The sequence below is a fragment of the Solitalea agri genome (assembly GCF_023914155.1).
Taxonomy (GTDB): Bacteria; Bacteroidota; Bacteroidia; order Sphingobacteriales; family Sphingobacteriaceae; genus Solitalea; species Solitalea agri.
Genome location: NZ_JAMWYS010000040.1, coordinates 1 through 41,631, shown reverse-complemented (window position 1 = coordinate 41,631; position 41,631 = coordinate 1). Strand labels below are relative to the sequence as shown.

The following is a 41,631-nucleotide window of genomic DNA, read 5'->3' as shown; positions in this document are numbered from 1 at the left end:
TTCAACCAACTTTATCTTTTAACGGGTTACTGAAAAATTCATTTTTACACAGCCTCGCAAACGCGCGCGAGTAGGGGTAAAAACAACAAAACCACCTCGAAGGTGGTTTTGTTATTCCAATGCTTTTTATTTTACTTAATTAACCAAGTAAAGTAGCCTTGGTAGCATCCAATATTTTAAAGGCAGCATCAGAAGTTGCAGCCTCTGCATATACACGTAAAACAGGCTCTGTACCCGATGGACGAACCATTACCCATTCACCGTTGTCGAAATGGAATTTGTAACCATCCATATCTTCTACTGATTTTACGGGGTAAGAACCAAATGATGAGTATGAGCGATTATTACAAGCCGCTATAATTGCTTGTTTTTTATCTTCAGTTAGGTGCAAATCATAACGTTCAACGGCAAAAGAACCTACAATGTCGTAAACCTCTTCGATCAGATCATCTAATGATTTACCGGTTTTAGCCATGAATTCCCAAATGGTTAAACCAATCCATATACCATCGCGCTCAGGAATATATCCGGCAATTGCCAAGCCGCCTGATTCTTCACCACCCACTAAAACTTGTTTACCTGAGTTCACCATTAGATCGCAAATGTATTTAAAGCCAATTTTTGTAATGGTATGCGGCAGGTTATAGGCCTTACACAAGTCGGCAATTTTTTGTGTACAAGAGAAGGTTGTAATAACATCTCCGTTTAAGCCCTGGTATTTATGTAGGTAGTGGATTAATAATAAGAGGATATGGTGTGAATCAACGAATTTGCCTTCGGAATCGTATAAACCAATACGGTCGGCATCACCATCGGTAGCTAAACCAGAATCAATATCTCCACTAAGTTTAATTAATTCCGAAAACTCTTCCAGGTTTTTATGGATCGGTTCCGGAGCTTGTCCGTCGAAACCTGGGTTGTTATCGCAATGCAAGAATGTGATATCAGGGAACAAACGACGCATTGCGTTCTGACCCGCTCCGTACATGGCATCGTAGGCAAAATTCATCCCTGAATTTCGAATGGCTTCAAGGTCAAATTTCTCCTCCACATGTTTCACATACATATCTTCCAGATTAATCTCTTCAATTAATCCTTGTTTTTTGTACTCAGCTATTGATAAAAACTCTAAAGGAACTCTTTCCGGAATCAAGTTTTCAACTTCGTCAATCATTGCAGGGGTAGCAGGGCCACCGTATGACGCTTTAATTTTATATCCACTGTATGCCGGTGGATTATGGCTTGCTGTAATAATCACACCTAAATCAGCATTTAATAAAGTTGTTCCAAGCGAAACCATCGGTGTTGAAACAAAATCGGTAGATGAGATATATACTTTAATACCTGCATTAGCAAATACTTTGGCGGTGGTTTCTGCAAATAGCTTACCGGCAAATCGAGGGTCATTACCAATAACAACAGAAGCATTGCTTTTCTGCTCTTTTAACCATAATGCCGTTCCATAGGCTACACGGGTAACATTTTCAACGGTAAATTCCTGGGCTATAATGGCACGCCATCCGTCGGTGCCGAATTTTATGTTTATCATAAATTTTTAATTACCGGGCTAAATTAATGAATCAATAAAAAAATATCAGTATTTTGGCGAAATTTTAATTTTAGGTAGTATTTAAACAAATCCTTTCGCGAAATTATTGATAAAATTTATTAATGTTGAAATTTTATTAACCATTGGAGAGAAGGATAAGAATACGAACCAAAACCAATATTCATTTATATTTTTTAATTATTCACCCTAACAATGAAAGTATTAAAGTTTGGAGGAACTTCTGTGGGTAGTCCGGAGCGTATGCGCCGACTAATGGACATTGTTGACCCAAAAGAACGTCAAATTATTGTGTTATCAGCAGTATCAGGTACTACTAACAGCCTGGTTGAAATCAGCGAAGCATATAAGATTGATAAGAGCAAGGCTGTTGAATTAATTGACAATCTAAAATCGAAGTATATTGTTTTTATACAAGATTTATTCCCTCAAGAAGACTTTTATAAACAGGGTAACGAAGTAATTGAAACCTATTTTGGTACTTTATATTCATATGCTAATGAATCATCGTTTACGGTTGCTCATGAACGTGCAATTTTAGCGATCGGTGAGTTGATCTCTACCAATTTGTTCACTATTTACCTGTTGCAAATTGGCATTGAGGCGGTTCTATTACCTGCACTGGAGTTTATGAAAATTGATGAAGAGTCGGAGCCGATCGTTCCTTATATCACCGAAAAATTAACACCAATGCTGGAAGCCAATCCAAGCACGAAATTGTTCATTACTCAAGGTTTTATCTGCAGAAACCCATACGGAGAAATTGATAACTTAAAACGCGGTGGTAGTGATTATACGGCTTCATTAATTGGCGCAGGTATTACCAGTGAAGAAGTTCAAATTTGGACGGATATTGACGGTATGCATAATAATGATCCTCGTATTGTTAAAAATACCCGTCCGATTGCACGTTTATCATTTGAAGAAGCTGCGGAGCTTGCTTATTTCGGTGCTAAAATTCTTCACCCGCAAAGTGTGCTTCCTGCTCAAAAATATCGCATTCCGGTTCGTTTAAAAAACACCATGGACCCGACTGCTCCGGGTACTTTAATTGACGCTCAACGTAGCGAAGGAGAAATTAAAGCGGTAGCTGCAAAAGATGGTATTACAGCGATTAAAATTCAATCGAGCCGCATGTTAATGGCTTACGGTTTTTTACGTAGGGTTTTTGAAGTGTTTGAGCGTTATAAAACACCAATTGACGTGATCACTACTTCAGAGGTTGCTGTTTCGGTTTCCATCGATAAAACCGATAATCTGAAAGAAATTATCACTGAATTAGCTGATTTTGGTTCAGTAGAAGTTGACAAGGATTTAACTATTATTTGTATTGTAGGCGACTTTGTATCATCGAAAACAGGTTACGCAGCAAAAGTGATCAATAGCATGAAAGAAGTTCCGATGCGTATGATTTCTTACGGAGGAAGCAACAACAATATTTCAATTATTGTTGATTCGAGCTTCAAGCACTCGGCTTTGTTAGATCTTCACGAAGGATTATTTAGCTAGAAAAGGTTTGTTAGGTGATATTCACTTAATCAATTTAAAACAACCAATTAACAAGTAGATGTTTTCAAACGAATTAATAAATAAATTTCAACCGCTCGAAACGCCATTTTATTACTACGATTTATCGTTGTTAAAGAGTACGTTGGAAGCCTGTAAAACTGCATCAGCAAAATATAACTTTCATGTGCATTATGCCTTGAAAGCTAATTTTGATGCGCGCGTGCTGGAAACCATCCGATCATTTAATATCGGTGCTGACTGTGTAAGCGGAGGAGAAGTAAAAAGGGCAATTGAAACCGGGTTTTCTAATAAAGCTGTTGTATTTGCCGGAGTGGGTAAGTCGGATGCCGAGATTAATTATGCATTAGATCAGGATATTTTCTGCTTTAATGTTGAATCGATTCAGGAGCTGGAGGTAATTAACGGACTTGCTGCCGCCAAAGGTAAAACTGCAAAGGTTGCTTTGCGTATCAATCCGAATGTAAATGCCTATACTCACAAATATATCACCACAGGTTTAGAAGAGAACAAGTTTGGCATTAACCAATGGGAGTTTGATAAGGTGGTAGCCGCATTGAAAAAGCTGCCAAATATTCAATGTCTTGGCTTACATTTTCATATAGGCTCACAAATAACTGATTTAAATGTTTTCAAAAGCCTTTGTATCAAGGTGAATGAAATTGTAACATGGTTTAGGGAGCATCATGTTGAGATCAATGTGATCAATGTTGGAGGTGGATTAGGAGTTGATTATTATCATCCGGATACGAAAAGCATCATTGATTTTGAAACCTATTTCAAAATTTTTGATTCATTTTTAGAACGTTCGGCAATTCAGGAAGTTCATTTTGAGTTAGGTAGGGCTTTGGTGGCTAACTGCGGTTCATTAATCTCAAGAGTATTGTATGTTAAGAATGGCCAGGTAACTAATTTTGCCATTTTAGACGCCGGTATGACCGAATTAATGCGTCCTGCTTTATACCAGGCCTATCATAAAATCGAAAATATTTCGAAAGCAAACAGTGAAAAGACTAAAAATTATGATGTGGTTGGCCCAATTTGTGAATCAACCGACTGTTTTGCAAAAGCAGTAGAATTGCCAGAAACACATCGTGGCGATTTAATTGCGATCAGAACTGCCGGTGCCTATGGCGAGGTTATGGCTTCTAACTATAATTTAAGGGATAAGGTAAAAGCGGTTTACGGAGAATAATCACTGATTTCGGGTTGAAAATTACGAGTTACGAATTAAGAATTCGCAACTTGTAACTTTCAACCCTTAATTATTTTAAAACAGTGTGTTTCCTTTTGAGTGGTGCAGTCTGTTCAAATGCTTATATGCTAATTCAGTTGCTTCTCGTCCTCGCGAGGTACGCATCAAATAACCTTCCTGAATTAAATAAGGCTCATACACTTCTTCAATAGTGCCTTCATCTTCGCCTACAGCTGTGGCAATGGTTTTCAATCCCACAGGGCCTCCTTTAAATTTATCGATAATGGTAACCAGTATTTTGTTATCCATTTCATCCAAACCATGTTCATCAACATTTAAAGCATTTAACGCAAAACGGGCAATTTCGGTATCGATGTTTCCATTACCTTTTACTTGGGCAAAATCTCGGGTTCGTCGTAAAAGCGCATTGGCAATACGTGGAGTTCCCCGGCTGCGACGGGCAATTTCATAAGCTCCTTGCTCAGTAGTAGGTGTTTTTAAAATTTCAGACGAGCGCATTACAATACTGGTAAGCAGTTTCGCATCGTAATATTCTAAACGGGCATTAATACCGAACCTAGCTCTTAATGGAGCAGTTAGCAAACCTGATCGGGTAGTGGCACCAACCAATGTGAAAGGGCTAAGCGATATTTGCACTGAACGGGCATTGGGGCCTGTTTCAAGCATTATATCAATTTTGTAGTCTTCCATTGCCGAGTAAAGGTATTCTTCAACAAGCGGACTTAATCGGTGTATCTCATCAATAAATAAAATATCACCTTCGGATAAACTGGTTAATAAGCCAGCCAGATCACCTGGTTTATCTAAAACAGGGCCCGAAGTAATTTTAATACCGGTGCCCATTTCATTGGCAATAATATGAGAAAGGGTGGTTTTACCCAATCCAGGAGGGCCGTGTAATAAAACATGGTCTAATGCCTCACCACGATTTTTGGCTGCCTTAACAAATATTTTAAGGTTCTCCAAAATCTTAGCCTGACCGGTAAAGTCGTCGAACTCCTGTGGGCGCAATACTCTTTCAATCTCTCGTTCAGTAGGAGTGAGCCGCTCTGCGTTTGGGTCAAGATTAGGATTCTGCATTATTGATTTTTGATTTAGCCAAAAGTATTAAAATATGGTCTTAGAAGTACAATTTTAGAAGTACAATTTTAGAAGTATGCAACTCGTACTTCGTAATTCGAACTTAATATAAAAGCAAACGGTCCACTGATTATGATCAATGAACCGTTCTTAAATTTTATTTGGTGGATTTGATTTACTTCGAACTTAATATTTCTCGCTACTTCTTAGTCGAATCCGATTCTGAATAGTTTTTTGGTTTTTTACCAAACATGGAGAAATGAACATAGCGTTTCGGATTTAAGCGGAAGTCGACCATTAGTTTATCCAGATCTGCAGAGGTCTTTGTTAAGTTATTATAAAGTTGGTCATCATTTAATAATAAACCAATCGAGCCTTCTCCTTTTTGTATTTTGGTCATTACAGCATTTACCGCAGCCATTGTTTTGCTGGTATTCAGTAAGGTTTCCTGAAGGTTTCCTTTGGCAACTTGGTCTGTAATATTATCAATATTAGCTAAAGCACTGTTAATTTTATCGTTATTATCTTCCAGATTTTGAGTTATCGATTCAACATTGGCCATAATAGCATTCAATCGGTCGGCACTGGTGCCAAACTTCGTTGAAGTATTTTCAATATTTTTCATAGTTGCTTCAACGCTTTTAAAGCTACTTTGAACGCTGCTCTGAAATGCAGGGCTTAGAATATTATTTACACCGGTTAATACTGAATCGAGACGCACCAATGCAGAGGCGGCTTTATCTTTTAATGGGTTTAATGATTCCATTATCGACGCTTCAATGCTTGAACTGAATACAAAACCTTCTGTTGCCATTTCAGATGAGTTGCCCAGTTTTAAAACAATTGCTTTACCACTTAATAAATCAGGACTTTGAATTTCTGCAATCGAGTTTTTAGGAATTTCAAGATCACTTGAAATATCTAAACGGGCTTTTATTTTATGATCAGGTTGTAGGTCTAAGCGTGCCACCCGACCGATCTGAAATCCATTTACCAACACCGGACGTGAGATGGTTAAACCATCAACTCGGTCATAAATCACATAAAATTTGCGGGTACTTGAAAAAACATCGTTACCACGCAAGTAATTATATCCTAAAATTAAGCAAGTTATGGCAAGGGCAGTAAGAATCCCAATTTTAGTTTCGTTCGCTATTTTCATCAGATTAGTAAGAAATTAAACAGGTTAAGATGATTGACTGATTAAACAGGCATTTATCGGAAAATAATTTATCATAAGCTAAATTAAATTTTCTTAACCTACAGGTGGCAAAAGTAAGAAAAACCTTTATTCATTTCCACAGAATCTAAATTAGAAGCAGTATGGTAATTAAAGGTCTTATATTAATGGTTAATAAGCAATGCTGCTAATTAGCCATTTCCACTTCTTTTTTATATGCTTTAAAGGCCCTGAAAAGAGAAGAGGCCACTTCATTCTGGCCATCATCGCTGGCTAAGTATTTGCCTTCCTCACGGTTAGAGATAAATCCGGTTTCAACTAAAATTGCTGGCATATTAGTATATCGCAATACAAGAAAACGTTCCTGGCGTACACCACGACTGTAGCGATTGTCAGTTTCGCCAAACTCATTTTCTATTTTAGAAGCAATGGAAAGACTTTTATCGAGGTTTTTATTTTGATACAAAGAAAAGATAATGTACGATTCAGGTGAGTTTGGGTCGAAACCGTCGTAGCTTTTCTCGTAATTGTCTTCCAATAAAATTACGGAGTTTTCACGTTTGGCAACTTCCATCTTTTCTTTATTTGTTCTTGAATCAATACCAAAGGCATACGTTTCGGTTCCATAGGGCGAGCTACTGGCGTTTGAGTTGCAATGTATCGATACAAATAAATCAGCTTTATTTCTGTTTGCAATATTGGCGCGTTCATACAATTCGACAAAAGAATCGTCTTTACGGGTATAAACTACCTTAATTTCTGGGAAAGCATCGTCAATTAATCTTCCAAATTTTAAGGCAATGGCAAGCGCCACTCTTTTTTCGGTTCCCCAAGCCCGGTTGGCGCCAACATCTTTACCACCGTGACCCGCATCAATTACGATTGTTTTAAATTTATAATTACTCGATTTTTTTAATCTATCTTTCTGTGTAATAGACTCTAAGTTGAAAGACGATAGACTAATAAATAAAAACGATAGAGCCAAAGTGTTAAAAAATATTCTGACTGCTCTAAATTTCTTTAACTTTGGGGTGCTATTAAATTCCATAATCGCAAAAATAATATTCAACAAAATATTTTGAAATTATTAGGCAAGCATTTTACACAAACTTTTGCAGTATTAACATTTCTATCTTTGACGAGCGTAATAACCTTGAATACGAGCGCATTTGATAGAAACTCTTCTTCATTCTCCCTAAAATCGATAATCCTTAAAGACACCATTCAAAAACCGAGTAGGAAAATCGACTCAATTCGAATGGATACTGCTACCCAAAGGGTGAAACTGAATAATAAAGCCGGAACTGCGTTAAAATCTAAGGTAGAATATAATGCCAAAGATTCAATTTTGGCTGACATTTCTGGAAAGTATCTTTATTTATACAAAGATGCCGAGGTAAAGTTCGAGGGCATAACACTTAAAGCCGACTTTATAAGGGTTGACCAAAACACTATGATTGTTTACGCTAAGGGCATGAAAGATAGCTCTGGCGTTTATAATGGTAGGCCATTTATGACAGGTGAAGGCAGTGATGTTATTGCAGATAGTTTGGCATATAATTTCAAATCGAAAAAGGCGAAAGTTTGGTCTGGAGTGACAAAAGAAGGTGAAGGTTTTATCAGAGGTGGCCAAATGAAGCTGAATGAGAATAAGGAAGGCTTTTTAAAAGGGGGAACCTACACTACTTGCAACGACCCTGATCATGTACATTTTGGGATAAAAATTACCAAAGCCAAGGTAATGGAAAACAGGGTGGTTACTGGCCCAGCCTATTTATACATCGAGGATATACCCACACCGCTGGTGGTGCCTTTTGGTTTTTTTCCTAAGACCTCAAAGCGAGCAAACGGAATAATTTTTCCGTCTATTGGAGAGGATGAACAAAAAGGCTTTTTCCTACGTGATATGGGGTATTACTTGGGGATAAGCGACAATATTGATATGGCGCTTAAAGCCAGTATTTTTACTAATGGCAGTTATGATCTAGGTGCCTCGTCACGATATGTTGTGAGATACAAGTACACAGGAAACTTAAACTTTACCTACTCTAATTCGAGATATGGAGATGAGGGAACTCCTGAATTTCACACTAATAAGGATTTCCATATAATGTGGTCTCACAGTCAAAGCCGACAAGGAACCGGTTCAAGCTTTTCGGCCTCGGTTAATTTATCATCTTCCAAATTTTATCAGAATACCGGAAATTTTATTCCTTTGCCTAATCGTTTAAATAGCAGCTCAAATTCATCCATTAGTTATTCAAAAACCTGGCAAGGTAAAACTCCTATCAATCTTTCGAGCTCTCTAAGTGCTTCACAACAGTTTGAAACTGGGTCTGTTAATCTAACATTGCCTACATTAACATTAAACGGTATTCAGTTTACTCCGTTTGACTCACCGAATCGAATTGGGCCGCCTACATTTTATAGTAAAATAAGGGTTACCTATGGATTAGCCTTAAGTAATACGATTAATACCTACGATAGTTTATTATTTAAATCAAATGTTCCACCAGAGCATCAATTTAAAACCCTGGTTAATCATTCAGCAAGCATTCAAACCAGTTTCAATGTGCTGAAGTTTATAAACATTTCACCAAGTTTGCCTTATACCGAAAACTGGTATTTCAGAACGGTAACAAAAGAAGCGGATCCAAATACAAATCAACCAATTACTACTTATCACAACGGGTTTAAGGCAGAGCGAAGCTACAATCTTTCAGTTAGTGCAAGCACCACCTTATATGGTATGGCACAGTTTAAAAACGGTGGGATTAAAGCTATACGACATACGTTAAGACCATCGGTAAGTTATAGCTACAAACCCGACTTTTCTGATCCTAAATATGGCTATACTAAAACGTACACTGATACTGCGGGAAAGGAAGTACCATACTCTGTATTCGAGTCAGGGTCGTCTAGCTACGGAAGGAGCAGTGTGGTAAGTTTTGGACTTAGTAATAACCTGGAGATGAAGGTTCGATCGAAAAAGGATACAGTGAATGGAGAAAAGAAAATATCTATTTTAAATGATCTAAGCGTTACCTCCAGCTATAATTTTGCCGCTGACTCATTGAACCTTGCCCCAATTTCAATGAGTGGATATACCAATTTATTTAAAACGGTGAACTTGAATTTCGGAGCTATATTCGATCCATATTTTATTAATAGAAATGGTGTAAGAATCAATAAGTTTTCCATCAACGAAGGAGGTCCTTTATTGAATCTAACTAACGCCAACATCTCTTTAAGTGCTAGCTTCAATTCTAAAGCGAAGAACAGGCCTCAATTTACCACACAACAGCAACGTGATTTGTATCTGATTGATCCAAATCCGAATAATTTCATTGATTTTAGTATACCTTGGAATGTAAGTGTTAACTACGCTTTTAGTTATACTCCTTCTTATATAAATGGGAAAAAAATCAATAATTACTTTCAAACAGTAAACGTAAACGGGGATTTTAGCTTAACACCAAAGTGGAAAATCAGTGGTATGACAGGTTATGATCTAACCAACAAATCCCTATCACCAACAACTTTAAGTATTGCCCGTGATTTACATTGCTGGGACTTACAAGTGTACTGGGTACCGTTTGGACAGTATAAACAGTATAACATTGATATTAGGGTAAAATCATCAATTTTGCAGGATTTAAAGCTTAGTAAGCGCCGTCCATATTATTATGATGATTCTTATTAAGAGAGTAGGTATCGTAGAATTATTGCATTTTTTTAATCTTTATTTTGTTTTTTTAGAAATATCACAATATCTTAGCGATAAGAATTAAACAAATGAAAAATCTGAGCACTATTATTACTGTCATTATTATTATCGTGGTGATTATTCACACATGACAGGGAAGTAGTGCACTTAAAATTGTAAAGCAAACACAAACATAAAAAGAGCCGCTTCCCAAACAGGGAGCGGCTCTTTTACTTTATCAGAACTATGCAAACAACAACCTCCGATTTAACAGAACAAATATTGCTGGCTGCCGAAAAGCTCGACGGCGTTGCAGTAAAAACACCTTTGCAATTTGTAACCCGATTATCCGAAAAATACAGGTGCAAATTATATATCAAGCGGGAGGACATGCAGCCGGTTAGGTCTTATAAAATCAGGGGGGCGTATAATAATATTATCAATCTTGATGCGGCTCGAAGGGACCGCGGTGTTGTATGTGCCAGTGCTGGTAATCATGCGCAGGGGGTTGCTTTGAGTAGCAAGAAGCTGAAGATAAAGTCGCATATTTTTATGCCTCAGGTAACTCCGCGTCAAAAGATAGAGAAGGTACGAAGCTTTGGCGGCGAATGGGCCAATATTGTTTTAACGGGAACTACTTATGACGAGGCCTATGCCGCAGCAAAAAAATTTACGGAACAAAATGATTTGGCCTTCATTCATCCCTTCGATGATTGGAATACAATTTTCGGTCAGGCTACTGTGGCAAAGGAAATAAATGATGAGTTAGCAGATATTGATGTATTGGTGGTGCCAATTGGGGGGGGCGGCCTTGCATCGGGAGCATGCTTATACTTTAAGGAAAATCGTGAGCAGGTAAAAGTAATTGGAGTGGATCCGGCAGGCGCACCTAAAATGGTTGAAGCTCGTAAATCGGGTAAACCAGTGCAACTTACATCTATTGATACTTTTATTGACGGAGCAGCAGTAAGGCAGATTGGCGAACAAACCTTTCAGATCATCAATAAGCATATTGATCAGCTTTTAACAATAGAAGAAGGAAAAGTTTGCACAACCATGATCGAACTTTATCAGAATGAAGGAATTATTGCAGAACCGGCAGGGGCAATGTCAATTGCTGTTCTTGATAAAATTGCTGATCAGCTGAAAGGCAAAAAAGTGGTTTGCGTGCTTAGTGGAGGAAATAATGATATCGCCCGTTATCCTGATATAATTGAACGAAGTTTGATTTATGAAGGCTTGAAATACTATTTTATTATCGAGTTTGCACAGAAACCGGGTGAGCTTCGTAATTTCTTGAACGAAGCGTTAGGGCCCAACGATGACATTGTGCATTTTCAATACCTGAAGAAAACAAACAAGGAATTTGGTCCTGCTTTAGTGGGCATCGAGCTCGCTTCTAAGACTGATTTAGATCCTTTGCTATATCGCCTTAAACAAAATCATATCAATTACATAAATGTGAATGATCATGAAATGCTGAGAAAATATCTTGTTTAAGTCATATTAAAACGACCATATAAATTTATCATCCAATTTTAACCTTATAGATCGATATATGTATTTTAATGAAAACTCAATTGTCTTTTACAATGGGCAATATGTAAACATCAAGGATGTTAAGCTAAGTCCCTACAGCCAATCGTTTCATTACGGTAATAGTGCCTTTGAAGGTATCAGGGCCTATGAAACGGATGAAGGTACCCGTATTTTTAAACCTATAGAGCATTTTAAACGCTTGGTTTACTCTTGCGAAACGCTGAATCTTTCTTTAAACTATACTGTGGAAGAATTAACGGATATTTCCTATGAATTAATTCGTCGTAATCATTTAAAAAATGCATATATCCGTCCATTAGTTTTTGCTGGTGATAATTTGTCGCTAACACCTGGAAATACTCATAATATTTTTATTGGAGCTTTTAGCTGGGCGGTGTATTATGGTGATAAACAACCTCGCTTAATGACCTCTTCTTATATTCGAATCAGTCCTTCGGCTTTTCATGTTGATAGTAAAGTTAACGGGCAATATGTAAACGCCATACTGGCAACTCGCGAAGCAAAGCAAAAAGGATTTGATGAGGCTTTATTACTTGACCAAAATGGGTTTGTAGCACAATGTGCAGCATCAAATTTCTTCTTCGAAAAAGATAACATCATTTATACACCTGATGTAGGAAATATATTTCCAGGTATTACACGCTCAACAGTAATTGACATTGCTCACGATCTGGGCTATCAGGTAATAGAAAAGAAAATAAGACCTGAAGAATTGATTGATATAGATGGTGCATTTTCAACCGGAACAGCTGCAGAGGTAGCCGGAATTGAAAGTATTGACGGCAAAAGCTTTCGTAAAAAATGGCAAGACACAATTGGCTACGAAATAAGCGTAAAATACAGGAAACGAGTTACTTTAAAAGAATACAAAGGTTACATCATCTAAATTGAGCATCGTAAAACAAAACAATGATTGTTTATCAAACTTTTAAAGAAAACATACTTTTATATTAAATTTTACAAATGAATAAACTGAATAAATATAGTTCAACATTAACACAGGACACTACATTACCTGGTGCTCAAGCCATGTTACATGGAATTGGTCTTTCTGAGGAGGACATGAATAAAGCACAGGTAGGCATTGCCAGTGCAGGTTATGAGGGAAATACTTGTAATATGCATCTGAATGACTTAGCGAGATCGATTAAGGCTGGTGTGAAGGATAACGAGATGGTGGGGCTTATTTTTAATACCATTGGAGTGAGTGATGGTATGTCAAACGGTACCGAAGGTATGCGTTACTCATTACAGTCACGTGATATTATTGCCGACAGTATTGAAACTGTAGTATCGGCACAGTGGTATGATGCTGTAATTACTGTAATGGGTTGTGATAAAAATATGCCGGGTGCTTTAATGGCTATGGGTCGTTTAAATCGCCCTGCTATTATGGTTTATGGTGGTACTATTGATGCCGGTCATCATAATGGGAAAGATCTTGACATCATTTCAGCTTTTGAGGCATTAGGGCAAAAAATTGCCGGAGATATAACACCAGAAGAATTTAAAGAAGTAGTAAAACATGCTTGCCCGGGCTCTGGAGCTTGCGGAGGGATGTATACAGCTAATACCATGTCTTCAGCAATTGAAGCACTTGGAATGAGTTTGCCTTACAGTTCATCAAATCCTGCCGTAAGCAAAGAAAAGCAGGATGAATGTAAAGCTGCAGGTAAAGCAATTCGTTCTTTACTGGAGAAGAATATTCTTCCAAAGGATATTATGACTGAAAAGGCATTTGAAAATGCAATGACGATCATAATGGCTTTAGGTGGATCTACAAATGCTGTATTGCACTTAATTGCCATTGCTAAGGCCGTTGATGTTAAAGTTACGATTGATGATTTTCAACGTATTTCAGACAGAACTCCTTTCATTGCCGATTTAAAACCTAGTGGTAAATATTTAATGAAGGATCTTCATCAGGTAGGTGGTATCCCGGCTGTAATGAAATACTTACTAAAAAAAGGATACTTACATGGCGATTGTTTAACTGTTACTGGAAAAACAGTTGCTGAGAATCTTGCAAACGTTACAGATCTGTCAGAAAATCAGCAAATTATTGTGCCAATTGAAAGTCCGATCAAAGCAACGGGTCACTTACAAATTTTATATGGAAACTTAGCTGCTGAAGGTTCAGTTGCTAAAATTACAGGTAAAGAAGGCTTGAAATTTTCGGGACCGGCTAAAGTATTTAATACTGAATTTGAGCTTAACGATTCGGTTCTTTCAGGTAAAATCCAAAAAGGCGATGTGGTGGTAATCCGTTACCAAGGACCTAAAGGAGCACCAGGAATGCCTGAGATGCTTAAGCCAACTTCATTAATTATGGGAGCAGGATTAGGTAAAAGTGTAGCATTAATTACAGATGGACGCTTTTCAGGAGGAACTCATGGTTTTGTTGTGGGACACATTACGCCTGAAGCTCAAAATGGAGGCTTAATAGGCTTGCTTAAAGATGGCGACCTCATTACGATTGATGCCGAAAAGCGAGTCTTAAATGCAGAACTAAGCGATGAAGAGATCGCAAGCAGAAGAGCTGCATGGCAAGCTCCGGCCTGGAAAGCCACTAAAGGTACATTAGCTAAATACATCAAAAACGTTTCTTCAGCTTCTGAAGGATGTGTTACAGATGAGTTATAACATTAAAACGACGACTCCATACAACTAATCCATGGAGTTGATCTTAACAAAATAACATGGGAGCAACAGTTCAAAACGATACATCAAAGGCTGCACAAAACAAAGCCTCTCAACGTAAAATCAGTGGATCAGAAGCCCTTATGATGGCTTTGGTGGCCGAAGGCGTTGATACGATTTTTGGTTATCCGGGCGGGGCAATTATGCCGGTCTACGATGCACTTTATGACTATCGTGATAAACTAAACCATATTTTAGTGCGCCATGAGCAAGGTGCTGGTCATGCGGCTGAAGGATATGCACGCATTTCAGGCAAGGTGGGCGTTTGTTTGGTAACTTCAGGCCCTGGTGCAACCAACCTGATTACCCCAATTGCCGATGCGTTGATGGACAGTGTTCCAATGGTATGCCTCGTTGGACAGGTGTCGAAATCATTATTGGGTACTGATGCTTTTCAGGAAGCAGACGTAATCGGTATGACGATGCCAATTACCAAATGGAACTATCAGGTAACTACAGCTGATGAAATTCCAGAAATTATTGCCAAAGCTTTTTACATTGCTAAAAGTGGTCGTCCTGGACCGGTACTGATTGATATTACCAAGAATGCCCAGTTTGAAGCATTAACCAATGAATTTATTAATGTTAAATGCAACAGTGTTCGCGGTTATCGCCCTAAATCAAACTATACGTATGAGCAGGTTGAAAAGGCTGCCGAGTTAATTAACGCGGCTAAAAAACCTTTCTTGTTTATTGGTCAGGGTATTTTAATTTCTAAAGCAGAGAATGAAGTACGCGAGTTGGTTGAAAAATCAGGTATTCCGGTAGCAAGTACTTTACATGGACTATCAGCTTTTCCAGCTGCGCATCCACAGTATGTAGGTATGCTAGGTATGCATGGTAATTATGGGCCAAATCTCCTTACCAATCAGGCCGATGTAATCATTGCCATTGGAATGCGTTTCGATGACCGTGTAACAGGAGATTTAAGTCGTTATGCAAAACAGGCTAAAGTTGTTCATATTGAGGTGGATCCGGCTGAGATCGATAAAAATGTAAAAACTGCAGTTTCAATCAATGCTGACGCCAAGGAAGCTCTTCAGGTATTGTTACCGTTAATTCGCAAGAATGAACACTCACAATGGTTAGCGAAATTTAATGAGTGTTATCAGCAAGAGATTGAAAAAGTAATTGAGATTGAGATACACCCGACCCAGGGCGGTTTGCGTATGGGAGAGGTGATCAATAAAATCTCTGAGAAAACCAAAGGTGAAGCGGCCATAGTAGCGGATGTTGGACAGCATCAAATGATGGCAGCTCGTTACTTTAAATTTGCTCGTACAAATTCCTTCATCTCATCAGGAGGGTTGGGAACCATGGGATTTGCACTTCCTGCTGCTTTCGGTGCTAAAGTTGCGGCTCCTGATCGTGAAGTAATCGCCGTAATTGGCGATGGCTGTTTCCAAATGACTATTCAGGAGTTAGGAACCATTGCTCAGAATAAATTACCAGTTAAAATTGTAATCCTGAATAATAATTTCCTTGGAATGGTGCGTCAATGGCAGGAAATGTTTTTCGATAATCGCTATTCATTTGTTGAATTGCAAAACCCTGATTTTATCAAAATTTCAGAAGGTTTTGGGGTTAAAGCAAAAAAAATTACTGAGCGTTGCGAATTGGATAGCGCCGTTGAAGAAATGCTTGCTTCTGAAGTTCCTTACTTATTAGAGGTAGTAGTAGAGAAGGAAGCTAATGTATTTCCGATGGTGGCAACAGGAGCCAGCGTTGAAGAAGTTAGATTACAATAATTGCCGAGCCTGACTTAGATTGTTTTATCAATAAATATTAAAATCCCTTCAGGGGGAGGGTGTAATGGAAAAGTTATATACCATATCAGTTTTTACTGAAAACAATATTGGTTTACTAAACAGGTTAACCATCATTTTTACTCGTCGTCGTATCAATATCGAAAGCTTAACTGTTTCAGAAACAGAAAAAAAAGGCATTTCGCGCTTTACCGTTGTGGTTAAGTGTACCGAAGATATGAGTAGAAAACTGGTACAACAAATTAACAAGGTAATCGAAGTGTTAATTGCATATGCTTACGATGCTGATAACATGATTTTTAGTGAGGTGGCTATTTATAAGGTGAACATTGAAGATTCAACTAAACTGACTCCGATTGTAAACCTTGCTAATGAACATGGTGCACGGGTCATGTACATGGAGCCAGGTTTTGCTGCCTTGGAAAAAACAGGAACTATTGAAGATCTGATGCTTTTTTATGACTTGTTAAAACCATTTGGCTTGCTAGAGTTTGTGCATTCAGGTCGTATTGCTATTCACAAACAGCGTAATCAAGCACATGAACTGTACCATGCCGAAGAATTAGCCGAATACGAACAAGTATTAAACTAATTTCGGTTTCTTAAATAAACAATAAAACAAATCGTATACTAAAGAACTAAAATAAAATGGCTTCAATGAATTTTGCAGATACTATAGAAGAAACCGCTGCTAAAGCAACCAGACAGAATTATTTCAACACTCTTCCATTAAGAGAAAAACTTAATCAATTGGGAGTATGTGAGTTTTTAGATAACAGCCATTTTGCTGATGGAGTAAATGCGTTAAAAGGTAAAAAAATGGTGGTTGTAGGTTGTGGTGCCCAAGGATTAAACCAGGGATTAAACCTACGTGATTCAGGTTTAGATGTTTCTTATGCATTACGTGAAGAAGCAATTGCTGAAAAACGTCAATCGTGGAAAAGTGCTACAGAAAACGGATTTGTTGTAGGTACTTACGAAGAATTGATTCCTACTGCAGATGTAGTTATCAATTTAACCCCTGATAAACAACATTCGGCGGTAGTGTCAGCAGTAATGCCTTTAATGAAAAAAGGAGCAACCTTATCATATTCGCATGGATTTAACATTGTTGAAGAAGGCATGAAAATCCGTAAAGACATTACTGTTATTATGGTAGCGCCTAAGTGCCCGGGTACAGAGGTTAGGGAAGAGTATAAAAGAGGTTTTGGGGTTCCAACGCTAATCGCTGTTCACCCTGAAAATGATCCTGAAGGTAAAGGTTGGGCACAAGCTAAAGCATATGCCGTTGGTACAGGAGGGCATAAAGCAGGTGTGTTAAAATCATCATTTGTTGCTGAGGTTAAATCAGACTTGATGGGTGAGCAAACCATTCTTTGTGGTCTATTGCAAACCGGTTCAATCCTTTGTTTTGATAAGATGGTTGAAAAAGGCATTGATAAAGGATATGCTTCAAAATTAATTCAATACGGATGGGAAGTTATTACTGAAGCCTTGAAACAAGGTGGTATTACTGCCATGATGGATCGCCTTTCTAATCCGGCAAAAATTAAAGCTTTCGAAGTTTCTGAAGAACTGAAATCAATCATGCGTCCGTTGTTCCAAAAACATCAGGATGATATTATGAGCGGTGTGTTCTCATCAACCATGATGGCAGATTGGGATAATAACGACATTAAATTGTTAACCTGGAGAGCTGCAACCGGTGAAACTGCCTTTGAAAAAACATCTGCTGCGGACGTTAAAATTACCGAGCAAGACTATTTCGATAATGGCTTACTAATGGTTGCCATGGTTAGAGCGGGTGTTGAGCTTGCATTTGAAACTATGGTTGAGGCTGGTATCGTTGCCGAATCGGCATATTATGAGTCATTGCACGAAACTCCTCTTATTGCCAACACCATTGCTCGTAAGAAATTGTTTGAAATGAACCGTGTAATTTCGGATACAGCTGAGTATGGTTGTTATTTATTTGACCATGCTTGTAAACCATTATTGGCTGATTTCATGAAAACCGTTAATACCGATATCATTGGTAAAAACTATAACGATGCTAAAGACAGCGGAGTAGATAATAAAAAACTGATCTCAGTTAATAAAGCTATTCGTTCGCATCAGATTGAAGTGGTAGGCGATGTGTTAAGACAAGCCATGACCGCTATGAAATCAATTACTACAGTTGCATAATAAAAAGAAAGTCCCGCTAAAAACGGGACTTTTAAAATGAAGTAGTGAAAGCTATTTCGAATAAGTGAATAACTTCTCAATCTCAACCAATGCAAGAAATCCCCTGCTGTCGCGGGGGATTCTTGTTTTCAACCTACTTAACAGCTCCTTGGCCATATTCAGAATCAGCAGCACAACTGAATCAATTGATTAACTGTTACTGGCACTCATAGTTCGTTGTTGGCCAAACTCTAAATACCTTCAATTAATGGCATCGAATACTTCTGAACTGGCAGCAAAGGAGTTTCTCTTTCTTATTCTTAATTTTTCTTTTCTAACCGAAAAATAAATCAGCGTACCGATACCCGGTAAAAACACAGATAATAAAACCCAAAAAAATAGTTTAGAAACACGATTACGGTAGGCGTCTACTGCTACCATAATGATACAGGTAACAATCGTTATACTCACCACCACTGCAGTAAGTAAACACACAAAAAATGGAAACATTTTTATTGGTTTTTAGTTGGTTTAATTGCAATGTTCTTGGTTTCTTTACACTACTTATACTTTTACCTGAGATTTAAAGTTTCAATTCAAAGGTTAAGTTTTTTTAATAATTAATTATAGACCATAAAAAGATATTCACAAATGTTAGCGGAAATAATAACCATTGGTGATGAAATATTAATCGGGCAGGTTATAGATACTAATTCGGCCTGGATGGGACAACGACTGAATGAAATAGGCATTTCGGTAAAGCAAATTTCATCAATCAGTGATAAGAAGGATGCCATTCTCACTGCTCTTACTGAAGCGTGCTCTCATGCGGATATTATTTTGATTACTGGGGGATTAGGCCCCACAAAGGATGACATTACCAAGCATACACTGTGTGAGTTTTTTGGAGCCAAAATGGTCTTGAATGAAGATGCCTTGAATAATATTAAGGATATTTTTGAACGTTTTAATCGTCCTTTGATAGATGTGAACATACAACAAGCGGAGGTTCCTGATAACTGTATAGTTATTCAGAACCATAATGGCACTGCGCCGGGTATGTGGTTTGAGTTTAAGGATAAAATTATTGTTTCAATGCCGGGTGTTCCTTTTGAAATGATCGGTATGATGGAGGATTATGTTTTGCCAGAACTTCAAAAACGATTTAACATAGACTCAATTTTCCACAAAACCATTATAACGGCAGGAATAGGGGAGTCATTTTTAGCTAAAGAGATCGAAGACATTGAAGATAGCTTGCCCAGTCATATAAAATTAGCCTATTTACCCAAATTAGGGCAAGTTAGATTAAGATTAAGTGCGATTGGAACTAATAAAGAGCATGTTGAAAAAGAAGTTGATCAGGCTTCGGAGTTGATTATCAATCGTATAGATAAATATGTTATTGCAACTGAAGACATTAGCATTCAAGAGGCCATACTAAATTATCTGAAAGCGAATAATCTTACATTAACCACTGCTGAAAGCTGCACAGGTGGATATATAGCCCATCTGATTACTTCAATTCCGGGTTCATCAAATGCTTATGTTGGTGGTGCTGTTACTTACAGTAATGAGCTAAAGCAAAAAATGATAGGTGTAAAGGCTGAAACCCTGGCATTACATGGTGCTGTAAGTGAACAAACCGTCATTGAAATGGCTCAGGGAGCTTTAAATACCTATCACACCGATTATGCTATTGCATGTACAGGAGTTGCCGGTCCTGATGGCGGAACTCCTGATAAACCTGTTGGTACCGTTTGGATTGCTGTCGTCTCTAAAAATCAAACAGTGGCAAAAAAGTTCCAGTTTGGCAATAAACGATTACAAAATATTGAACGAACAGCCATCAACAGTTTTTATATGTTATGGAGGTTGCTGAAAAATATCTAAACTAAAGCGTAAATGGTGCAGAAGTCAATTGTTGAGTTTCAGTTTTGATGGAAGCTTTACTTAGTGCTTCAATTTCTTTTTCGGAGATAGATAGACCTAATCCTTTTACAACGTGATTAATGTGTTCAGTAGACCATTCATTCCAGTTAATGAGTTTTATTATTTCACTTTCTGAAATTCGTTTGGCGCGTTTCGTCGTTGCTTTTTCTGGCTGTTTAATTTTTTCAACCTTGTTCTTTTTAATAAGCTCAATGGATTTAAGAACTAGATCATAACCAATATTTTCGCATTTTTTTAAGGTGCTAGATTGTGGCTCACCATTTTTTATAACAAATGATTGCTGTGTAATTATGTCACCTGCATCTTCTTTTTCACCTAAATATAGGACAGTAACACCATGTTTTAAATCATGATTCAGGTATTGCCAAATGAACGGTTGTGGCCCGCGGTAGTTAGGTAATAATGAATTATGAACATTTATTATACCCTTTGGAGCCAACGACATTATCTTAGAATCAAATAAAAAAGGACTTGAATAGGAAATTATAAGATCTGGTTTTAATGATTTGATCCAATCTAAAAGCTGATTTTCATTTTCTTTGCTGAATACAAAATGAGGCAGTTGTTTAGCAGTTGTTAGAAAACGTTTAAGTTTAATAAAATTATTCCTGATGTTAAATGATATCTTGTGTTTAAGTTGTTGATTTTTAGTGTTTTTTACAGGAAATGCAACGCCAACAATGTTAACCGATTGATCAAAGAGTAGCTTTTGAGCTAATAGATTATGCCCCGAGGTAATTAACAGTATTTTCATATGAGAGCGAATTTTTTGTCTTATGGAATTATTCACCTAGGAACAAAAATCTTACCATCTTACTCTATTAATTAGGTATATAATTTTAAGAAAAAACATATTTGCAGTTTAATAAAATACACTTTTACCAGGGTGATTGTGAGTGTACTGATAGATAAGATTTTTTATATAATCATATGAAGGATAAGTTGTGACAGACTGTTTTAACGAATCTACATTGTTCCAAATGGTATCATCGGTTATGAAACCCATTCCGTAAAACTCACCTTTCAACATCAATAGGCAACTCTGCTCATCTTGAGTTCGTCCATTTTCTATTATCGCAAAAGTTGGCAGATAATTGCAAACCGAAGCTATGGCCATATCAACCCGCTCATTGTAACTGTCACTCGACTCTGAGCCATTACAAGCTCCACGACATTCGGTCGAACAGCTTTCACCATGCTTGTTTAAAAAACATAATTTTGCACACAGTTCATAATCTTCAATCAGTTGATATAAAAATCGGTAACCATCACTCAATGAATTGAAAGTTGTTATAGCACGGAGGTTCTTAATTTTTTTGCTAATTGCTAAACGTTTATAACCATTTTGTGCATCGAATAAATACAACCCATATAATTGATCATAATGTTTAAGCGAGCGATTATACTTTGGCCAATATTTTTTGATTTCTAATGCTTCTAATACAAATGAATACAATTCGCTACCGCATTCAACATATGTAATACTGAAAATTTCTCTTAAGAACTCTTGCTTCTGTTGTGTTGATTTATTGTTGGTAAAATGGCTCAATACTCTTTTTTTCAGATCAACAGCTTTTCCTATATAAATGATCTTTCCTTTTTTATCATAGAAATAGTATACTCCTGGTTTATGAGGTAGATTCTCGATATGCTCTTTAGGGAGATTGGCAGGAAGTGAAGCTTCTTTTGAACCTTTTTTTAACGATTGAATAATAAACTGATTGGTATCATTCTCAAACAGTTTACCAAATAGGATAGAGGTGGCCTTGGCGTCGCCTCCAGCTCTGTGTCTGTTTTCAATATTAATGGCTAGTTGATTACATAATTTACCCAAGCTGTAGGATGGAAATCCAGGGAATATTTTGCGAGCCAGTCTTACGGTACATAATTTTTTAGTTTGAAGCTGATAGCCGGCCAAATTGAACTGATGATGTAAAAAAGAATAATCGAAGTTCACATTATGAGCCACGAAAACCTTATCGTTCAATAATTGATACAATGATTCGGCAATGTTATTAAACGAAGGGGCATCTTTTACCATTTCGTCTGATATGCCGGTTAATGATTGAATATGCAAAGGAATCGGTACTCCTGGATTAACCAGCGTTTCAAATTGCTCAATTACTTCTTTTCCGTTATGAACAAAAACCGCTACTTCTGTAATGCCGTTACCACTTGCATATCCACCTGTGGTTTCAATGTCTACAATAGCGTATAATGTATCGTTACTAAGCATACTTAAAAAAACTATTGCTGCAAATATAATAAAGACTAATAATTTTAGCTTATTTGGCAAATATTTTTAGTTATTAAAGATCATAAAACTATGAGCCGTTTATAAATCGCTGATTGTTAGGTTTTAAATGAGATATATAACAGTTAGGTACAAACTAAGTTTTAGGTGTTTAAATACAAATCTTGCCGGAGCTGGAAAGGAGTAGGTAAAGTAATTATTGTTTAGCACAGGTTGATAATAATAAGTAATAATTATCAATTAGAAATTGCATTATATCGCTTAATAGTGAATATTTTTTCTTTTAAAATGATCCTGTTAATTAATTGGCAATTTTTCAAAATGAATACCTTTGTTTATATCATTAATTCATGCCACATCTATGCAAATAAAAAGAATTACAGCTGCCGAAAGTAGCCTGGTAACCGACTTATTCAACAATTATCGCATCTTTTACAAACAAGCTTCGGATATTTTATTAGCTCAACAGTTTATTCAGAAAAGACTTGATAACAATGAGTCAATCATTTTTGCAGCCTTGAATGATAAAGATGAACCGATAGGATTTACACAACTGTATCCCATATATTCATCAGTAAGAGCTGTTAAAAACTGGTTGTTAAATGATTTATATGTTGATGCCGATCATCGTAAGCAAGGTGTTGGAGAACAGCTTATTAAAACAGCCTTACAGTTTGCCAAAGAAGATGGTGCAAATTACGTTGAACTTTCAACGGCTATAGATAATTATACCGCACAAAGTTTGTATGAGCAGATCGGTTTTGAACGTCAAAGTGTAGATAGTGAGTTTTATACCTATAGGATTAAAGTGGTTTAGTCATTAGATTTAGTCTATGAAGCTAATTTTTAAACCTACAAATGGTTACCCTTCCTTTTATCAGCCATATTTAGATCTTGTTCCAAATGATGGGAAATTATTGTTTCATCTGAGTGAGTTGATGTTAGAAACTGAACAATTGCTAATAAATCTTCCGGAAACGCGATTGCAGTTCAGGTATAGTGAGGGTAAATGGACAATCAAAGATATTTTGGTTCATCTTTGCGACAGTGAACGTATTATTATTTTCAGGGCTTCAAGAATTGCTCGGGGAGATAAGACTAATTTACCAGGTGGCTGGGATGGAGAACTTTTTGTACGTAATGCAAAAGCCAATGAACGGCCAATAACTGGTATATTTTACGAACTAAAAGCTTGTCGCAATGCAAGCATTGCATTTATCGAAACATTGGATAATGAATCATTAGCTCGAATTGGGATATCGAACGACTATGAAGTTTCGGCACTTTATATGGTAAATCATTTATATGGCCATCATATGCATCACTTAAATATTATAAAAGAACGATATCTGAACTTCTAAGCTTATCGGTTTCTCTTCCAAAAACGTTCACTGATTTAAATTTATGCGGATTAAAGTGTGGATTGTTTACTTTAATGTTCTTAAAACAGTAAATTATGCAAACAATAAAACCTGGGACCATTGATGAATACATTGCAAATTTCCCTCTCGAAACCCAACGTGTGTTGGAACAGATCAGAAACACAATAAAAAATGTAGTTCCGGAGGCCGATGAAAAGATCAGTTACGCCATCCCTACTTTTTATCTGAATGGCAACCTCATCCATTTTGCGGCTTATGCAAACCATATCGGATTGTATCCGGCACCAAGAGCGATTGAGGTATTTAAAGAGGAGCTTTCGGGCTATAAAGGTGGTAAAGGAACTATTCAGTTTCCATTGGATAAACCTATGCCACTGGAACTTATTGAACGGATAGTGAAGTTCCGAGTTGAAGAGAGTTTATTGAAAAGCTTAAAAAAGAAAAAGTAGAAAATCAGGAGATCATGCCATTAAAAAAACGTTTATTTATTGCCTTTTCTCTATTGCTTACTGGGTTGCTGATTTATTATTTCTATCCCGAAAGCAAACTTCCTCTCAAAACCAATATTGATAAATTAGTGGTTATTAAATCGGAAAGAAAGCTGATGGCTTTTTCAAATAATCGCTTGGTTAAAACCTATGCTATCTCTTTAGGACGAGAACCTGAAGGCGCCAAACAATATGAGGGTGATATGAAAACTCCGGAAGGCTTGTATTTTATCAATGATAAAAATGCGAATAGTGGCTATTATAAGAATTTAGGAATTTCATATCCCGATAAAAAAGACCTGGCTTTAGCAAAAAAGCTGGGAAAACCGGCAGGAGGCGATGTTAAAATTCATGGTTTAAAGAATGGGCTGGGTTTTATTGATAAGTTTCAACGTTGGTACAATTGGACTTGGGGCTGTATAGCTTTAACAAACAAGGAAATTGAAGAATTGTATTCCCATGTTGCTGTCGGAACGCCGATTGAGATTAAGCCATAAAGAATTTTATATAATATGTTAATAAGAATTCAGTCTATCCCGACTAAAAGATTAATAGGTAAACACCTTAGCATGTCTTTAATTGAAAACAGGACAGGAGAGCTATGGCGTAGTTTTATGCAAAAACGCAAAGAAATATCCACGGCAATTAATAACGACCTGATTTCGATGCAAGTTTACAATGCTTCTTACAGTTTCGAAAACTTTAATCCGGGTGCAATTTTTGAAAAGTGGGCTGCTGTTGAGGTTACTGATTTTAATCAGGTACCGGATGGTATGGAAACATTCCTATTGGAAGAAGGCTTATATGCTGTGTTTTTACATAAAGGAGCTGCAAGTACGGGTGCAAAAACTTTTCAATATATTTTTGGCGTATGGTTGCCACAATCCGGTTATACACTAGACAACAGACCTCATTTTGAAGTTCTTGGCGAAAAATATAAAAATGAAGACCCTGAATCCGAAGAAGAAATATGGATTCCGATAAAAGCTAAAAAGAAGGACTAAGCAATTTCACTCCCAACAAATAATAATGTGTTGGTGGCGGGAATTACCAGGTGAAATTCACGCATACTATATTCCCGGTCAGATGGAGGTCGGGTTTCAATTCCATCCAGTTTATCTTTTATTTCATTCCAAAGCAGATCAGTATTGTCAACTTCAAGATAAATTTCAGAACGATACTGATCATTCCATGCCTTTTTTATATGAAGGGTTAATTGTTCATTGTATAAGATCACATAGCTCTCATCATTTCTATAGCTACTAAAATTTAAGCAGTTAATCATGAACTCCACAGTTTCTTTTAAATCAAAGGAATGAACCATTGGGCTCAAATATTTTGCTTTGTAGGTCATAATATCAAGTTTTAAAGATTTTTAAGGCTATAATATTAAAATTTAAGTGAATTAGTTATTTTATTGACATACAAAAGGTTGTCTTTTTGGATTAAAAAAGATTTTGCTAATTCAAATGATTAATCTACCTTAGCTGTAGGAAAAAGAGTATAAGTTATATTTTATATTCCTTCCATTATTCTTTTTCTTTTGGTTTAGGTTAAATTAAAGGAGTTGATTCTTCCCAGGTTTCAACTCCTTTTTTTATTTGTAAGAATTAAGAAGATATTTTTTATAACAAAAAACGTCCCGGTTTTGCCGGGACGTTTTCTATTTAAGAGCAATTAAGCTTATTTTTTACGTTGTTGAGCCGCTTGCTGCTGTTTAGTCATTTCTTCTAAACGCATTTGCCATTTTGATTTCTTATTGGCATTAGGGCGCTTTTTATTCTCTTGAATTTGAGCATGGATAGCATCATCGTTCACAAACTTGCGGATAATAAACTGTTGCAAGAAAGTGATGATGTTAGCACAGAAATAATAAAAGTTTAAGCCTGCAGGGAAACTGTTTAATGCTCCCAGGAATACAATCGGCATAACGTAACCGATGTATTTCATTTGACCTGTTACTCCCGAAATACGGTTGTTCATCCAAGTATAGATCAATGTTGAAATAGTCATCAACACACACATTAAGCTTAAGTGACTGCCTAAGAACGGAATATTAACACCAAAGTTAATTACTGAATCGTAAGTAGAAAGGTCATTCATCCATAAGAATGGTTGCTGACGCAATTCAAATGAGGCAGGGAAGAAGCGGAAGAACGCAAGTAATATCGGCATTTGAAGCAATAATGGAATACAACCGGCCAATGGATTAACTCCAGCCTGTTTGTACAGCTTCATGTATTCCTGCTGTAATTTGGTTTGATCTTCTTCACCTACTTTTGCCTTAATAGCGTCCATTTCAGGTTTTAAAACCCTCATTTTAGCCTGAGAGAGGTATGAAGTGTAGGTAATTGGTAATAAAACCAATTTTAATACTACAGTTAAAATCAGAATGATGATACCATAGTTTAAGTTGAAGTTATCAAGAAAATTGAACAATGGAATTACCGCCCAACGGTTAATCCAGCCTAAAGGTCCCCAACCTAAATTCACTTCTTTTTCTAAATCATAACCTACATTTTTAAGTTGGTTAAACTGATTAGGGCCGAAATAAAATTTGAAGTTTAACTCTTCAGTTGGTTTAGCGGTGTAAGGAACCACTAAATCGGCTGATAAATTTTTAAGAGCCGGTTTGGTTAAATCAGTAACTGTATTTAAAGTACTGCCTTGAAATTTATCCTGAGCAATTAATACTGAAGAGAAAAAGTGTTGTTTAAATGAAACCCATTTCAGTGGGGCTTCTGGCTTTTCTTCTTTGTCTTTAGATTCAGAAAGATGGTCTACATCTCCACCTTCCTGTTGATAATAAACGGTAGTAAAGCTTAACTCATTCTTTTTATCTTTTTCTTGCTGGTTTAGATCGCTTTTCCACTCAAGGTTTAAGGTTTTAGCAGCGGGAGCAATCAACTGATTCATACCTACTAGTTTAACGCTGTAGTTAAGTAAATAACTATCACCTTTAAGTGAATAAACATAATCAACGTATTGAGTAGGAGAGAACGCCAAACGCATGGTTACACTGTTTGAGTCTTTTCCTGCTACAGTAAATGAAGAACCAACTGGTTGAAAGAACTCATCATTGGTATTTACATTTTTACTATTTAATGGAAGTTTAAAGCCAAAGCGATTGTCATCACCATTGAATAAAACAACCGGTTTGCCGTCAAATGTTTTCTGACCTTTGATTTCGGTGGAATATACACGGCCTCCTTTGCTTGATAAGATAACTTTGATTTTTTCGTTTTCAAGCGTAATAAATTGTTGTGTTTTAGCTACTGAAGAATCAGCAAGGTTAACACTTTTATTAGCGGCAACAGGAGTAGGCTTAATTCCTGCTTTTGCATTTTTGATCGAATCGGATTGGTGCTGATACTGTTTTACTTCAGCCTCATTTGGCTTCATAAAATACCCCCATCCTAAAAGGATGGCAGCAATCAACATCATACCGGTGAGGGTGTTTCTATCCATTTAGTGGTTTCTTATAAATTCTTATTTAGATTTTTTAGGATTATTCTCGTAATGATATGTTTTTGCTGCTTCTACAAACTTTACAAATAAAGGATGAGGGTTAGCTACAGTACTTTTTAACTCAGGGTGAAACTGACCTCCAACAAAATATGGGTGGTTTTTCAATTCAATGATTTCAACCAAACCCGAATCAGGATTAATACCTGAAGTTAGCATTCCTGCATCATTGTATTGTTGTAAATAAGCGTTGTTGAATTCGTAACGGTGACGGTGGCGCTCAGAAATTCTTGATTTTCCGTAAGCTGCAAATGCCTTGCTTCCCTTTTTAATTTCACATGGGTAAGAACCTAAACGCATGGTACCGCCCATTTCGGTGATTTGTTTTTGCTCTTCCATTAAGTTGATCACCGCATTTGAAGTATCAGGATTCATTTCTAATGAATGAGCATCTTTTAAGTTCAATACGTTACGCGCAAATTCAATTACCGCACATTGCATACCTAAACAGATACCAAAGAACGGAACATTGTTTTCACGAACGTATTTAATCGATTCAATTTTACCTTCAATGCCACGGTTCCCGAATCCAGGGGCCACTAAAACGCCATCAAGACTGCCTAGTTTTTCCTTTACATTATCAGCATTGATATGTTCAGAGTGAATATATTGCAAACTTACCTTGCACTCGTTTTGGGCTCCGGCATGGATAAATGACTCGCAAATTGATTTGTAAGCATCAGGTAATTCGACGTATTTACCAACCAAGCCAATTTTTACCTCTGAGGTAGGGTTTTTAAGCTTACCTAAAAAAGCTTTCCAAGATTCTAAATTAGGCTCATCTTTGAATGGTAGCTTGAGTTTAGTAAGAACGATACGATCTAATTGCTCTTTCAACATTAATAACGGAACGTCGTAAATTGTTGATGCATCAGCAGATTCAATTACCGCGTTTACGTTTACGTTACAGAATAAAGCGATCTTTTTGCGAAGGTCAGGGGTCATTCTGTGTTCGGTACGACAAACTAAAATATCAGGGTGAACACCATACTCCATCAGCATTTTTACCGAGTGCTGGGTAGGCTTGGTTTTTAGCTCACCTGCGGCAGCCAAATAAGGCAATAGGGTTAGGTGGATAACCAAAGTATTGGTTGAGCCGTGCTCCCAACGGAATTGACGTACAGCCTCGATATAAGGCAACGACTCAATATCACCTACGGTCCCTCCAAGCTCGGTAATTACGATGTCGTATTCACCGGTATCACCTAAGCGCTGGATATTAGCTTTGATCTCATCGGTGATATGGGGAACAACCTGAACGGTTTTACCTAAATAATCACCTCTGCGTTCTTTATTGATTACATTCTGATAAATTCGGCCGGTAGTTACGTTATTGGCCCGTGAGGTTGGAACGTTTAAGAAACGTTCATAGTGACCCAAGTCAAGATCGGTTTCTGCGCCATCTTCGGTTACATAACATTCTCCATGCTCGTATGGATTTAAGGTTCCGGGGTCGATATTAATATAGGGATCCAGTTTTTGGATGGTTACCCTGTATCCTCTCGACTGTAATAATTTAGCTAATGAAGCTGAAATAATTCCTTTCCCTAACGACGAGGTAACACCCCCCGTAACAAAAACGTATTTAGTCATAATCTGAATTGATGGCTGCTGGTTACGGGTTGCAAAAGTACGAAAAATAATGGTTCTACTGTCTGTTGTTTGTAAATTACCATCATTATCTTTTAAAAAATTGATTGAAAACAAGATAGCCTCTTTAAGTCTTGTTTTTTGAGGAAGCCATTTTCATTTTTAATGGAAATGGAACTATCTTAGAGCCCTAGTTCTTTACATTTTTCTTTCAATAGTAAGGTTGCTAACCTTTGGGTTATGATTAAAAAGGAACCATGTGCAAATCATGGGCTGTCGCGCAACTGTAAGTAACATCAAAATTGTTATCAATAAAAAGGTCCATTGTCTAAATAAAGAGATGAGAAGGACAATAACAATGTTACGAGCCAGGATACTTGCCTCACTATGTAAGACCAATGCTTTCGCGGTATGAAGCAGTAGTCAGACTAAGATTCTCAACAGGAATTGAGATATCTTTTTAACCTCACGAATACTCACTGCAAGCATCCTAAAAAACTGTAATGAAGATCTTTGGATTATTATTTCAACTTTAGTTGAATAGTTTTTGCTTTTCAGTAGTTATTATCAACAGTTAGTTTAAGATCATGTACGATTTGACTGAATATTACACAATACTTAATCGGAATAAAGCTAAACTGCAAATTTCGCCATTGCATTCTTGGGATATTTTTATGGATGGTTATCGGGATGTTTCACTAACTATTAAAGATATCGTTCAGTTAAAGAAATTGGCCTCAAAAAATAATTGGCAACACGTTTTCGATTTTGAAGAAATGCTTGGTAAACAAGGCTATGCGACACTTGTAACCAACACCAGTTTGAAAATTGTGTATGCAAGTCATAATTTATTTAGAATGAGGGGTTATTTAACTGAAGAGGTTTTAGGCCGACAACTAATGCTCTTTCAAGAGGAATTGATAGACAGGGAATCAAGCACAGAATTTAAATCAGCTATGGATCAGAAAAAAGAGTTTATAATGATCGTAGCATGCAGCAAGAAAAATGGGGAGAGGTATGATTGTGAGATAAAAGGCTTCCCTATTTTTAATAAACAAAATGAGTTGGTTAATTTTTTACTTTTTGAAAAGCAGGTAAATGGCCTCACACGAACATAAGTTTTGTCCAAGGTGCAAAGCACCTTTTGAATGTAAACCAGGCTCTATAACCCAATGTCAGTGTTATGGAATTAGTTTTACAGCCGAAGAAAAGGAAATAATTTCAACGAATTTTTACGACTGTTTATGCCGCAATTGCTTAATGGAATTAAAGCAGGAGGCTAAATACAGTTCATTAAAAGAAAAGAAAGAACAGATAAAAACAATTTTAAAAAACCGATGAGTTTAGAAGAAAAGATAAATCAATCAGAAACGCGAATTTTTAAGGCTGTATTCCCCAATACCACTAATCATTATGATACGTTATTTGGTGGAACTGCGATGCACCTGATGGATGAAGTTGCATTTATCACAGCTACTCGTTTTGCACGCAAAAGAATGGTAACAGTTTCTTCTGACCGGATTGATTTCTCAAAACCAATTCCAGCTGGTACCATCATTGAATTAGTAGGGAAGGTGGCCCATATAGGCAATACGAGCTTAAAAGTAAGTGTTGATATTTATATTGAGCAAATGTATTCTACACAAAGGGAGAAGGCTATTTCGGGTACTTTTACTTTTGTTGCCATTGATAAGCATAAAAAGCCGGTAAAGGTTGGTTAAATAGATTAGAGAAGACATTTTGTAAATAAACAAGAAAGGTGTTTCGTTTTGCGAAACGCCTTTCCTTTATCCATTTATAACAGATTATTCGTAGATAAACTCTCCGAACTCTGATTTGATCGTTACTTTTTTGGTATCTGCACTTTCAACACGTCCTACTATTTGCGCATCGATATTAAATGATTTACTAATATTGATGATATCTGCAGCAATTTCTTCTGAAACGTAGAGTTCCATACGGTGTCCCATGTTGAAAACTTTGTACATCTCTTTCCAATCGGTTCCTGATTGTTCATGAATTAATTTAAACAATGGAGGAACAGGAAACAGGTTATCTTTAATTATATGCAAATTATCGATAAAGTGTAAAACTTTGGTTTGAGCACCACCACTGCAATGCACCATACCATTGATCTGATGGCGATATTTCTCCAGAATCTTTTTAATTACCGGCGCATAGGTACGGGTAGGAGACAACACCAATTTACCGGCATCGATGGTTCCAAAACCTGGAACTTCTACTTTATCAGTAAGACCTTTGCCTCCCGAGAAAACTAAATCAGATGGAACCTGAGGATCGAAACTTTCAGGATATTTCTGTGCTATTGTTTTGTTGAAAACATCATGACGGGCAGAAGTTAGTCCATTACTTCCCATGCCACCATTATATTCAGTTTCATATGTTGCTTTTCCGTACGAAGCCAAACCGACAATAATATCGCCTGCTTTAATCCGATCATTAGAGATCACATCTTCACGCTTCATACGGCATGTAACTGTTGAATCAACAATAATTGTGCGGACCAAATCACCAACATCGGCGGTTTCGCCACCAGTAGAGTAAATGCTTATTCCGTGATTTCTTAACTCGGATAAAATCTCTTCGGTTCCGTTAATAATTGCAGCAATCACTTCTCCCGGAATCAGGTTCTTATTACGACCAATGGTTGAAGAAAGCAAAATATTATCGACAGCACCTACGCACAGCAGATCATCAATATTCATGATGATAGCATCCTGAGCAATGCCTTTCCAAACACTTATATCACCGGTTTCTTTCCAATAAGTGTAAGCTAGTGATGATTTTGTACCTGCACCATCAGCATGCATGATGTTACAATATTCATCACTTCCTCCGATTATATCCGGAATGATTTTGCAGAATGCTTTAGGAAAAACACCTTTATCAATATTTTGAATAGCAGCGTGTACGTCTTCTTTCGAAGCCGAAACGCCTCTTAAATTATAGCGGGCATCTGTTTGCATAGCGCAAAGATAAAATTTTTGATCAAGGACTTGCGAATCCTTTTTAAATGCTCTTTTCAGGAGCACAAAAAACAATCTTCTTTTGCTTTATAGAAGGATAACCATGTGTATTCTGCATTTATCCGGAATGAACGATCGTTCATTAATTTTTTCGTTTTGAACCTCAATGTATTATGCATGCATTTTATTTAGGTGATTTGTTTTAAATACTTAAAGGCCGAATTTTGCCACCCCAAATGATAATAACTCATTTATTATTAGTAAATTAATTAAATCGATTAAATCAGATTATGAAGAAAATTTTACTTTCAATGTTAATGCTAGGAACATTGTATTCCGAAGCTATTGCACAAAGCAAAGACGTTGTAGCTAAAGATGGCCGCGGATGGTATATTAAAGGGGGAGCAAGCTATTTTATTACGGTTACTCCAGTGGAGTTTCCCAATGTAGGGAGTTTACAGCCACGGGTTAGTACAGGAACATTGGTCCCAACAGTAATTAACGGTGTAACTACTTTAAAAGAGGTGTTAAGTACTGATAAAACCATTACGGGTTCGTTCGGACAGGGTTATCGATTTAATGCTACTCCAGGCTACAGTTTTAATAAATACCTTGCTTTTGAAGTTGGTCTTCATTTCTTCCATAGTGATAAACATCAGATGGCTAAGAAAACATTGGCCGATGGTGTTAACCCAGCTCAGGCAGGAACCACAGCCTTAAGCATTGATGCTACGGGTAAAGTCTTTGCTTTCGATATTTCTCCTAATGTTGTATTCAAATTTCCTTTGAACAATGGTTTTGAACCTTATACTAAAGTAGGAGTGATAGTGCCTATTCATGGCCGTTTAAAGATCAGTACAGATATTTATGACCGATATGGTGCTACCACAGGTGGATCTATTGCCAATTTGAACTTACATCGTGAAGAGGAAATAGTTCCTCGTCCAACAATAGGCTTTTTAGGAGCGTTAGGTGTAAATTATCCTGTTGCCAAAAAAGTTGCTGCATATGCAGAAGTTGAGTACAGGAACGTTGCTGTCAGTAGTAAAAGCAAAGAATTGACCGCTTATAGTGGTACTGGAGTAAATCCGACAAACGGTCAACCTGTTGCCCTTTCATTTGAGAATTTAGAACAAGGTGAAAAATTTACCGATTATAAAACCAGCTTAAATACCTCTTCAAACACCGAATACGTGTTAGGAACCACAACACGCAATCCAAATTTTGATAAAACAAAAAATGCTGAAGATCTTCGCTCTTATATCAATATTGGAGGTTTAGGCTTTAGTGTTGGTGTTAAGGTTAGTTTTTAATCGAAGTATAGATTAAATTAAGGTCTTAAAAACGAAAATATCCCTGCTGTAAATAAACAACAGGGATATTTTCTTTATGAAAGGTTAGGGGAATTACATTGCTTCAGCAATTACTTCTGTTACCTCGGGTACCATTCTTTTTAATAGGTTTTCAATTCCTGCTTTAAGTGTAATGGTTGATGAAGGACAACCGCTGCAAGAACCTTTTAATTCAACTGTTACTACACCAGCTTCATCAAATGATTTGTAGTGAATAGCTCCTCCATCTTGTTCAACAGCCGGGCGAACATAATCATGCAAAATTTGCTGTATTTTCTTTTCGGTTTCAGTACCTTCAAAAATAACTTCCTCATTGTGGTCGTTAACAATCTTAAGTTCTGATTCAACAGCTCCTTTAACAAACTCTTTTAAAATTGGAGTTAAATCTTCCCAATCAGATCCTGCAACTTTGGTAATTGTTACAAAATTGCTCGCAAAAAATACACCATCAACAAATGAAAACTTGAATAGTTCCTTAGCAAAAGGAGAATCTTCAGCACTTTCTTTAGTTGCAAAATCCTTACTTCCGTTTATTAAAAGCTTATTAGTGATAAACTTCATGGTAGCCGGATTTGGCGTTATTTCAGTATATACATTTACAGTTGCTGTTAAACTCATTCTTTTAATGTTTATTTAGAATAAGTACAAAGATAAGTAAAAAAGGTTTTAAGGAAATCCTGATTTTTGATTTTAAAGAAGAAAGGAAACTGATGATCATGTAAAAACTTAGTTTTTATATGATCTTTTCCATGCAAACACTATTGTCGATGCCAATATATTGACCATAATTGGGAATTAGGTTGTAATTGTTCTTCAGATATAACTGGATTGCTTCCTGTTGTTTTTTTCCAGTTTCTAAAACCAAGCCTGGAAACTTTAACTCACTGGCCCAATTCTCAAGATCTTTCAATACCAACGAGGCAATTCCTTTTCCACGGTATTCGGGTTTCACATACATTCTTTTTACCTCCATACGGTCATCCGAAAATGCCTTAATAGCTCCACAACCAATCGGCTCAGCATCGTAATAAACAACTACCGCATGCTTTATCATAGTTACTTTATTGAACTGATTATAAAAAGCATGTTCATCTCCATCAATAAATGCCAAATATTCATCTAAAAGTTTAACTAAAGCCTGAAAATCGGTGCTTTCGGAAGTTGTTCGTTTAATTGTGATCATTTTATAGTTTGTTTTTCAAATAGATTAGGTTTTTGATATTAAGTTAAATAAAAAAATCCTCACCAGGCATTGCCGGCAAGGATTTAATTTATCTAACTTAAATTATTATTTAATAAATAACAATTCACGGAATTTAGGCAACGGCCATTGAGCATCGTCAACGATAAGTTCTAATTTATCTACATGATAACGGATCGTTTCGAAGTACGATTTAACTTTTTCATCGTAAGCGATTGCCATTTCACGAGCATCAGTTAATACGTTAGCTTTTTTACGAGCTTCAATCATATCGTAAACTGCTTTTTTGATTGTTGAAACGCGCTCTGAAATCTCAGTGATGATCTCTAACTGGCTAGCAGATAGAGCACCGTTTAAACCGATTTCTTTTAAACCTTTAACGTTATCGATCAATTTAGTTTGATAGTTTAACGCAGCAGGAATAATTTGGCTGGTTACAAGATCACCCATGATACGAGCCTCGATCTGGATTTTCTTAGTGTAGTTTTCTAAGAAGATCTCATGGCGAGCATGTAATTCGCGCTCAGTGAAGATGTGTTGTTTCTCAAATAACTCAGTGGTTTTTTCAGTTATTAAAACATCTAACGCTTTTGGAGTAGTTTTGATGTTTGATAAACCGCGAGCTGCTGCTTCCAGAGCCCACTCGTCGCTATAACCGTTACCTTCAAAACGAATATTTTTAGATTCTTTGATGTATTGACGAATAATTTTCATGATCGCCACATCTTTTTTCTCACCTTTCTTAACCAATTTGTCTACATCTTGCTTGAAAATGGTTAACTGCTCTGCAACAATTGCATTTAATACGGTCATTGGTGCCGCAGAGTTAGCTGATGAACCTACAGCGCGGAATTCAAATTTATTTCCTGTGAACGCAAAAGGAGAGGTACGGTTACGATCAGTATTATCTAATAAGATCTGAGGGATTTTAGGAATGTTTAAACCTAATGCGCCAGAAAGATCTTTTTTCTTACGGTTAACCACATGTGATGACTCGATCTCATCTAAAACCTCATTTAACTGCTCACCTAAGAAGATAGAGATAATTGCAGGAGGAGCTTCGTTAGCACCTAAACGGTGATCGTTGTTAACAGAAGCAATTGATGAACGTAACAAATCAGCATGGTTATGAACAGCTTTAACGGTGTTAACAAAGAATGTTAAGAACATTAAGTTGTTTTTAGGAGTTTTACCCGGCGCCAATAAGTTTTTACCAGTGTTAGTAATTAGCGACCAGTTGTTGTGTTTACCTGAGCCGTTAACACCTGCAAATGGTTTTTCGTGTAACAACACTTTAAGTTTATGACGACGAGCAACTTTATCCATCAAATCCATCAACAATTGGTTATGGTCAATAGCTAAGTTGATTTCTTCGTAAATAGGAGCACACTCGAACTGGCCTGGGGCCACCTCATTGTGACGAGTTTTTAATGGAATACCTAATTTTAAAGCTTCTGTTTCAAAATCTAACATGAAGGCATATACACGCTCAGGAATTGAACCAAAATAGTGGTCTTCTAATTGTTGGTTACGAGCCGACTCATGACCAAATAATGTACGACCTGTTGCTACTAAGTCAGGACGAGCGAAGAATAAATCTTCATCAACAACAAAATACTCTTGCTCAATACCTAAAGATGCATTTACTTTAGTTACCGCTTTGTCGAAATACTGACAAACTGCTGTAGCTGCTTTATCTAAAGAGTTTAAGGCTTTTAATAAAGGAGCTTTAAAGTCAAGCGCTTCACCTGTATAAGAAACAAATACAGTAGGAATACATAAAGTTAAACCTGAACCACTTTCCATGATAAACGCTGGAGAAGAAGGATCCCAAGCAGTATAACCACGAGCTTCGAAAGTAGAACGGATACCGCCATTAGGGAATGATGAAGCATCAGGCTCTTGCTGAACTAAAGCATCGCCACTAAATTTCTCAATAGCTTTACCATCTGCGGTAGGTTCAAAGAATGAATCGTGTTTTTCAGCAGTAGTACCAGTTAATGGTTGGAACCAGTGTGTATAGTGCGTAACACCTCTGCCCATTGACCATGATTTTAAGCCAGCCGCAATTTGCTCAGCCATAGTACGATCAACAGGAATACCCAGTTCAATTGAGCTCATTACACTTTGAAAAGCCTCTTTTGAAAGGAACTCTTTCATTTTGTTCTTATCAAAAACATTTGAACCGTAGAAATCAGAAATTTTTGTTGAAGGAGGAGTAACTCTAACAACTGGTCTGCTCATGGCAGATTCTAAAGCTTTAAAACGAAGTAGAGACATTCTTTTTATAATTTAAGTTAGATTTTGTGTTGTTTCAAGACAAAAATACTCTAATGATTTATTTTTACAAGATATTTTTCGATTTTTTTTATATTTTTTTAATAAAATTTAGAATAATTTCAGTTTTTGTGTTTAAAAAAATGTAAAAATTGACATTTATCAGCGTAAAGACTTGCTTTTTTATTGAAAAGATGATTTTGGATATTTCGCCAAAAATCCAAAGCTGACGTTGATAATTTTAATGATATTTAGTCTATACATTATAAATATTAATAGTTACTTGGTTTGTTTTTTGCCAAATTAGTATCAAAAAGCTTAAAAATCCACCTCCTTATTTTTATTTTTTTGCATGTTTTAAAAATCAACTAAATAATTGATGGATGATGATTATTCATGAAAAAATGAATGCTTTTGAGTTTTTTCAACAAAAAAATAGATTGACTTGGTAAAATTTGAAGAAATGGTGGAGAATGTAATTTAAGGGTAAAAAATAGCCATTTATATTTTTTATAACTGAAAACGAGCTCAATAGACCATTATTGCTGTTTTGTGTTTTTATTTATAAGGATTATTTGTTTAATTTGCACTCGCTTTAAGGAGCTGCACCCATAGCTCAGCTGGATAGAGCAACGGTTTTCTAAACCGTCGGTCTCAGGTTCGAATCCTGATGGGTGTACTAAAAAGGGACTAACCATTTTGGCTAGTCCCTTTTTTATCTTTATCCAAATAGTATTTGTTCATTCTCAATGAACTTGTATCAACTCAAACATAAGAGTTGAGGCAATCACTTGTTCACTTTTCTAAGTTAATTCTACAATCTTACTGAGTTTAATTACATGCCAGCTATTGCATTGCTATTTCCATACGGCCCAGTTACTAGCTACCGCCCAGTTACTTGTGCCTACAGCACCTCTGTATGGCACCACATTGAAAAAGCTTGAAAAATTCGGACCTTCAAAATTTGCTCCTGTCATGGCTGGTGAACTGGTCTGTAGGGTGAGATTGGGGCCATTGGCGCTGTACATATTGGTCAGTTTCAAATCAGCTGATGCTATGAACAGCTCGTTGTGATTTACATTATTTAAAGCAAAATCTTTGGTTCCAGCGTCTGCGATAATACCAGTAAATCCTGCAGGGTCTGATCCTGTATCATAGCTAAAAGTCCTATCGGCATTATCACTTTGAACTAAATTATATTTGAATTCGGAGCCATTATTTTGCAGTAGAGGAGGGCGGGTTCTTGGACAGGTCATTAATGCACCCTGTGGATATTCAGCTATGATGGAGTTTTGGAAAACAAACCGGGTTCCTTTGCGTATGTAAACTCCCTGATTGAGATTGGTTTTGGTTGTTTCCATTCCCTGAGGACCAATAATAGTCATATTAGAAATTATAGGACGTGTTAAAGGAGCATTGGCTGTGGGTACAGCATCATTATAACTTTCCAACGCATTTGCTCTTAATGCATGATTAGAAGTAAGCTGAGTGCGATAAGAGATCAAATATTGCATTTTGCCTGTAAAGCCATAATCAAAATCAAAATCATCATCTCCGTTATTATAAGCAATTAGGTGAGTTATATTAGCAGTACCCCCTACAAATTGATATCCATCATCTTTGGAGTTTGAAACCATTACATAATCTATGATAGTTCCGGAACCAACACTTTCCAAACATAAACCGCTTGCTTTATCAATTGTCCATTCTTCTTCCCCATCTGGGTTGATACCTCCACAATATTCTAATCTCAAAAAATTAATCGAACCTGAATTATCGTCTGATACATTGCCTCCAAACTTAGTGTCATCTGAAACAGCCAAGCCTTCAACATTCCCAGTGCCAATGTTAGTTGGTGCTTTCCCTAAAATAATTAATGCCCCCCAATCACCAGGAGCTTTGTTTTTTTCGGCAGAGGTAAAAACTACTGGCTTATTAACAGTGCCGTTTACCATTAACTTAGCACCCTGTGTGATTATAAGCGCTCCTTTATTACTTGCTTCATCGTGTTTTACAAAGGAGATGACAGTACCGGCTGGAATAGTTAAAACAGCATTATTTTTTACAAATAATTGTCCATCAATTAAATAGCTAGTGCCTGCATCCAAAGTTCTGTCGGTAGTAATGGAATTTGGAAGGGTTTCTGTTTTAGTTGTAGGTGGAACAGTTGGGTCATCTGAATCTTTACTACAAGATGCAATACCAAGTAATGAACTAATTAATACTATAAACTTAATAGACTTTTTCATGGCGGTTTATGATTAAAGGTTAGAATTGCAATAATGAAAGGGATGATAAATTTACATATTCTAGGAATAGAATTATACACTCATAACATGTAAATATCTGGCAATCATTATGCTTAAATTATGCCAACTCTAAAAAGTGACGACCTTTTTTAATATTAAATTTTAGAGATGATTAAGGATTACAGAAGTTGAAGAGTGGTAGCTTGTTTTAGGGTGCAAAAGTAAGCCCTTTAAAAAGTAAGCCCTTTAATTTAAATCAATTAAAGCTGCTGATTAGTTTAGGCGAATGGTGGACTCCCTATAGCTTTGTCGGCATAACGTTTAAAGTTCCTATTACTTCCAACTTTAAAAACCACGACAACATTCAGGAGAAAAAAATAAAACTCACTCAAAACGAATTGGATCTAAAGCAAAAAACGGCTGATGTGAGTTATGAAATTTTGAAATCGAGTACTGAAGTTGCCAATGCACAACAAAACATGCAGGTAACCAAAAGCAACTATGAGCTTTCGCAGAAAATCTATGGCTATCAGAAAGCGCAATATGGCTTGGGCTCCCGACAATATGTCGATCTTCTGGATACTGAAAGATCATTAAGGCAGTCGGAACAAAGCTACCTACAGGCTGTTTATGATTATTTAGTTGCCAGTGTTAATTATCAGAAAGCGATCGGTAATTTTTAAGCAATAACGTTTAGCAAGAAATTAGGTAGTTATCCCCTAAAATAAAGCTCGAGCCTAGGTTCGAGCTTTATTGTTAGTTTCTATTTTGTGTTACAAACACTAGCCTATGTTTCGCACGCATTGCAAACGCGTGCGAGCTGGGTATGGTCGGCCTCATGGCCGGCCGAGGCCTAGGTACTTTTTTCTTGACAAAAAAGTACCCAAAAAGTCAAGACAAAACGAAGCTTCCTCCCACAAGGCCTACGCATGGCCCGCCGTTTTGTCTTCCCTGCGCTCACTACTAGCGCGTTTGTAACGCGTGCGAAACACTGCATTGAGATTAGGGAGTTGCTTACCGAAAATACAATTTATACTTTAAAACAATAAAGCTCGACAGGTTCGAGCTTTATTGTTAGTTTCTATTTTTTATTACAAACACTAGCCTATGTTTCACACGCGTTGCAAACGCTCGCGAGGTGGGAGTCCAGGAGTTAATCTACTTTTTCTTCACCTTTGGTAGCTGCTTCAACAATATCTCCTTTGGTAAAAAGAACGGCTTTTAAAATAGTTCGCCATTCGGGTTTCTTACGAAGAAGAAATTCTAGATCCATCCCAAAATGCTTCATTTCTTCTTGTTGTGCATTTTGCATGATCGCCTTGGCTTCTTTATTTTTTTCAACCGAAATTCTTTGTTCGTACCAGCCAATAGCCTCTGCTTCTTCGGTTAATGAAGTTATCATTCGGGCAAACGTTCTGGTAGCTTCAGAAAGTTCTTGCGCTGGTTCATGATATTGATCAAATCCCATAAAAGTTTTTTAGTTTAAGATAATTTACAAAAAAACCACAGACTTAACTACTCTTATATCATTCCAAAAGCTCTGCGAAGAATGCGAAAGTTAACACTTTGGCGTTGCTCGCACGCGTTGTAGAGGCTGTGTAAAAATAAGTTTTACCTATAGTTTATAAGTATGTATTTTGAGGAAAATACAGAAGATTAATGCATTATCTCAACGGGCAAGACCGCCATCAAGTTATATTATTCACAAGTTTGGACGAATGGGTTGATAAACAGCACTATATCCGTTTAATTGACTTGTTGGCAGACCAATTTGTAGAAGACTGTGCAGCAAGTTTTTCTAATAAGGGACAGTATTCAATAGGTCGTAAAGCCCATCATCCGGCCATGTTGTTAAAATTATATATGTACTGTTACCTCAACAGTATCAACAGCAGCCGTAAAATA

At 36.8% G+C, this 41,631-nt stretch carries 37 protein-coding genes, 1 tRNA gene and 1 riboswitch; of the genes, 22 read left to right on the top strand and 16 right to left on the bottom strand.

The features are described from left to right. Positions 1–139: 139 nt before the first annotated feature. Complete coding sequence (locus NF867_RS12730; protein WP_252588380.1) at positions 140–1,549, bottom strand: phosphohexomutase domain-containing protein; 1,410 nt, start codon at positions 1,547–1,549, stop codon at positions 140–142. A gap of 213 nt (positions 1,550–1,762) precedes the next feature. Between NF867_RS12730 and NF867_RS12725 the strand changes: the two genes are divergently transcribed. After that, positions 1,763–3,076: an aspartate kinase gene (locus tag NF867_RS12725; RefSeq protein ID WP_252588379.1), complete on the top strand. Its 1,314-nt coding sequence runs from the start codon at positions 1,763–1,765 to the stop codon at positions 3,074–3,076. A 58-nt stretch (positions 3,077–3,134) separates the two neighbouring features. Next, the gene (lysA, locus tag NF867_RS12720; RefSeq protein WP_252588378.1) at positions 3,135–4,289 is read left to right on the top strand and encodes a diaminopimelate decarboxylase; all 1,155 of its coding nucleotides are present in this window, start codon (positions 3,135–3,137) and stop codon (positions 4,287–4,289) included. A gap of 75 nt (positions 4,290–4,364) precedes the next feature. Here the strand turns inward: lysA and ruvB are convergent, their stop codons facing one another. The 3 genes from ruvB to NF867_RS12705 all read right to left on the bottom strand — a co-directional run bounded on the left by ruvB (position 4,365) and on the right by NF867_RS12705 (position 7,555). Next, positions 4,365–5,390 (bottom strand): Holliday junction branch migration DNA helicase RuvB, encoded by a 1,026-nt coding sequence (ruvB, locus tag NF867_RS12715; RefSeq protein ID WP_252588377.1) that lies wholly within the window; start codon positions 5,388–5,390, stop codon positions 4,365–4,367. A gap of 199 nt (positions 5,391–5,589) precedes the next feature. Beyond that, entirely contained in the window at positions 5,590–6,552 is a 963-nt protein-coding gene (locus tag NF867_RS12710; RefSeq protein ID WP_252588376.1) for an MlaD family protein, read from the bottom strand. 205 nt (positions 6,553–6,757) lie between these two features. Next, positions 6,758–7,555, bottom strand: coding sequence for an N-acetylmuramoyl-L-alanine amidase family protein (locus tag NF867_RS12705; protein WP_252588375.1), 798 nt, complete (start codon positions 7,553–7,555; stop codon positions 6,758–6,760). A gap of 150 nt (positions 7,556–7,705) precedes the next feature. On the opposite strand from NF867_RS12705, the gene NF867_RS12700 reads away from it, so the two are divergent. The 7 genes from NF867_RS12700 to ilvC all read left to right on the top strand — a co-directional run bounded on the left by NF867_RS12700 (position 7,706) and on the right by ilvC (position 18,489). Continuing rightward, complete coding sequence (locus tag NF867_RS12700; protein ID WP_252588374.1) at positions 7,706–10,273, top strand: putative LPS assembly protein LptD; 2,568 nt, start codon at positions 7,706–7,708, stop codon at positions 10,271–10,273. A gap of 249 nt (positions 10,274–10,522) precedes the next feature. Further along, complete coding sequence (ilvA, locus tag NF867_RS12695) at positions 10,523–11,776, top strand: threonine ammonia-lyase IlvA (protein ID WP_252588373.1); 1,254 nt, start codon at positions 10,523–10,525, stop codon at positions 11,774–11,776. 58 nt (positions 11,777–11,834) lie between these two features. Continuing rightward, a complete protein-coding gene (ilvE, locus tag NF867_RS12690) occupies positions 11,835–12,722 on the top strand; it encodes a branched-chain-amino-acid transaminase (RefSeq protein ID WP_252588372.1) in 888 nt (295 codons plus the stop codon). Between the two features lie 77 nt (positions 12,723–12,799). Further along, positions 12,800–14,479: a dihydroxy-acid dehydratase gene (gene ilvD / locus NF867_RS12685; RefSeq protein WP_252588371.1), complete on the top strand. Its 1,680-nt coding sequence runs from the start codon at positions 12,800–12,802 to the stop codon at positions 14,477–14,479. A gap of 56 nt (positions 14,480–14,535) precedes the next feature. Further along, entirely contained in the window at positions 14,536–16,284 is a 1,749-nt protein-coding gene (gene ilvB, locus NF867_RS12680) for a biosynthetic-type acetolactate synthase large subunit (RefSeq protein ID WP_252588370.1), read from the top strand. Positions 16,285–16,348: 64 nt separating this feature from the next. Further along, on the top strand, positions 16,349–16,894 hold the full coding sequence (gene ilvN, locus NF867_RS12675) for an acetolactate synthase small subunit (RefSeq protein WP_252588369.1): 546 nt from the start codon (positions 16,349–16,351) through the stop codon (positions 16,892–16,894). A gap of 56 nt (positions 16,895–16,950) precedes the next feature. Beyond that, positions 16,951–18,489 carry a ketol-acid reductoisomerase gene (ilvC, locus tag NF867_RS12670; protein ID WP_380725199.1) on the top strand — a complete coding sequence of 513 codons (1,539 nt, stop codon included), beginning with the start codon at positions 16,951–16,953 and terminating at the stop codon, positions 18,487–18,489. A 240-nt stretch (positions 18,490–18,729) separates the two neighbouring features. On the opposite strand, the gene NF867_RS12665 is transcribed toward ilvC, so the two are convergent. Next, positions 18,730–18,978, bottom strand: coding sequence for a hypothetical protein (locus NF867_RS12665; RefSeq protein ID WP_252588367.1), 249 nt, complete (start codon positions 18,976–18,978; stop codon positions 18,730–18,732). A 141-nt stretch (positions 18,979–19,119) separates the two neighbouring features. Here NF867_RS12665 and NF867_RS12660 point away from each other — a divergent pair, with 141 nt between their 5' ends. Next, the gene (locus NF867_RS12660; RefSeq protein WP_252588366.1) at positions 19,120–20,361 is read left to right on the top strand and encodes a competence/damage-inducible protein A; all 1,242 of its coding nucleotides are present in this window, start codon (positions 19,120–19,122) and stop codon (positions 20,359–20,361) included. Between the two features lies 1 nt (position 20,362). Here the strand turns inward: NF867_RS12660 and NF867_RS12655 are convergent, their stop codons facing one another. Together NF867_RS12655 and NF867_RS12650 are read right to left on the bottom strand one after the other, a co-directional pair. Further along, positions 20,363–21,211: a formyltransferase family protein gene (locus NF867_RS12655; protein ID WP_252588365.1), complete on the bottom strand. Its 849-nt coding sequence runs from the start codon at positions 21,209–21,211 to the stop codon at positions 20,363–20,365. Between the two features lie 72 nt (positions 21,212–21,283). Next, the gene (locus NF867_RS12650) at positions 21,284–22,657 is read right to left on the bottom strand and encodes an exonuclease domain-containing protein (protein ID WP_252588364.1); all 1,374 of its coding nucleotides are present in this window, start codon (positions 22,655–22,657) and stop codon (positions 21,284–21,286) included. A gap of 379 nt (positions 22,658–23,036) precedes the next feature. Here NF867_RS12650 and NF867_RS12645 point away from each other — a divergent pair, with 379 nt between their 5' ends. The 5 genes from NF867_RS12645 to NF867_RS12625 all read left to right on the top strand — a co-directional run bounded on the left by NF867_RS12645 (position 23,037) and on the right by NF867_RS12625 (position 25,549). Further along, on the top strand, positions 23,037–23,492 hold the full coding sequence (locus tag NF867_RS12645) for a GNAT family N-acetyltransferase (RefSeq protein ID WP_252588363.1): 456 nt from the start codon (positions 23,037–23,039) through the stop codon (positions 23,490–23,492). Positions 23,493–23,508: 16 nt separating this feature from the next. Beyond that, on the top strand, positions 23,509–24,036 hold the full coding sequence (locus tag NF867_RS12640; RefSeq protein WP_252588362.1) for a DinB family protein: 528 nt from the start codon (positions 23,509–23,511) through the stop codon (positions 24,034–24,036). A gap of 95 nt (positions 24,037–24,131) precedes the next feature. Beyond that, a complete protein-coding gene (locus NF867_RS12635) occupies positions 24,132–24,506 on the top strand; it encodes an iron chaperone (RefSeq protein ID WP_252588361.1) in 375 nt (124 codons plus the stop codon). A gap of 14 nt (positions 24,507–24,520) precedes the next feature. Then, a complete protein-coding gene (locus NF867_RS12630; RefSeq protein ID WP_252588360.1) occupies positions 24,521–25,042 on the top strand; it encodes a L,D-transpeptidase family protein in 522 nt (173 codons plus the stop codon). A gap of 15 nt (positions 25,043–25,057) precedes the next feature. Then, positions 25,058–25,549 (top strand): GyrI-like domain-containing protein, encoded by a 492-nt coding sequence (locus NF867_RS12625; RefSeq protein ID WP_256471401.1) that lies wholly within the window; start codon positions 25,058–25,060, stop codon positions 25,547–25,549. Here the strand turns inward: NF867_RS12625 and NF867_RS12620 are convergent. From NF867_RS12620 to NF867_RS12610, 3 genes are all read right to left on the bottom strand, one after another. Continuing rightward, positions 25,546–25,899: a VOC family protein gene (locus NF867_RS12620; RefSeq protein ID WP_252588358.1), complete on the bottom strand. Its 354-nt coding sequence runs from the start codon at positions 25,897–25,899 to the stop codon at positions 25,546–25,548. The two genes, NF867_RS12625 and NF867_RS12620, sit on opposite strands and share 4 nt — an antisense overlap. Before the next feature lie 329 nt (positions 25,900–26,228). Continuing rightward, positions 26,229–28,013 (bottom strand): membrane protein insertase YidC, encoded by a 1,785-nt coding sequence (gene yidC / locus NF867_RS12615; protein ID WP_252588357.1) that lies wholly within the window; start codon positions 28,011–28,013, stop codon positions 26,229–26,231. A gap of 21 nt (positions 28,014–28,034) precedes the next feature. Continuing rightward, complete coding sequence (locus NF867_RS12610; protein ID WP_252588382.1) at positions 28,035–29,663, bottom strand: CTP synthase; 1,629 nt, start codon at positions 29,661–29,663, stop codon at positions 28,035–28,037. Positions 29,664–29,863: 200 nt separating this feature from the next. Further along, a riboswitch (cobalamin riboswitch) is annotated at positions 29,864–30,059 on the top strand. A 188-nt stretch (positions 30,060–30,247) separates the two neighbouring features. Here NF867_RS12610 and NF867_RS12605 point away from each other — a divergent pair. Genes NF867_RS12605 through NF867_RS12595 form a run of 3 tightly spaced genes read left to right on the top strand, consistent with a single transcriptional unit; the run spans position 30,248 to position 31,381 of the window. After that, complete coding sequence (locus NF867_RS12605) at positions 30,248–30,778, top strand: PAS domain-containing protein (RefSeq protein WP_252588356.1); 531 nt, start codon at positions 30,248–30,250, stop codon at positions 30,776–30,778. Continuing rightward, positions 30,759–31,001, top strand: a complete 243-nt coding sequence (locus NF867_RS12600) for a cysteine-rich CWC family protein (RefSeq protein WP_252588355.1) — start codon at positions 30,759–30,761, stop codon at positions 30,999–31,001. Before NF867_RS12605 ends, NF867_RS12600 begins: the two co-directional genes overlap by 20 nt. Beyond that, positions 30,998–31,381 (top strand): acyl-CoA thioesterase, encoded by a 384-nt coding sequence (locus tag NF867_RS12595; protein ID WP_252588354.1) that lies wholly within the window; start codon positions 30,998–31,000, stop codon positions 31,379–31,381. The genes NF867_RS12600 and NF867_RS12595 overlap by 4 nt, the downstream gene beginning before the upstream one ends. A gap of 84 nt (positions 31,382–31,465) precedes the next feature. On the opposite strand, the gene NF867_RS12590 is transcribed toward NF867_RS12595, so the two are convergent. Next, positions 31,466–32,647 (bottom strand): AIR synthase related protein, encoded by a 1,182-nt coding sequence (locus NF867_RS12590; protein ID WP_252588353.1) that lies wholly within the window; start codon positions 32,645–32,647, stop codon positions 31,466–31,468. Positions 32,648–32,937: 290 nt separating this feature from the next. On the opposite strand from NF867_RS12590, the gene NF867_RS12585 reads away from it, so the two are divergent. Then, entirely contained in the window at positions 32,938–33,960 is a 1,023-nt protein-coding gene (locus tag NF867_RS12585) for an outer membrane beta-barrel protein (protein ID WP_252588352.1), read from the top strand. Between the two features lie 93 nt (positions 33,961–34,053). On the opposite strand, the gene NF867_RS12580 is transcribed toward NF867_RS12585, so the two are convergent. The 3 genes from NF867_RS12580 to NF867_RS12570 form a co-directional block, all read right to left on the bottom strand. After that, a complete protein-coding gene (locus NF867_RS12580; protein ID WP_252588351.1) occupies positions 34,054–34,617 on the bottom strand; it encodes a NifU family protein in 564 nt (187 codons plus the stop codon). Between the two features lie 115 nt (positions 34,618–34,732). After that, complete coding sequence (locus NF867_RS12575) at positions 34,733–35,182, bottom strand: GNAT family N-acetyltransferase (protein WP_252588350.1); 450 nt, start codon at positions 35,180–35,182, stop codon at positions 34,733–34,735. A gap of 105 nt (positions 35,183–35,287) precedes the next feature. Then, entirely contained in the window at positions 35,288–37,480 is a 2,193-nt protein-coding gene (locus NF867_RS12570) for a glutamine synthetase III family protein (protein ID WP_252588349.1), read from the bottom strand. A gap of 602 nt (positions 37,481–38,082) precedes the next feature. On the opposite strand from NF867_RS12570, the gene NF867_RS12565 reads away from it, so the two are divergent. Then, positions 38,083–38,156, top strand: a tRNA-Arg gene (locus NF867_RS12565). A gap of 178 nt (positions 38,157–38,334) precedes the next feature. Here NF867_RS12565 and NF867_RS12560 read toward each other — a convergent pair. Beyond that, on the bottom strand, positions 38,335–39,726 hold the full coding sequence (locus NF867_RS12560; protein ID WP_252588348.1) for a hypothetical protein: 1,392 nt from the start codon (positions 39,724–39,726) through the stop codon (positions 38,335–38,337). 266 nt (positions 39,727–39,992) lie between these two features. Between NF867_RS12560 and NF867_RS12555 the strand changes: the two genes are divergently transcribed. Then, complete coding sequence (locus NF867_RS12555; RefSeq protein ID WP_341870048.1) at positions 39,993–40,409, top strand: TolC family protein; 417 nt, start codon at positions 39,993–39,995, stop codon at positions 40,407–40,409. A gap of 470 nt (positions 40,410–40,879) precedes the next feature. On the opposite strand, the gene NF867_RS12550 is transcribed toward NF867_RS12555, so the two are convergent. Further along, entirely contained in the window at positions 40,880–41,194 is a 315-nt protein-coding gene (locus NF867_RS12550; protein WP_252588347.1) for a ferritin family protein, read from the bottom strand. Between the two features lie 242 nt (positions 41,195–41,436). Here NF867_RS12550 and NF867_RS12545 point away from each other — a divergent pair. Continuing rightward, positions 41,437–41,631 (top strand): transposase (locus NF867_RS12545; RefSeq protein ID WP_380725182.1); only part of this gene is annotated, 195 nt, incomplete at its 3' end.

Excerpts from the sequence above, each read along its gene's own strand:
- ilvD (WP_252588371.1), top strand. The coding sequence starts at position 12,800 with ATGAATAAACTGAATAAATATAGTTCAACATTAACACAGGACACTACA.
- ruvB (WP_252588377.1), bottom strand. The coding sequence starts at position 5,390 with ATGCAGAATCCTAATCTTGACCCAAACGCAGAGCGGCTCACTCCTACT.
- NF867_RS12725 (WP_252588379.1), top strand. The coding sequence starts at position 1,763 with ATGAAAGTATTAAAGTTTGGAGGAACTTCTGTGGGTAGTCCGGAGCGT.
- NF867_RS12710 (WP_252588376.1), bottom strand. The coding sequence starts at position 6,552 with ATGAAAATAGCGAACGAAACTAAAATTGGGATTCTTACTGCCCTTGCC.
- NF867_RS12570 (WP_252588349.1), bottom strand. The coding sequence starts at position 37,480 with ATGTCTCTACTTCGTTTTAAAGCTTTAGAATCTGCCATGAGCAGACCA.
- ilvC (WP_380725199.1), top strand. The coding sequence starts at position 16,951 with ATGGCTTCAATGAATTTTGCAGATACTATAGAAGAAACCGCTGCTAAA.
- NF867_RS12660 (WP_252588366.1), top strand. The coding sequence starts at position 19,120 with ATGTTAGCGGAAATAATAACCATTGGTGATGAAATATTAATCGGGCAG.
- NF867_RS12595 (WP_252588354.1), top strand. The coding sequence starts at position 30,998 with ATGAGTTTAGAAGAAAAGATAAATCAATCAGAAACGCGAATTTTTAAG.
- NF867_RS12585 (WP_252588352.1), top strand. The coding sequence starts at position 32,938 with ATGAAGAAAATTTTACTTTCAATGTTAATGCTAGGAACATTGTATTCC.
- NF867_RS12645 (WP_252588363.1), top strand. The coding sequence starts at position 23,037 with ATGCAAATAAAAAGAATTACAGCTGCCGAAAGTAGCCTGGTAACCGAC.
- NF867_RS12600 (WP_252588355.1), top strand. The coding sequence starts at position 30,759 with ATGGCCTCACACGAACATAAGTTTTGTCCAAGGTGCAAAGCACCTTTT.
- NF867_RS12630 (WP_252588360.1), top strand. The coding sequence starts at position 24,521 with ATGCCATTAAAAAAACGTTTATTTATTGCCTTTTCTCTATTGCTTACT.
- NF867_RS12635 (WP_252588361.1), top strand. The coding sequence starts at position 24,132 with ATGCAAACAATAAAACCTGGGACCATTGATGAATACATTGCAAATTTC.
- NF867_RS12640 (WP_252588362.1), top strand. The coding sequence starts at position 23,509 with ATGAAGCTAATTTTTAAACCTACAAATGGTTACCCTTCCTTTTATCAG.
- NF867_RS12550 (WP_252588347.1), bottom strand. The coding sequence starts at position 41,194 with ATGGGATTTGATCAATATCATGAACCAGCGCAAGAACTTTCTGAAGCT.
- NF867_RS12575 (WP_252588350.1), bottom strand. The coding sequence starts at position 35,182 with ATGATCACAATTAAACGAACAACTTCCGAAAGCACCGATTTTCAGGCT.
- NF867_RS12605 (WP_252588356.1), top strand. The coding sequence starts at position 30,248 with ATGTACGATTTGACTGAATATTACACAATACTTAATCGGAATAAAGCT.
- NF867_RS12625 (WP_256471401.1), top strand. The coding sequence starts at position 25,058 with ATGTTAATAAGAATTCAGTCTATCCCGACTAAAAGATTAATAGGTAAA.
- yidC (WP_252588357.1), bottom strand. The coding sequence starts at position 28,013 with ATGGATAGAAACACCCTCACCGGTATGATGTTGATTGCTGCCATCCTT.
- NF867_RS12650 (WP_252588364.1), bottom strand. The coding sequence starts at position 22,657 with ATGCTTAGTAACGATACATTATACGCTATTGTAGACATTGAAACCACA.
- ilvA (WP_252588373.1), top strand. The coding sequence starts at position 10,523 with ATGCAAACAACAACCTCCGATTTAACAGAACAAATATTGCTGGCTGCC.
- lysA (WP_252588378.1), top strand. The coding sequence starts at position 3,135 with ATGTTTTCAAACGAATTAATAAATAAATTTCAACCGCTCGAAACGCCA.
- ilvB (WP_252588370.1), top strand. The coding sequence starts at position 14,536 with ATGGGAGCAACAGTTCAAAACGATACATCAAAGGCTGCACAAAACAAA.
- ilvE (WP_252588372.1), top strand. The coding sequence starts at position 11,835 with ATGTATTTTAATGAAAACTCAATTGTCTTTTACAATGGGCAATATGTA.
- NF867_RS12620 (WP_252588358.1), bottom strand. The coding sequence starts at position 25,899 with ATGACCTACAAAGCAAAATATTTGAGCCCAATGGTTCATTCCTTTGAT.
- NF867_RS12560 (WP_252588348.1), bottom strand. The coding sequence starts at position 39,726 with ATGAAAAAGTCTATTAAGTTTATAGTATTAATTAGTTCATTACTTGGT.
- NF867_RS12590 (WP_252588353.1), bottom strand. The coding sequence starts at position 32,647 with ATGCAAACAGATGCCCGCTATAATTTAAGAGGCGTTTCGGCTTCGAAA.
- NF867_RS12610 (WP_252588382.1), bottom strand. The coding sequence starts at position 29,663 with ATGACTAAATACGTTTTTGTTACGGGGGGTGTTACCTCGTCGTTAGGG.
- NF867_RS12580 (WP_252588351.1), bottom strand. The coding sequence starts at position 34,617 with ATGAGTTTAACAGCAACTGTAAATGTATATACTGAAATAACGCCAAAT.
- ilvN (WP_252588369.1), top strand. The coding sequence starts at position 16,349 with ATGGAAAAGTTATATACCATATCAGTTTTTACTGAAAACAATATTGGT.
- NF867_RS12730 (WP_252588380.1), bottom strand. The coding sequence starts at position 1,549 with ATGATAAACATAAAATTCGGCACCGACGGATGGCGTGCCATTATAGCC.
- NF867_RS12665 (WP_252588367.1), bottom strand. The coding sequence starts at position 18,978 with ATGTTTCCATTTTTTGTGTGTTTACTTACTGCAGTGGTGGTGAGTATA.